Origin of the sequence: Variovorax sp. CF313, from assembly GCF_000282635.1 — a bacterium.
Taxonomy (GTDB): Bacteria; Pseudomonadota; Gammaproteobacteria; order Burkholderiales; family Burkholderiaceae_C; genus Variovorax.
Genome location: NZ_AKIW01000167.1, coordinates 1 through 56875, shown reverse-complemented (window position 1 = coordinate 56875; position 56875 = coordinate 1). Strand labels below are relative to the sequence as shown.

48 protein-coding genes (1 of these 48 cut by a window edge) are annotated in these 56875 nt (G+C 66.9%); 22 read left to right on the top strand and 26 right to left on the bottom strand.

What is annotated here, in order from left to right; translation table 11 throughout:
• The 4 genes from PMI12_RS26975 to PMI12_RS26960 all read right to left on the bottom strand — a co-directional run.
• Positions 1–929, bottom strand: the 5' portion of a protein-coding gene (locus tag PMI12_RS26975; RefSeq protein WP_007839098.1) for a serine hydrolase domain-containing protein. The gene continues 196 nt to the left of window position 1, outside the view; only the first 929 of its 1125 coding nucleotides appear in the window; the start codon lies at positions 927–929; the stop codon falls past the left edge of the window.
• Positions 930–1112: 183 nt separating this feature from the next.
• Complete coding sequence (locus PMI12_RS26970; protein WP_007839097.1) at positions 1113–1517, bottom strand: VOC family protein; 405 nt, start codon at positions 1515–1517, stop codon at positions 1113–1115.
• Positions 1518–1600: 83 nt separating this feature from the next.
• A complete protein-coding gene (locus PMI12_RS26965) occupies positions 1601–2047 on the bottom strand; it encodes a GNAT family N-acetyltransferase (protein ID WP_081502715.1) in 447 nt (148 codons plus the stop codon).
• 324 nt (positions 2048–2371) lie between these two features.
• On the bottom strand, positions 2372–10567 hold the full coding sequence (locus PMI12_RS26960) for a GH36-type glycosyl hydrolase domain-containing protein (RefSeq protein WP_007839092.1): 8196 nt from the start codon (positions 10565–10567) through the stop codon (positions 2372–2374).
• 630 nt (positions 10568–11197) lie between these two features.
• Here PMI12_RS26960 and PMI12_RS26950 point away from each other — a divergent pair.
• The 5 genes from PMI12_RS26950 (at position 11198) to PMI12_RS26935 (ending at position 15512) form a co-directional block, all read left to right on the top strand.
• Positions 11198–12322, top strand: a complete 1125-nt coding sequence (locus PMI12_RS26950) for a sensor histidine kinase (protein WP_007839088.1) — start codon at positions 11198–11200, stop codon at positions 12320–12322.
• Positions 12323–12358: 36 nt separating this feature from the next.
• Positions 12359–12592: a hypothetical protein gene (locus PMI12_RS28455; protein WP_081502714.1), complete on the top strand. Its 234-nt coding sequence runs from the start codon at positions 12359–12361 to the stop codon at positions 12590–12592.
• Positions 12593–12607: 15 nt separating this feature from the next.
• A complete protein-coding gene (locus PMI12_RS26945; RefSeq protein ID WP_042674532.1) occupies positions 12608–13705 on the top strand; it encodes an acetate/propionate family kinase in 1098 nt (365 codons plus the stop codon).
• 244 nt (positions 13706–13949) lie between these two features.
• Positions 13950–14690 carry a Crp/Fnr family transcriptional regulator gene (locus tag PMI12_RS26940; RefSeq protein ID WP_007839084.1) on the top strand — a complete coding sequence of 247 codons (741 nt, stop codon included), beginning with the start codon at positions 13950–13952 and terminating at the stop codon, positions 14688–14690.
• A gap of 114 nt (positions 14691–14804) precedes the next feature.
• Entirely contained in the window at positions 14805–15512 is a 708-nt protein-coding gene (locus tag PMI12_RS26935) for a Crp/Fnr family transcriptional regulator (protein ID WP_042674531.1), read from the top strand.
• Positions 15513–15531: 19 nt separating this feature from the next.
• On the opposite strand, the gene PMI12_RS26930 is transcribed toward PMI12_RS26935, so the two are convergent.
• The 3 genes from PMI12_RS26930 to PMI12_RS26920 form a co-directional block, all read right to left on the bottom strand.
• Positions 15532–15792 (bottom strand): DUF1488 family protein, encoded by a 261-nt coding sequence (locus PMI12_RS26930; protein WP_007839081.1) that lies wholly within the window; start codon positions 15790–15792, stop codon positions 15532–15534.
• A 517-nt stretch (positions 15793–16309) separates the two neighbouring features.
• The gene (locus PMI12_RS26925; protein WP_337459824.1) at positions 16310–16720 is read right to left on the bottom strand and encodes an NIPSNAP family protein; all 411 of its coding nucleotides are present in this window, start codon (positions 16718–16720) and stop codon (positions 16310–16312) included.
• 142 nt (positions 16721–16862) lie between these two features.
• The gene (locus PMI12_RS26920) at positions 16863–17750 is read right to left on the bottom strand and encodes a LysR family transcriptional regulator (RefSeq protein ID WP_007839079.1); all 888 of its coding nucleotides are present in this window, start codon (positions 17748–17750) and stop codon (positions 16863–16865) included.
• 116 nt (positions 17751–17866) lie between these two features.
• Between PMI12_RS26920 and PMI12_RS26915 the strand changes: the two genes are divergently transcribed.
• The 3 genes from PMI12_RS26915 to PMI12_RS26905 all read left to right on the top strand — a co-directional run bounded on the left by PMI12_RS26915 (position 17867) and on the right by PMI12_RS26905 (position 22148).
• A complete protein-coding gene (locus PMI12_RS26915; protein WP_007839078.1) occupies positions 17867–20047 on the top strand; it encodes a sensor histidine kinase in 2181 nt (726 codons plus the stop codon).
• Positions 20044–20658 carry a response regulator transcription factor gene (locus PMI12_RS26910; protein WP_007839077.1) on the top strand — a complete coding sequence of 205 codons (615 nt, stop codon included), beginning with the start codon at positions 20044–20046 and terminating at the stop codon, positions 20656–20658. The genes PMI12_RS26915 and PMI12_RS26910 overlap by 4 nt, the downstream gene beginning before the upstream one ends.
• 149 nt (positions 20659–20807) lie before the next feature.
• A complete protein-coding gene (locus tag PMI12_RS26905; RefSeq protein ID WP_007839076.1) occupies positions 20808–22148 on the top strand; it encodes an MFS family transporter in 1341 nt (446 codons plus the stop codon).
• Positions 22149–22156: 8 nt separating this feature from the next.
• Here PMI12_RS26905 and PMI12_RS26900 read toward each other — a convergent pair whose 3' ends face one another.
• From PMI12_RS26900 to PMI12_RS26855, 10 genes are read right to left on the bottom strand one after another with little or no spacing between them, the layout of a single operon-like run.
• Entirely contained in the window at positions 22157–23323 is a 1167-nt protein-coding gene (locus PMI12_RS26900) for an acyl-CoA dehydrogenase family protein (protein WP_007839074.1), read from the bottom strand.
• Positions 23320–23871, bottom strand: a complete 552-nt coding sequence (locus tag PMI12_RS26895) for a nuclear transport factor 2 family protein (protein ID WP_007839071.1) — start codon at positions 23869–23871, stop codon at positions 23320–23322. The genes PMI12_RS26900 and PMI12_RS26895 overlap by 4 nt, the downstream gene beginning before the upstream one ends.
• Complete coding sequence (locus PMI12_RS26890) at positions 23868–24257, bottom strand: VOC family protein (RefSeq protein WP_007839069.1); 390 nt, start codon at positions 24255–24257, stop codon at positions 23868–23870. The genes PMI12_RS26895 and PMI12_RS26890 overlap by 4 nt, the downstream gene beginning before the upstream one ends.
• Positions 24254–25018: an SDR family NAD(P)-dependent oxidoreductase gene (locus PMI12_RS26885; RefSeq protein ID WP_007839067.1), complete on the bottom strand. Its 765-nt coding sequence runs from the start codon at positions 25016–25018 to the stop codon at positions 24254–24256. Before PMI12_RS26885 ends, PMI12_RS26890 begins: the two co-directional genes overlap by 4 nt.
• Positions 25015–27147 (bottom strand): acetate--CoA ligase family protein, encoded by a 2133-nt coding sequence (locus tag PMI12_RS26880; protein WP_007839065.1) that lies wholly within the window; start codon positions 27145–27147, stop codon positions 25015–25017. The genes PMI12_RS26885 and PMI12_RS26880 overlap by 4 nt, the downstream gene beginning before the upstream one ends.
• A gap of 3 nt (positions 27148–27150) precedes the next feature.
• Positions 27151–27912, bottom strand: coding sequence for an enoyl-CoA hydratase/isomerase family protein (locus PMI12_RS26875; RefSeq protein WP_007839063.1), 762 nt, complete (start codon positions 27910–27912; stop codon positions 27151–27153).
• Positions 27909–29039, bottom strand: coding sequence for an acyl-CoA dehydrogenase family protein (locus PMI12_RS26870; RefSeq protein ID WP_007839051.1), 1131 nt, complete (start codon positions 29037–29039; stop codon positions 27909–27911). Before PMI12_RS26870 ends, PMI12_RS26875 begins: the two co-directional genes overlap by 4 nt.
• Before the next feature lie 9 nt (positions 29040–29048).
• Positions 29049–30251 (bottom strand): acyl-CoA dehydrogenase family protein, encoded by a 1203-nt coding sequence (locus PMI12_RS26865; RefSeq protein WP_007839049.1) that lies wholly within the window; start codon positions 30249–30251, stop codon positions 29049–29051.
• Between the two features lie 56 nt (positions 30252–30307).
• On the bottom strand, positions 30308–31282 hold the full coding sequence (locus tag PMI12_RS26860; RefSeq protein WP_007839048.1) for a flavin reductase: 975 nt from the start codon (positions 31280–31282) through the stop codon (positions 30308–30310).
• Positions 31283–31319: 37 nt separating this feature from the next.
• Positions 31320–32411, bottom strand: a complete 1092-nt coding sequence (locus PMI12_RS26855) for an LLM class flavin-dependent oxidoreductase (protein ID WP_007839045.1) — start codon at positions 32409–32411, stop codon at positions 31320–31322.
• A gap of 99 nt (positions 32412–32510) precedes the next feature.
• Here PMI12_RS26855 and PMI12_RS26850 point away from each other — a divergent pair, with 99 nt between their 5' ends.
• The gene (locus PMI12_RS26850) at positions 32511–33422 is read left to right on the top strand and encodes a LysR family transcriptional regulator (protein ID WP_007839043.1); all 912 of its coding nucleotides are present in this window, start codon (positions 32511–32513) and stop codon (positions 33420–33422) included.
• A gap of 8 nt (positions 33423–33430) precedes the next feature.
• On the opposite strand, the gene PMI12_RS26845 is transcribed toward PMI12_RS26850, so the two are convergent.
• Positions 33431–34312, bottom strand: a complete 882-nt coding sequence (locus PMI12_RS26845) for an SMP-30/gluconolactonase/LRE family protein (protein WP_007839041.1) — start codon at positions 34310–34312, stop codon at positions 33431–33433.
• Positions 34313–34420: 108 nt separating this feature from the next.
• Between PMI12_RS26845 and PMI12_RS26840 the strand changes: the two genes are divergently transcribed.
• Both PMI12_RS26840 and PMI12_RS26835 read left to right on the top strand, forming a co-directional pair.
• Positions 34421–35680, top strand: a complete 1260-nt coding sequence (locus PMI12_RS26840; protein WP_007839039.1) for a CaiB/BaiF CoA transferase family protein — start codon at positions 34421–34423, stop codon at positions 35678–35680.
• A 74-nt stretch (positions 35681–35754) separates the two neighbouring features.
• Positions 35755–36714, top strand: coding sequence for a Bug family tripartite tricarboxylate transporter substrate binding protein (locus PMI12_RS26835; RefSeq protein WP_007839037.1), 960 nt, complete (start codon positions 35755–35757; stop codon positions 36712–36714).
• Between the two features lie 27 nt (positions 36715–36741).
• On the opposite strand, the gene PMI12_RS26830 is transcribed toward PMI12_RS26835, so the two are convergent.
• The 3 genes from PMI12_RS26830 to PMI12_RS26820 all read right to left on the bottom strand — a co-directional run bounded on the left by PMI12_RS26830 (position 36742) and on the right by PMI12_RS26820 (position 39040).
• Positions 36742–37392, bottom strand: coding sequence for a hypothetical protein (locus PMI12_RS26830; RefSeq protein WP_007839036.1), 651 nt, complete (start codon positions 37390–37392; stop codon positions 36742–36744).
• 69 nt (positions 37393–37461) lie between these two features.
• Entirely contained in the window at positions 37462–37740 is a 279-nt protein-coding gene (locus PMI12_RS26825; RefSeq protein ID WP_007839035.1) for a phage integrase family protein, read from the bottom strand.
• 394 nt (positions 37741–38134) lie between these two features.
• The gene (locus tag PMI12_RS26820) at positions 38135–39040 is read right to left on the bottom strand and encodes a LysR family transcriptional regulator (protein ID WP_007839034.1); all 906 of its coding nucleotides are present in this window, start codon (positions 39038–39040) and stop codon (positions 38135–38137) included.
• 122 nt (positions 39041–39162) lie between these two features.
• Here PMI12_RS26820 and PMI12_RS26815 point away from each other — a divergent pair, with 122 nt between their 5' ends.
• From PMI12_RS26815 to PMI12_RS26805, 3 genes are read left to right on the top strand one after another with little or no spacing between them, the layout of a single operon-like run.
• The gene (locus PMI12_RS26815) at positions 39163–39753 is read left to right on the top strand and encodes an SDR family NAD(P)-dependent oxidoreductase (protein ID WP_272943567.1); all 591 of its coding nucleotides are present in this window, start codon (positions 39163–39165) and stop codon (positions 39751–39753) included.
• A 14-nt stretch (positions 39754–39767) separates the two neighbouring features.
• Positions 39768–40061, top strand: a complete 294-nt coding sequence (locus PMI12_RS26810; RefSeq protein ID WP_007839032.1) for a putative quinol monooxygenase — start codon at positions 39768–39770, stop codon at positions 40059–40061.
• Between the two features lie 42 nt (positions 40062–40103).
• Positions 40104–41318, top strand: coding sequence for an L-dopachrome tautomerase-related protein (locus tag PMI12_RS26805; protein WP_007839030.1), 1215 nt, complete (start codon positions 40104–40106; stop codon positions 41316–41318).
• Between the two features lie 261 nt (positions 41319–41579).
• On the opposite strand, the gene PMI12_RS26800 is transcribed toward PMI12_RS26805, so the two are convergent.
• Positions 41580–42623 carry a DMT family transporter gene (locus PMI12_RS26800; protein ID WP_007839029.1) on the bottom strand — a complete coding sequence of 348 codons (1044 nt, stop codon included), beginning with the start codon at positions 42621–42623 and terminating at the stop codon, positions 41580–41582.
• A gap of 249 nt (positions 42624–42872) precedes the next feature.
• Here PMI12_RS26800 and PMI12_RS26795 point away from each other — a divergent pair, with 249 nt between their 5' ends.
• Entirely contained in the window at positions 42873–44213 is a 1341-nt protein-coding gene (locus PMI12_RS26795) for a C4-dicarboxylate transporter DctA (protein ID WP_007839028.1), read from the top strand.
• Positions 44214–44236: 23 nt separating this feature from the next.
• Positions 44237–44944 (top strand): GntR family transcriptional regulator, encoded by a 708-nt coding sequence (locus PMI12_RS26790; protein ID WP_007839027.1) that lies wholly within the window; start codon positions 44237–44239, stop codon positions 44942–44944.
• Positions 44945–45306: 362 nt separating this feature from the next.
• Here PMI12_RS26790 and PMI12_RS26785 read toward each other — a convergent pair whose 3' ends face one another.
• From PMI12_RS26785 to PMI12_RS29530, 3 genes are read right to left on the bottom strand one after another with little or no spacing between them, the layout of a single operon-like run.
• Complete coding sequence (locus PMI12_RS26785) at positions 45307–45690, bottom strand: hypothetical protein (protein WP_007839025.1); 384 nt, start codon at positions 45688–45690, stop codon at positions 45307–45309.
• Between the two features lie 2 nt (positions 45691–45692).
• The gene (locus PMI12_RS26780; protein WP_237726183.1) at positions 45693–47960 is read right to left on the bottom strand and encodes an RHS repeat-associated core domain-containing protein; all 2268 of its coding nucleotides are present in this window, start codon (positions 47958–47960) and stop codon (positions 45693–45695) included.
• The gene (locus tag PMI12_RS29530) at positions 47896–48624 is read right to left on the bottom strand and encodes a hypothetical protein (RefSeq protein ID WP_007839022.1); all 729 of its coding nucleotides are present in this window, start codon (positions 48622–48624) and stop codon (positions 47896–47898) included. Before PMI12_RS29530 ends, PMI12_RS26780 begins: the two co-directional genes overlap by 65 nt.
• Before the next feature lie 444 nt (positions 48625–49068).
• Here PMI12_RS29530 and PMI12_RS26775 point away from each other — a divergent pair, with 444 nt between their 5' ends.
• From PMI12_RS26775 to PMI12_RS26765, 3 genes are all read left to right on the top strand, one after another.
• On the top strand, positions 49069–50172 hold the full coding sequence (locus PMI12_RS26775; RefSeq protein WP_007839020.1) for an AI-2E family transporter: 1104 nt from the start codon (positions 49069–49071) through the stop codon (positions 50170–50172).
• 166 nt (positions 50173–50338) lie between these two features.
• Positions 50339–50776, top strand: a complete 438-nt coding sequence (locus tag PMI12_RS26770; protein ID WP_007839018.1) for a DUF2141 domain-containing protein — start codon at positions 50339–50341, stop codon at positions 50774–50776.
• Between the two features lie 13 nt (positions 50777–50789).
• Positions 50790–52286 carry a carotenoid oxygenase family protein gene (locus PMI12_RS26765; RefSeq protein WP_007839017.1) on the top strand — a complete coding sequence of 499 codons (1497 nt, stop codon included), beginning with the start codon at positions 50790–50792 and terminating at the stop codon, positions 52284–52286.
• 22 nt (positions 52287–52308) lie between these two features.
• On the opposite strand, the gene PMI12_RS26760 is transcribed toward PMI12_RS26765, so the two are convergent.
• On the bottom strand, positions 52309–53214 hold the full coding sequence (locus PMI12_RS26760) for a LysR family transcriptional regulator (RefSeq protein ID WP_007839015.1): 906 nt from the start codon (positions 53212–53214) through the stop codon (positions 52309–52311).
• Positions 53215–53327: 113 nt separating this feature from the next.
• Between PMI12_RS26760 and gcl the strand changes: the two genes are divergently transcribed.
• Genes gcl through PMI12_RS26745 form a run of 3 tightly spaced genes read left to right on the top strand, consistent with a single transcriptional unit; the run spans position 53328 to position 56856 of the window.
• Positions 53328–55118, top strand: coding sequence for a glyoxylate carboligase (gcl, locus tag PMI12_RS26755; RefSeq protein WP_007839014.1), 1791 nt, complete (start codon positions 53328–53330; stop codon positions 55116–55118).
• A 20-nt stretch (positions 55119–55138) separates the two neighbouring features.
• Complete coding sequence (gene hyi, locus PMI12_RS26750) at positions 55139–55924, top strand: hydroxypyruvate isomerase (protein ID WP_007839013.1); 786 nt, start codon at positions 55139–55141, stop codon at positions 55922–55924.
• 23 nt (positions 55925–55947) lie between these two features.
• Complete coding sequence (locus tag PMI12_RS26745; RefSeq protein WP_007839011.1) at positions 55948–56856, top strand: 2-hydroxy-3-oxopropionate reductase; 909 nt, start codon at positions 55948–55950, stop codon at positions 56854–56856.
• Positions 56857–56875 lie beyond the last annotated feature (19 nt).

Below are 56875 nucleotides of genomic sequence, written 5' to 3'. Positions count from 1 at the left end.
GGCGAGTCCTGCGGTTCTTCGAGTAGCCACCACAGGTAGCCGTACCCGAAGCCACGCCGTGCTGTGTGCGGCGGATGCATCTGTGCAGCGGTCGTGGTCTGGCTCGTCATTTGTTTGGCCCAGTCAGCCGGCACGAGCTGTTGGCCGCGCCAATTTCCCTGGCGCAACATCAAATAGCCCAGACGTGCCATATCGCGCGTGGACAGGTAGAAGGGATAAGCCAAATGCTGCGAGCGCCGCGCATCGCCACTGTGTGCATGGCGGGCCAAGTCGAAATCCTCGAGCTGTAGAGGTGTTGCCAGATCGTCCGCGAAAGCCTGGTAGATGTCTCGACCGGTCAGAAGTTCGAAGGCAGTTCCCGCAGCGTTGAAATCCCAGTTGTTGTACAAAAAGTAGCTGCCAGGTAGATGCGATCCGCGTGGGGGCGCTGCCGCCGCATCGTCGCCGCCATTGGCTGCTGCGTGGTAGACCCCAGAACGCGCGGCGAGCAGGTCGCGCAGCCTCGCCTGCCGCTCGATGGGCAGCAAGCCACCCACGTCGTCAATGCCCAGGTTGGCCAGTGTGCGGTCGAGGTCGATGGTGCCGTTGGCCAAGTACTTGCCGTACATCATCGAGAGCACGCTCTTGCGCACCGAGAACACAATGCTCACGGCCTGGACCGGGCCCTCACTGAACAACACGCGGCCGTCCTGCACCGCGATGAGAGCCGTCGTGTCCAGCGTGCGCACGTAGTCGCGGGTGGCGTCCAGGTCGCGGCCACAGCCGCTGCCTGGTTCGGCCTCGGGCGCTACTGCCCAAGATGATCCCGGGAAGACAACCGGCGCAGCAAGCGCTGCGGTAGCGCATCCGACTGGGAGCAGCAGCGCGAAGACACGCGAGCGGCACAGCAGCCACTCCCACCTGGAGCGGGTTGGCTTTGCAAGCTTCATTTCGAGCAGTCGGCGTTAAATTTGAGAGAGTGTGTGTGAGGATTCGGTTGAGGCATGAAACCGCCATTCTCCCGAGACAGGCGGGTGCATTGCGTGGGCCGTCGGCCTGCTGAATGCAACCAGCAACGCCGGGACGAACTTCCGCTCTTGGCCGAACTCTGCCGCACATCATGGCGTAACGCTTCATGCGTCGTCGAGCGTGGGGGCATGACAGACAACGCAGAGCTTGTTTCCGTCCAAGTCCCGAAAGTAGGCGCCGTAGTAGTTCTCGTGGTACTGAGGCCGCAGTCCTGGCGGGCCCTCACAGTTGCCGCCGTTCGCCAACGCAACTCGGTGTGCCGCTCGGACGGCCGCCCTGGAGGCTGCCGCGAAAGCAATCATTTGCCCATTTCCGGGGTGATGCGTCTGTCCGTCATAGGGCTTGCAGATGACGAAGAAGGGGCGCGCCCCGCCTGCGCTGTGCCAGCCAGCCCACGGCCTCTCTCGCTCGCAGAAGCGAAGCTCAGCACCGAGACTGTCCATCACTGCGCCGTAGAAGTGCAGGGCGCGCTCGAAATCGCTGACGCTCACGAAGACATGGGAAAACACGTTGGCTCCTCAGGCAATTTGGAGAACAACTTCGACGGTCCGGTTCTGGCCGCATTCTGTCCTACGCGTCGCGGCCCCTACGTTCAGCTAGGACGCTCTAGAAAGTACCGCTCGGAAGTGGATTGAACAACTTCAAAACCCAGCCGCTCATACAACCGGCGAGCAGGGTTCGAGGTGAGCACACGAAGTCGGACCGGAACATTTTCCAGCATTGCCATCCCGATGATGTGCGTCACGACGAACGTTCCTATGCCCTGGCCTTGGCTTCCTGGCTCGACGTAAAGGTCTTCAATCTGATAGTGCGTATCAAAACGCTCGAACGCGACCGCCCCGACACGCTCGCCTCGAACGAGGAGCATGAAAAACGCGCCTTCCTGCGCTCTTTCGGTTAGATGCGCCCGAACGGCCGCTTCGTTCCAAGCGCCCCAAACTTGCTCGACATACCCGCGCATGGTCGCTTGGCAGAGGTCGAAAAGATAGCGAGCTTCCTCAGGCATCAGACGCCGAAGGGATGGAACGGTTGTGCTCATGTCATCGGAGTCTGGTCGTGCGATTTCTGTCGATGCTGCGAAGGTCAGCTGTTGGCCGATAGTACCTATTCGCGCGAGTCCGTCGAATGTCGGCAACCGCCGCGTAGCCGCCCTTCAGGTAGGCCCGCTCCAGACCGGATGCAGCCGGTCGGACCTGTTACCGCAGTGTCCGCTACTGCCGAGGCTAGCCATTCGCCGTTCCGTCAATACCTGCTCCTTGGGGTGCGCCTGTTGACATCGATGCCAAGCAGCTGCCTTCATCACGATTTCGCCTCCGACAGTTACCCTGCACATCCAGACTCCCTGGTGGCCAGCCAGGTTGCGCTATGCCAAAACCCGTACGGTCGAATTAGGCGGCAGTGTGTGCCAATCGATCCAGTCGCCCGCCGCCAGTTGGTGTGTGGGCGTCGAGGCGCCTTCCATGTCGCCCCACTGCAGCGTGAACTCGCGCGCCCCGAGCCTTAGCGCGATCTCGAAGCCTGGCCAGTGCGCGGGCACATGCGGCGTCATCGACAGCTGTTTGCCCTTCACGTTCAGACCCAGCAAGGTCTCGACGGCCGCGCGGTGCAGCCACGCGGCCGAGCCGGTGTACCAGCTCCAGCCGCCCCGGCCCACATAGGGCGCGGCACCGTAGACGTCGCCCGCCATCACGTAGGGCTCCAGCTCGTAGACCGGGCCGCGCTCGGGGTGCCGCGAACGGTGGGCCGGGCTCAGGCCCTCGAAGCTCTGCCAGGCCGCTTCATGGTCGCCCTGCAGCGCCTGCGCCATGAGCGCCCACACCGCGCCGTGCGAGTACTGGCCGCCGTTCTCGCGCACGCCGCGCGGGTAGGCCTGGATGTAGCCCGGGTTGTTGATCGACTGGGCAAACGGTGGCGCCAGCAGCTGCAGCAGGCCGGCTGGCTCGTCGTGCAACTGCGATTTGACGGCGGCCATGGCCGGGCCGGTGTAGGCCGCGTCCGAGGCGCCCGACAGCACCGACCAGGCCTGCGCGATCAGGTCGATGCGGCACTCGTCGTTGGTCGACGAGCCCAGCGGCACGCCGTTGTCGAAAAAGGCGCGGCGGAACCAGGCGCCATCCCAGCCGGCGTCGTGCAGCGCGGCGATCCAGCCGGTGCGTGCTTCGGTCCAGCGCGCGGCGCGTTCGTGTTCGCCGCGTGCTGCGGCAAGCGGCGCAAAGCGCTCGACCACGCTGCACAGGAACCATGCGAGCCACACCGATTCGCCGCGTCCTTCGTGGCCGACGCGATTCATGCCGTCGTTCCAGTCGCCGGTGCCCATCAGCGGCAGGCCGTGCACGCCGATCTTGAGGCTGCGGTCGATGGCGCGCGCGCCGTGATCGAACACGGTGGCCATGCAGCCGCTGTGCTGCGGCGCGTAGTAGGCGTCTTCCGCGCCCTCGGGAATGCCAGGGCCTTCGATGAAGCCGACCATCTCGTCGAGCAGCGAGGCGTCGCCCGTCACCTCGACGTAGTGCGCCGACGCGTACGGCAGCCACAGCAGGTCGTCGGAGAAATGCGTGCGCACACCGGCTCCACCGGGCATGTGCCACCAGTGCTGCACGTCGCCTTCGGGAAACTGGCGCGCCGCGTTCACGAGGATCTGCTCGCGCAGGCGCGGCGGGTCGGTGAGTGCAAAGGCCATTGCGTCCTGCAGCTGGTCGCGAAAGCCGAAGGCGCCGCCGGCCTGGTAAAAGCCGGCTTTCGACCAGAGCCGGCACGCCAGCGTCTGGTACACGAGCCAACGATTGACCAGCGCATCGAACAGCGGGTCGGGCGTGCGCACCTGCAGGCGGCCCAGCAGGTCATCCCAGAAGCCGCGCACCTGCGCCAATGCCTCGGGCACATCGCGCTGCCGCCAGCGGCGTGCAAGTTCGAGCGCGGCGTCTGCCGTGCCGGCGTGGCCGAGCACGAAAGTGAAGCTCGCGGTTTCGCCGGATGCAACGACGAATTCGCCGCCGGTGGCTGCGCAGGCATCGAGCCCGCTGCCGGCGCGGCGCGCCAGCGTGTCGGGCACTTCGACGATGCCGCGGCCGGCGAAGAATTCGCTGCGGTCGCAGGTCCATTGCGTGGCTCCGGTCGTCGTGCCTTGCAGGGCCGCGAACAGCAGGAAGGCCGTGCTGCCGCCGAAGCCCGTGCTCGATTCGCGCTGCTGGCCGAACACGGCCGGCTGGTCTTCGGGCTTCCAGCAGTGCACGGTGCGCCGTTCGCCGCGCGCGGCACCCAGCTGCCACTCGACCATTGCGAGCGCGCGCAGGCGGCGCTGGCCGGCGCCTTCGTTGCGCACGCGCACGTGCACCAGCTTGATGGCTTCGTCGCGGTCCGCGAAGAAAGTGGTTTCGAGCACGAGCTCGCCTTGGCGGTATTCGAAAACCGAGTAGCCCTGCCCGTGCCGTACGAGGTGGCGGTTGGCGCCGCCGCCGCCGGCGGGCGTGAGCGGCAGCATCTCTCGCGTCGCCACGTCCTGCAGCAGGTAATGCTCGAAAGCCGGGTCCTGCACCGGGTCGTTGGACCACGGCGTGACCTGGTGCATGCGGCTGTTGCCGGCCCAGGTGTAGCCAGTGCCCCATTCGGACACCTGGAAGCCGAAGGCGGCGTTGGCGATCACGTTGATCCATGGGCGCGGCGTGCGGCGATCGGGGCCGACCTCGAAGCGGAACTCACCGCTCTCGGCGTCGAAGTCGCCGGTGGGGGCTGTGTTGGTTGGCGAGGCGGCCTGTCGGTTGAACAGCGGCGTGCGGTGTTGCACCGGTGCGCTGCTGTCGTCCGCAATCGCCGGGCTGCGTGCCTCTTGCAGCGCCGCCACCTGCACTTCGAGCGCGCGGCCGTCGGCCGTGAACACCACGCGCGCCAGGCTGGAGAGCGCGGCCTTTTCCGACGGCACCACGTCCTGGTCGCGCAAGAGGTAGAAGCTGGCGGTGTCGTTGCGCGGAAAGCTGTGCTGCGTCTGCTGCGCGACGCGCGAGCGCAACGTCTCGATCTCGCGCTGCAGCGGCATCAGGTACGAATTCGGCTCGCTGTTGAGCACCACGAGGTCGCAGGCCACGCCACCGAAACCCCACCACGGCTGCGCGCGCAGCAGCGTGTTGATGAGCCCCATGCCGTTCATCGAGTGGATGTACACCAGCACGATGGGCTTGTCGCCCGAAATGCCGAAGCGCCAGATCTGGCGCAGGTCGATCAGCCCGCGGTCGCTCATCACGCGCGGCGTGGTGTAGGTGAGGACGGTTGTCAGGTCCTGCAGCGCCAGGTTCTGTGCGGGCGCGATGCTCAGGTCGCGCAGCCGCACCTGCGCCAGCGTGGCCGCCATGCGGGTGGCGCGCTCCACGTGCATCGGTTGCAGGTAGCGGTCGATGCGGGGCATCAGCGCCTCGATGCTCTCGTCGGCAGCGGTGGCGAAGCTCAGGCGTGCGGTGGTGCCCGGGGCAATCGACAGGCGCACGCGCAGGCAGGCGATGGGGTCCAGGCCGTTCACCTGCTTGCCCTGGGCCGTGAGCGGTTGCCTGTCGAGCGCAGGGTCGGCCAGCGTGCGGTTGCGGCCGATGAAGACGCGCCGATCGGTCATGCTGTCGATCGACAGCACGTTGGCATCGACCGAAGCCACGAAGTGCACCGCGGCGACCACCGCATCGCCGTGCAGGCGCGGCCTGCGCGACAGCAGCAGCGCGCGCCACGCGGGCTCCCAGCGCGATTCGACGAACAGGTTGGCAAAGGCCGGATGCGCCTCGTCGGCCTTCGGGTTCGACAGCACCGGCTCGAAGTACGAGACGAGTTCGAGCGTGCGCGTTTCGTCACCGCTGTTGTGCAGCGTGATGTTGCGCAGCTCGGTGTCGTCCTCGGGGCTGATGAGCACCGTGGTGCGCACCTGCAGGCCGGGGCCGGTCGCATCGAACTGCACCTGGTCGGCCAGGAAGCGGGTGCGATAGTGCCAGTCGGCGCCGGGCGCAGGCAGGGCGGTGAGCGAGGTGAGCTCGCTTTGCCCTCCGTCTTTTTCGATATCGCGCACATAGAAGAAGGTGCCGTAGCTGTCGCGCAGCGGATCGTCGCGCCAGCGCGTCACGTTGAACGCGCGCCAGCGGCTCACGCCGGCGCCGTTGGCCCGCAGCGCCACCGTATAGCGGCCGTTCGACAACAGGTGCGTGGGCTGGAAGCCCGGCCCCGTCGGATCGACCACGCGCGGCTGGAACAGCGGCGCCAGCTCGGCCCGGCTGGGCTCGGGCGGCGTGCGCGGGTCGGCGCTGCCGATGATCTGGCGCGGCGTGCGCTCATGCAGCAGCGACTCGTGCGCCTGCACCAGCGCGGCACTGCCGAACCAGCGGCGCGGCGCGTCGTCGCGCAGCACGTTGCACAGCGCCACCAGCGACATGCCCTGGTGGTGCGCCATGAAGTTGCGCACGACAGTGAACTCCTGCCCCTCGGTCTGGCGCGAGGTGGTGAAGTCGATCGCGTCATGAAAACCGAACTCGCCGCGCGCGCCGAGCGATTCGAGCAGCTCGAGATTGATGACGGCCGCTTCGGGCGCGAAGGGCGCAGCCATCAGGCTGGCGTAGGGCGCCACCACGCGGTCGGTGGGTGGCGTGCGCCGCAGCGCCAGGCGCGGCACGCCGAAGGGCGAGTACTGGTACGCCAGCGAATGGTCTTGCGCGAAGTAGGCCGACTCGGACACGCCCCACGGCATGCTCTGCGCACGGCCGAAGGCCTGCTGCTCGGCGATGGCCGCGGCATTGGCCACCTGCAGCAGGCCGTCGGTGGGCTCGGTCATCACGAGCGCGGGCATCAGGTACTCGAACATCGAGCCCGACCACGACTTCAGGCTGGGCTTGAAGCCCACCAGCAGGAACGGCCGGCCCAGCGCCATCCAGTGGCGGCGCGGCACGTCGCCCTTCGCAATCGCAAGGAAGCTCAACAGGCGCGACTCGGAGGCCAGCAGGTCGTAGTAGCTGGCGTCGAGCACGTTCTCTTCGACGCGCAGGCCGATGTGGAACAGGTGGCGCTTGGCGTCGTAGAGGCCGCTGAAATCCATGCCGTCGTGCAGCGCGTCGCAGCGTCGGGCCAGTGCTTCCAGCGTGGGGGCTTCGTGGAGTTGGCAGCTTGCTTTCGCCGCGAAGGCGCGGCAGGCCTGCGCCACGGCCACGAGGTGGCCCGCGAAGTTGCCGCTGTCGACGCTGGACACATAGTCGGGCGGCAGCGGCTTGAGCGTCTGCGTGTCGTACCAGTTGAACAGGTGGCCGTCGTGCTTCTGCATGCGGTCGACGGTGTCGAGCGTGGCGGTGATGCGCGCCAGCAAAGAGCCGGTGTCGATCCAGCCGAACTCGCGCGCGCAGCAGGTGGCCAGCAGGTACAAGCCGATGTTGGTCGGCGAGGTGCGGTGCGCAATCGTCGGCTGCGGTTCGAGCTGCAGGTTGTCGGGCGGCAGGTGGTTGTCGTCCGGGCCCACCACGTGCTCGAAGAAGCGCCAGGTGTCGTGCGCCAGCTTCTCGAGGTAGCTGCGATCTTCGGGCTCGAGCGGGTCTTCGGCGTGTGCATCGACGCGGCTGCCCCACCAGGCCGCGAGGGGCGCCAGGGACCAGAGCACGAAGAGCAGGGGCCCGAGCACCGGGTGGGCGCTCCGGTTCGCGAGGATGGCGAGCGCCAGGGACACCGCGCTGCTGAGGGCCGCGCTGCGCACGAAAGGCTTCAGGCGCTGGCTCGATTGCGCCTGCGCCTGGTCGGCTGTCGTCCATTGCAGCAGGTGCCTGCGGCTCACGACCAGCCGCCAGGTGGCGAGGAAGGCCGCGTCGAGCAGCAGGCGCGTCTGCGCCGCCAGCTGCACAAACTGCCAGGCTGCGCCGGCCATGGCGCGCAACAACTCGACCGTGCCCACATCGAAGAAGTGGCGCAGCTCGATGGCGCGCCGTGTCGGCACCAGGCCGGCCAGCGCGCCCAGCAGCGGGCCCAGCGTGAGCGCCGCGCCGACGGCAGCCAGCGCCCAGCCGAGCGGCATGGCCTGCGTGAAGATCACCAGCACCAGCAGCGCGAAAGATGCTGGTGCGACCAGCGAGCGGCGCAGGTTGTCGCACATTTTCCAGAGGCCCAGCGCGTCGATGCCGAAGCGGCGCGCACGCCACATCAGTGGCAGCAGCTGCCAGTCGCCGCGCACCCAGCGGTGCACGCGCGAGGCGGCCACGCCGGCATGGTGCGGATGGTCTTCGACCAGCACCACGTCGCTGACCATCGCGCAGCGCGCGACGCTGCCTTCGAGCAGGTCATGGCTCAGCACGGCGCTGTCGGGCAGGCGGTCGTTCAGCGTGGCGTGCACGGCGCGCACGTTGAGCAAGCCCTTGCCGGTGAAGGAGCCGCTGCCGAACACGTCCTGGTAGATGTCGGAGGCGCCGCTGCCGTAGGGGTCGAGCCCGCACTGCCCGGCGAACACCCAGTGGAAGAAGGAGCGCTCGCTGCGCATCGGGAACGGCGTGACGATGCGCGGCTGAAGAATGCCGAAGCCCGCGACCACGCGCCGGCTTGGCACGTCGATCTCGGGCGCGTTCAGCGGATGCGCGGCGATGGACACGAGGTCGCGCAGCGCGCCGGGCGGCAGGCCCGTGTCGCTGTCGAGCGTCAGCACATAGGGCGTGCGGCCGGGCGCGAGCTGCTGGCCCGGTGCGAGCGGGAGAAAGCCGCTGGCGTCGCCGCTGGCCAGCAGGCGCACGAGCATTTCGAGCTTGCCGCGCTTGCGCTCCCAGCCCATCCAGCGCTGTTCGGTCTCGCTCCAGTTTCGCGGACGGTGCAGCAGCAGGAAGCGTGGCGCGGCGCCTTCGGCCGGTGGGTACTTGGCGTTGAGCGCGGCGATGCGTTGCTGGGCATCATCGAGCAAGGGCACGTCGTCGGGCATCGAGGCTTGCGAAGCGTCGGCCCAGTCGGTCAACAGCGCGAACTGCGCGTGCGCCTCGCGGTTGGCGAGCCAGTGCAGTTCGAGCCGGTGCGCGAGCTTGGCGTTGTTCGCGGTCGACCCCAGCATCGTGGGCATGACGACGAGCGCGCGGTGCCGTTCGGGAATGCCGTTCGCGAAATCGAGGCGTGGCAGGGCCTGCACGCGCACCGACTCCGCCATGATGCGTTGCGCCAGCGCAATCAGCGCTTCGGACAGCGGCCATGCGAGCAGCAGCAACGCCGCGACGGTGGTCCAGTCGCCGCGATGCGGCAGGCCGTGCACCACGGCCGCCAGCAGCAGCGCGGTGCCGAGGGCAACCGACCCCACGTAGACGGGCAGGCGCCAGCCGCGATGGCTGCGCGCGGGGCTTCGTGTGCTCGCGGCGCGTGCGGCATGGCCCGCCGGTGCGTTCGCCTGCAGCGACGCGATCAGCGCAGGCCGGCCCTGGCCGAAGAGGTAATAGCCGGCGGTGCCGTCGGCGCGGTCGGTCTCGGCGCCGGCTTCCTCGGCCGGTGCACTGGACGCCAGCGTGACCACGGCCTGCGCCACTTCGCGCTCGGTCCGTTCGGCACTGCGCGCCACCTGTTCCATCGCATGCGTGATCTGCTGGCGCATGAGTTCGCTCTCGTTCGCAAAGCTGGGAAGTTCGCGCAGCACGCGCAGCGAGCGGCTCACCGGCTCGATCAGATCGCTCCACTCGACCTGGCCGATCATGCGCAAGGTCGTGATGATGTTGCCGACCGTGAGATTGGCCGCGGCCTGCGCGTTCTGCGCGTCGCCGATCAGCGCCGGGCCGTTGGGACAGTGCTGTTCGGTCCAGCGCACCAGCGTGGGCATGTCGTCGCCTCGCTCGACGGGCAGGCGCTGCCACAGCTGCGTGAGGTAGCTGTCCTGCAGGCCGTGGCTCTGCAGCGCGCGGTACAGCACGTCGAGGTCTTGCACCGAGAGGTGCGGCGCCGCGTCCCACGCGGCATGCGCGATCTCGCGCGCGACCTTGTTCTCGGCAATGCGCTCGGCCACGCGGCGCAGGTTTTCGAGCAGCACCACGCGCAGGGTGGTGGGCAGCGCCCACAGTTCGCCGAACATCAGCTCGTCGATGTCCTGGTAGGCGTTGAGGAAGGCAGTGAACAGCGTCTTGTTGAGCACGCTGTCGGTGTGCGCCACATAGGCCCACGCAATGCCGTACACGCGCGGCAGCCCCGCCAGCGGCGGCGTGACGAGCTTGGGCAGGCGCGCGTAGTAGCTGCGCGGCACGCCGTCATGGATCTGCTGGAGCTGCGCTTCGACGAGGTGGAAGTTGTCGAGCAGCCATTCGGCCGCCGGCGACACATAGCGTCCGCTCAGCGAGATCAGCGCGATGTAGTCGAAGGCGGCGCGCAGCGACTCGAGGTTCTCATCGACACGCGGGAAAAAAAGCGCGCCTTCGCGCGCGCGGTGGTGTTCGTCTTCCACCACCTGGGCACCGGCCAGGCTGTGGCCGTGCTGTTCGAAACGTTGGGCACCGAAGAGTTCGGCGCGAATCGGGAGCGCTACCGGGTCGTGCGGACCGAGCAGAAGAGTCCGGGCATAGTGACTGAGCCCTTGGAGGCGGTCGACGACGGCAGCGGCGCTCAAGTGACCGCGAACAGGCCGATGCCCAGGACCACGGCCACGCAGGCCATCGTGACAATGCGGCCCGCAGCGAGCGCGCGCACACGTTGCATGTGGCTTCGCAGCGAGAACCATCGCCCGTGGGCACGTGCGCAGTGATGCATGTGCGAAGCTAGGGCTTCGAAATCGCTGCCGACGAAATCGATGTGCGAATGGGAAAGGGACTGCGGGACGGACATTGCAACGGGCTCCTATGAAACGACTTCGAGCTGCCGCGCGATTGCGAGAACTGTGAACGTGTTCCGACCGTACGCTTTTAATTGACCTTACGGGTGCCTGTTTTCACGATGCCCGACATACGAGGGCCTACGCATTCGCGATTGAGGGCATGTCTGTCACAGCTGATTCTTTGGCGCAGCTACCCCATGCCGCCTCTGAAGTACAAGCGAACCAGCCGGCGCACTCGTGCCAATCGGTCGCCCCAGGAGCTCGTCACCCCGCTGCCCCGAACAACGATCTTGGCGATAGATCGGCACTATGTTCGCTACCGCACAGACAAGGCTTTTTGCATGAATAACGATTGAGCAATGCGCCTCGGAAACACAGTCGACAGCGTTCATTGATGAATCAGGCGAAAGCCATCGAGGTCTGAGCATGCGTAACTTCTTGACCAACAACCGCGATGAACTGATCTCCCGGTGCAAGTCAAAAGTTGCGCGAAGGCCCAGACGCGCAGCAACTGAACAGCAGTTGGCCAACGGCATTCCGCTGTTCCTTGATCAATTGATCCAAACGTTTGCCGCGGAAGAAGATGACAAACCGGCGGACAGCATCAGAATTTCGGGACCTTCAGGCGGAGATTCGCAGACCTTGTCGGAGATGGGGGTAGCCGCCACGGCCCACGGCAAGGAGCTGCTCGAACTGGGGTACACGGTAGATCAAGTCGTCCACGACTATGGCGACCTTTGCCAAGCGATCACGGACATGGCCTTCGAGCGCGATGCTCCCTTTGCCGTCGGGGAGTTCCGCACATTGAATCGATGCTTGGACAACGCCATTGCCGATGCCGTCACGGAGTTCAGCTCCCAGCGCGATACGCAGATCGCCCGCCAGCAGAGCCTTGACTCAACCGAGCGTGTCGGTTTCCTCGCTCACGAGTTGCGCAACTGTCTGGGCACGGCGACTCTTGCCATCCATGCCCTCGAACTCGGCAGCATGACATTGGGAGGTGCCACGGGGAGCGTATTGAAGCGCAGCCTTTCGTCGATGGTCACCCTGATCGATCGGACGCTCGCCGAGGTGCGCGTCAACATGCCGGAACAGCGCCAGACGTTTTCCGTCGCCACGTTCATCAAAGATGCCGAAACCGCCGCGCAGCTCGTCGCCGGAGCCGCACGCTGCCCCTTCGAGGTGAGCTCTGTCGATCCTCTGCTGGCCATCCGTGGCAATCGCGAGCTGCTGCTTGCCGCCCTGGCGAATCTCTTGCAAAACGCGTTCAAGTTCACGCACCCGCACACCATCATTGCCTTAAGAGCTCATGCACTCGACGAGCATGTATCGATTGACGTCGAAGACCACTGCGGAGGACTTCCGCCCGGAAGCGCTTCCAGGATGTTTGAGCCCTTCAATCAACACAGTCATGACAAATCCGGCCTTGGCTTGGGCCTGTCCATCGCACGCCGAAGCGTTGAGGCTGACCTCGGCACCTTGACAGCTCGAGATGTGCCGGGAACCGGTTGCGTTTTCACCATTCGCTTGCCCCTGCACGTCCTCGAATGACAAGCATCTAGTTTCTCCCAATCCCAAGGACTCATCATGGACATCCAATTGCTGATGCGGATCGGCCGCATGGCACCACCTCGGTGGCTCACTTTGTCGGCGGATGTTTCAGCAGCGAAGCGGCTGGCTGCCGACGGCCTGATTGAGATGACTCTGGAGTTGCAGGGCAAAGCAAAGACATCTATACGCGAATCAGTGCATGTTCGCACGATCACACGAAATGGTGCCTTGGCTATCGCTGATGAAAAATCTCGCTCGCAGCGGAAATGAACGCATGATGGTCGCATGACAGGCGATGTGATGCTCACCTTCAACCCCGGGTCTTCGTCGATCAAGCTCGGGCTGTTCGTGATCGATGCCGGCGCGACACGCGCCCTCGCCCGCCGCACGGTCGATGCAACACTCGATGCCTTGTCCAGCGTGATCGCGAATGCCCTGGATTGGGTGAACGATGCGGCGCCGGGCGCACGACTCGTCGCGGCGGGTCACCGCGTCGTGCACGGCGGGGACGAGTTCAGCGGCCCGGTGGCGATTGCGGAGGACACGCTCGTCGCTATCGAGGCACTGGCGCCGCTCGCGCCGCTGCACCAGCTGCAAAGCCTGCGACTGATCCATGCGGTGCGGCACGCCGCACCGGCGCTGCCGCAGTCGGCCTCGTTCGACACGGCCTTCCACCGCAGCCAGAGCGCTGCATCGCGCCGCTACGCGCTCCCGCGCGTGCTGTTCGACCAAGGCATCAAGCGCTACGGCTTTCATGGCCTGTCGTACAAATTCATCGCGTCGCAACTGCGCCAGCAGCACCCCGGGATTGCCGCGGGCCGCGTGGTGGTCGCGCACCTGGGCAGTGGCGCCAGCCTGTGCGGCTTGCTGCATGGCACCAGCCGCGAGACCAGCATGGGCTTCTCCACGCTCGACGGCATCCCGATGGCTACCCGCAGCGGCGCGCTCGACCCCGGCGCGCTGCTTTATCTGCTCAAGCAACCGGGTCAGTCGATCGACACGGTCGAAGACATGCTTTATCACCGCTCGGGCTTACTAGGTCTCTCCGGCGTTTCGGGCGACGTGCGCAAACTGCTCACGAGCGACGCGCCCGAAGCTCGCGAAGCGCTGGCGTTGTATGCACTGCGGATCGCGCGCGAAGTGGCCGCCATCGCCACCACGCTCGGCGGGCTCGATGCGCTCGTTTTCACCGCCGGCATCGGAGAGAACCAGCCGGCTGTGCGCAACGCCGTGTGTCACCACCTCGCCTGGCTCGGCGTGGCGCCCGATCCCGCAGCCAGTCAGGTCGCCGTGTTCGTCATGCACACCGACGAAGAGCAGGTGATCGCCGACGAGGCCTGCCAAGTTCTGTCCCTTTATCAAACCACCGGAGCCGCCCCGTGACCCGCCCACTTGAACGCGCCCCGTGCACGCCAAGTTCTCGGCATCGGTTTCCCGTGGGGTTCATGGTGCACTTTAGGTTGCTCTCCAAAGCGAAGTTATGGGACCCCGCCAGCCAGAAAGTGAGTCCCTGACTGTTCGCTGGCGCACGCAGCCTCACCAAAAAATGTCTCGGCAGTTGGTACGCCGGCGCACAGACGCCGGATTTCAGTCGCAGAATCATGAAGATTTGGAAGCAGACTTCCTCATGGCATTGCCTCCTCGTTCGTCTTCGTTGCACCGGGCCGCCGCACGCAACGAACTGCTGGATGCCATCCCTCTTGAAGTGATGGCCCGAATGGAGCCGTTCCTCGAGCCGGTGCCGCTGCGTCTTGGGGAGGTGCTCTACGAGTCGGGGGTAGTGCAGCGACACGTTTTCTTCCCCATCGATTGCATCGTCTCCCTGCTGTACGTGCTGGAGAACGGGCAGTCCGCTGAGATCGCGGTCGTCGGCTTCGAAGGCATGGTTGGCGTATCGCTCTTGATGGGCGGAGGTAGCACGCCCAATCGTGCCGTGGTGCAAAGTGCAGGCAACGCCTTCAGGCTAAGCGCCACCCACATTCAGGAGCTGACGGAAAAGGGGGGGCCGTTGCTTCACCTCTTGCTGCGCTACACCCAATCGCTCATCACCCAGATGTCGCAAACGGCGGTGTGCAATCGGCATCATTCGCTCGAGCAGCAGCTGTGCCGCTGGCTATTGTTGAGCCTGGACAGATTGCCGGGCAATGAACTGGTCATGACTCAGGAACTGATCGCCAACATGCTCGGCGTGAGACGCGAAGGCGTGACGGAGGCGGCGGGCAAATTGCAGCGTCTGAACCTGATCAAGTACGCGCGAGGTCACATTACGGTGCTCGACCGCCCGGGCCTGGAACAGCAGGTTTGTGAATGCTATGAGGTCGTGAAGCGCGAAACGGATCGGCTGCTTCCTCGCCAAGTGGCAAGCTGATTCGCCGCGGCGACGGTCAGGCTCGGTGCGCCGCCGCACAGACGTGAGCCATCGCATCGGCAACAATGCGGCAGGTCACGCATTTTCGCGCTGGCTCCTCTCAACAGGGGCTCTGTGACATCCCATCCGACCCGCCCCATTCACAACCGTCTGCTCGAAGTGCTTCCGCCGATGGTCAGGGCGTGTCTACTCGAAAAATGCGAGAACGTGGCATTGGCGGCGTCCCAGACGCTCTATGAGCCGGGCGATTCCATCCGCCACATCCACTTTCCCACGAGCGCCTTTGTTTCACTGGTTTCCACGGCAGACGGCCACGACGGCCTGCAAACAGGCTTGGTGGGCAACGAGGGCGCCTTGGGCTACGAACTGTCGTTGGGTGTTCAGAGCGCGCCGTTGCGGGCGTTCGTTCAGGGCGGCGGTCTGGCCTGGCGCCTGACAGCGCAGTCCTTTGCTCAGGAACTGGAGCACAACACGATGCTCAGGCGTGTTCTCAACCGCTACGTCTGTGTGCTGCTGATGGAACTGGGTCGCTCGGGCCTGTGCAACCGCTTCCATCTGATCGAGGAGCGCCTGGCGCGCTGGTTATTGACGACCCAGGATTGCGCGCACTCCACACACCTTGCACTGACTCATGAAGTGCTGGGCCGCATGCTGGGGGTGCGTCGGGTCGGCATCACCAATGCCGCGACCGCGCTGCACGAGCGTCGACTGATTGACTACCGACGTGGCGCCATCACGATCACGGATCGCCGGGGACTGGAAAGTGCGGCGTGCGATTGCTATCGGGCCAACCAGCGCAACTACGCGCGGTTGATCTCATGACAGGTCGCCTTCCTGCAATTCATAGGGCAGGAACATGAAGATCGTTCTCCCGCAGCATCACCGGCTCCATTGCCCCCTGTGAGAGACGACGCCGCACCGCAGCTTCGATCTCTTCGACATGGTGGCTGAACGTTTCAAGCGGGTCGGCGTTCTCGGTCGTGCGAAAGTGATAACGCAGTGCTTCCCTCCCGATGCTGGCACTCACGAACTGGGTGCCTTCCATGTCCACCCAGAAGCGGACGGAGCCTGAAGCATCATGAAAGTACGGAGCGTCAGACATTTCGAGATCTTTCTTTGAGGCGGCTGCGCACTATCGCAGGTCTGGCGTTTCGTGTCTGTGCGATATCGGGTGTTTGGTCGCCACACAGGTCTACGCGCTTGGCTCTTTGCCGCGAACTCCATCGAGGTGACGGCCCTCCTGCATCGAGGCTCCGCTCTTGATGGGCGGGTGCTTAAGCTTCCTCTACCAGCGCCGGATGGCCGTCAACCCGATCATGGTGTGGCCTTGGCCTTCGGTCTGTGCGCCAGCGCACGGTGCGAAAACATCCTGAGCAACCTCAGCAAACGAACCGCGCTCTACAGTTCGTTTGACGCGCTTCAAGAACCGCGCGAATACCGATGTCGGCGGTCTCGGTCGGCTCCATGCAGCCATTCCTGTCAGCCCAACCAACCCTGGCGACGGCAGCCAACGCGTTGGTGGTGCGCGGACCCGGTCGTTAGCACTCCAGGACAGACTGAAGAGGCATTGGGCGTTGATACCGCGTCCCAGCCAACTGTGTCGTCCGCCGCGGAAGAGACTATTTCGCAGGCGAGAAAGAGGTGGGCGCCAAGAACGAGTTGTCCATCTTCGCAACAATCGGTCCGGCTGCCTCGCTCGCCTTTCTGACCTCGACCCATTCGGGATCGACGACAAACTTTCCCCACTTGACTTCACGATCGGCCAGGCTCTCCCAGACAAGCATGTAGGTAAGCGCGTTGCTGTCAGGTCCGACTGCAGTCGTCCAATATCCGAGTTGACGAATTCCCAGCCGGTTCCAGATGCCCGCGGTGTGATCGCGAAATCTGGCAAGAACGTCGGGCAGCCGGCCAGGCATTGCGGTATAGACGCGTAGTTCGTAGATCATCGACATCAGTCCTGAAAAAATGTTGCAAGTTGACGAGGCGGCGGGCGTGACCGCCAAACTCACATTGTGCTGCCAGAGGTCCATCCGCCGTCAAAGGAGATGATCTGCCGGCGGTCTGCCCCAACCGCTAACCGCCAGCCTCAGGCATTCCGCGTCGCGCCTTCTCGCCAACAAATGCATTCGCGGAGCAAGGCACCCGCGCCCCGAACGAACCCGAGCACGAGCCCTACGGCATCCCGCGCGCCAGCAAGTGATCGACCAACCGGCGCTGCGGAAAGCTCAACGCCTCCTGCCGCGTGCACAGGTACATCCGTCGTGAAGCCCACGCATCGGTGAGATTGATGAAGCGCAGCTTCATCTCCTTGCGGTAGGTCACAGCGGCACCCTCTGGCAGGATGCCCACGCCCATGCCCGCTTCGATCATCCGGCACACGGCCTCGAAGCTCTTCACCCGCACGCGCAGGCGCAGCACCTTGCGCGCACTCATGGCGGCGTCTTCCATCGTGCGGGAGATGGCGGAATCGTCTTCGAGACCCACGAAATCGAAATCGAGCAGTTCCTCGAACGACACCTCGCGCCCGCGCCACGGATGCTTCTGCCGCACGATGGCAACCAGCCGATCGGTGCGGTAGGGAATGAAGTTGAGCGCCGGGTCGGCCGCCTCGCTGGTGATGACGCCCACGTCAGCCTGCCGGTCGCGAATGGCCTGCACGATGTACACGCTGCGGTGCTCCTCCACGCTCACACGGATCTCCGGGTAGCGCTGGCGGAAGCTCGCCACGTCGTCGGGCAGGAACTGGCCCATGGCGGACGCGTTGGCATGCAGCCGCACGCGGCCGGTGGCGCCTTGTGCGTAGTCGGACAGGTCGGCGCGCATGCGATCGACGTCGCGCAGGATCTGGCGCGCATGCATGGCGAGCGACTCGCCGGCGCCGGTGGGCGTCACGCCTTTCGAGGTGCGGTTGAGCAGCGCGACGCCCAGGTGGCCTTCGAGAATGGACAGGCGGCGGCTCGCGGCCGACAGCACCATGTGGCTCTCGGCGGCGGCCTTCGACAGGCTGCCGTGCTCAATGGCACGCAGGAAAAGCGCCAGCGAATCGAGGTCGGGTCTCATGGGTTCGGGTCGATCTGGGAGGCTGGCATTGTCGCGCCCGCGAGGGCGGGCACAGGCGCAAGGATGAGGGCAAAATCCCCCGGCCGCGCCGATCGGCCCCATCCCCCGTGCCGTCCATGCCGCCCCCGCTGCCAATCACGCCCGAAACACCTCCGCCCTCCCCTCCCCGCCCGCGCCACCGCGCGCTGGCCGGCTGGATCGCCGCGGGCGTACTGGCACTGCTGCTGATCGGCGTGGCGGGCCAGTGGGCCGCGAGGCGCGAGGCGAACTTCCAGGCCGACTCGATCCGCCGCGCCATGGAAGTCCATGTGCTGGGCCTGCGCGACGCCGCCGGCAAGTACAGCTACCTGCCATTCACCGCGAGCCTGCATCCGGACGTGCTGGCCGCGCTGGCCCATCCCCAGGACGCGGCCGTGAAGCAGCGCGCCAACCGCTATATCGAGGAGGTGAACCGGCAGGCGGGCTCCGACGCGCTCTACCTCATCGACCTGCAGGGCCTTACGCTGGCGGCCAGCAACTGGGCAACGCCGCAGAGCTTCGTCGGCGAGTCGTATGCCAACCGCCCCTACTTCCGCGACGCGCGCGCGGGGCGCAACGGCCTGTTCTACGGCGTGGGCCAGACCACCGGCGAGCCGGGGCTCTTCATCTCCGCGCCGGTGCGGCCCGACGGCGGCGCCGTGCTGGGCGTGGTGACGGTGAAGGTCAGCCTGCGCCAGCTGCAGGAAGCCTGGACCTTCTCGCGCGACCCGATCCTGCTGACCGACGCGCGCGGCATCGTGTTCCTGAGCTCGGTGCCGCCGTGGATGTACAAGGCCACGCGCGCGCTGGGCGCAGCGGAACTCGACGGCATGCAGCGCGACCAGCAGTACGGCGCGCGCACCAGCTTCGCGGCACTGCCGTGGAAGGTGGAGCGTGGCGAAGGCGAGCCCGGCTACCTCGTGCGCACCGACATCGGCGGCCAGCCGCGCCGCTTCCTCGCAGTGGACGAGCCGCTGCCCGACCTGGGCTGGACGCTGACGGTGATGGCCGACCACGCCGAAGTCACCCGCGCACGCGAGCGCACCTGGATGCTGGGCCTGCTGTGCGCCGGCGTGCTGCTGCTGGGCGGCCTGTACTGGCAGCTGCGCGAACGCCGCTTCGCCGAGCAGCGCGATGCACGGCGCGACCTGGAGCTGCGCGTGCGCGAGCGCACCCACGAGCTCGACGAGGCCCACGCGTTCCGCAAGGCGATGGAAGACTCGCTGCTGGTGGGCATGCGCGCACGCGACCTGGAGGGCCGCATCATCTACGTCAACCCGGCCTTCTGCGAGATGACCGGCTACGACGCCGACGAACTGCTCGGCAAGCTGCCGCCCTACCCCTACTGGCACCCCGACGACGTGGCGCAGCACTGGCGCCAGTACGACGCCATGATGAGCGGCCAGCCCGCGCGCTCGGGCTTCGAGTCGCGCCTGCGGCACCGCGACGGGCACGACGTGATCACCATGGTCTACACCGCCGCGCTGATCGACGCCGACGGCCAGCACAGCGGCTGGATGAGCTCGGTGGTGGACATCACCGAGCAGAAGCGCGCCGAGCTGCGCCAGCGCCAGAACGACGAGCAGCTGCAGCACGCCCAACGCCTGGCCAGCCTCGGCGAGATGGCCTCCACGCTGGCCCACGAGCTGAACCAGCCGCTGATGGCGCTGAGCAATTTTGCGAGCGCGGCCAAGGCCTTCGCGGAACAGGGCAACCAGCAGCTGCTGGTCAGCAGCCTCGACGAGACCATGGCGCAGGCCCAGCGCAGCGCCGAGATCGTGCGGCGCATCCGCGGCTTCGTGCGCCAGCGCACCGTGGGCACCGAGGACTGCGCGGTGGCGGCGCTGGTGGCGAACGCGCTGGCGCTGCTGCAGGGCGAGATGCGGATGCGGCAGGCGCGTGCCGAAGTCCGCATACCGGCGGGGCTGCCCGAGGTGCGCGGCGACCGCGTGCTGCTCGAGCAGGTGTTGCTGAACCTGCTGTCCAACAGCTTGCAGGCGATGCAGGCCACGCCGCCGGAACAGCGGCTCGTGGAGGTCGAGGCCGAGGTGCTGGCAGGACGCATGCACATCCGCGTGGCCGACCGCGGGCCGGGCATCGATGCAGCGCTGGCCGAGCAGGTGTTCGCGCCCTTCTTCACCACCAAGACCGGCGGACTGGGGCTGGGCCTGAACATCTGCCGCACCATTGTCGAGGCCCATCGCGGCCGGCTGTCCTTTGCCAACCGGGACGGCGGTGGCACGGTTTTCACCCTCGAGCTGGAGATCTCACCCCCATGAACGCTCTTGCCAACAACCTGTGCGTGGTGGACGACGACGAGGCCGTGCGCCGCTCGCTGGGCCTCCTGCTGCTGTCGCGCGGCTACGCGGTGCAGACCTTTGCCTCGGGCGAGGCCTTCCTGGCCGGCGCCGACCTGCAGCGCGCAGGCTGCGTGATCCTCGACCTGCGCATGGAGGGCGTGAGCGGGCTGCAGGTGTTCGATGCATTGCGCGCGCAGGACAGCCCGCTGGTCGTGATCTTCCTGTCCGGCCACGGCGACATTCCGATGGCCGTCGAGGCGGTGCAGAACGGCGCCTTCGGCTGGCTCGAGAAGCCCTGCAACGACGAGCGCCTGCTCGACAGCATCGCCCGGGCCCTGCAGCGCGCCGGCGAGATCGCCGTGCGCCGGCAGGCCCGCCAGGCCGCGCAGGCGCTGTGGGACAAGCTCACGCCGCGCGAGATGCAGGTCGCCCGGCTGGTGGCCGAGGGCAAGCCCAACAAGCAGATCGCCCTGGAACTCGCGCCGCTGGAGCAGCGCACGGTGGAAACGCACCGCGCCCACGTGTTCGCCAAGCTGGGGCTCGCGAACAGCCACCAGCTCGACCGGTTCCTGCGGGAACACGGGCTGTAGTCCTTTCTAGGTATTTACCCTTGCGTACCGATACGTAGCCGCACGGCGGGCGGCTACGGACGACAGCGCGCCGGCGGCCGGACAGACTTGCCGGTACGGTCTCGCGCGGCTTTGCGGCGGGCCGCAGCCAGAGACAAGGACACCTTTCCATGACCAACATCGCCAGTGCGAGCGTCGGCGCCTCCGGCCCGGACGCGACCGCCAACAACACGCCGTATACCTTCGAAGAAAAGCGCAAGCGCATCTTCGCCATCTTCGCCGCCTCGTCCGGCAACCTGGTGGAATGGTTCGACTTCTACGTCTACGCCTTCTGCGCCATCTACTTCGCGCCGGCCTTCTTCCCCAAGTCGGACCCGACCGTGCAGCTGCTGAACACCGCCGGCGTGTTCGCCGCCGGCTTCCTGATGCGCCCTATCGGCGGCTGGCTGTTCGGCCGCCTGGCCGACCGCAAGGGCCGCAAGACATCGATGGTCACTTCGGTCGTCATGATGTGCGTGGGCTCTCTGGTCATCGCCTGCCTGCCCACCTACGCGCAGATCGGCGCCGCCGCGCCCGCGTTGCTGCTGGCCGCGCGGCTGCTGCAGGGCCTGTCGGTCGGCGGCGAATACGGCACCACCGCCACCTACATGAGCGAAGTGGCCATGCGCGGCCAGCGCGGCTTCTTCTCGTCGTTCCAGTACGTCACGCTGATCGGCGGCCAGCTGCTGGCCGTGGTGGTGGTCGTGGTGCTGCAGCAGGTGCTCGACGAGGCCGAGCTCAAGAGCTGGGGCTGGCGCATTCCGTTCGTGCTCGGCGCCGTGGCTGCCGTGGTGGCCCTCATGCTGCGCCGCACGCTGACAGAGACCGCCAGCACCAAGACCCGCGCCGCCAAGGGCGCCGGCACCATGCGCGAGCTGTTCACGAACCACAAGCGCGCCTTCTTCGTGGTGCTGGGCTACACGGCCGGCGGCTCGCTGATCTTCTACACCTTCACCACCTACATGCAGAAGTACCTGGTGAATTCGGCGGGCATGTCGATCAAGACCGCCAGCAACGTGATGACGGCCTGCCTGTTCATCTACATGTGCATGCAGCCGGTGTTCGGCGCGCTGTCCGACCGCATCGGCCGGCGCAACAACATGCTGCTGTTCGGGGCACTGGGTGCGCTGATGACGGTGCCGGTGCTGAGCAACCTGCAGAGCGTCGGCAGTCCGCTGGCGGCGGGCGTGCTCATCACGCTCGCGCTGGCGGTGGTGAGCTTCTACACCTCGATCAGCGGCATCGTAAAGGCCGAGATGTTCCCGCCCGAGATCCGCGCGCTGGGCGTGGGGCTGTCCTACGCGGTCGGCAACGCGATCTTCGGAGGCAGCGCGGAGTACGTGGCGCTGGGGCTGAAGTCGATCGGGCACGAGTCGTACTTCTACTGGTACGTGACGGCGATGATGGGCGTGGTGTTCCTGGTGAGCCTGCTGCTGCCGAAGCAGGCGACGTACCTGCACCACGACAAGTAAACAGTGCTTCAGCGGGCGGCGCCCTGCGCGGCCAGCGCCAGGGTCCGCTTCGCGATGTTGACGAGGTGGATCTGGCTTGTTCCCTCGTAGAGGCGGAACAGCCGAACATCGCGGTAGAAGCGCTCGGCCACGTTGCCGGCGATGAAGCCGCTGCCGCCGAAGACCTGCACGGCCCGGTCGGCGACGCGGCCGCACATCTCGGAGGCGAACAGCTTGCACATCGACGCTTCCATCGTCACGTCGATGCCCTCGTCCCTCTTGCGCGCCGCCTCCAGCACCAGCGCGCGTGCCGCATGCACCTCGGTGTTGCTCTCGGCAATCATCTGCTGCACCAGCTGGAAGTCGCCGATGGGCTGCCCGAACTGCCGGCGCGACTGCGCCTGCCGCGCCATTTCCTCCACCAGCCGGATCGCAGGGCCGATGCACAGCGCGGCGAGATTGATGCGCTGCTTGTTCAGCGTTTTCATCGCCGTGCGAAAGCCCTGCCCTTCGACGCCGCCGACGATGGCCGAGGCCGGCACGCGCACACCTTCCAGCCTGATCTCGCCCACCGGCGAGCCGTGCTGGCCCATCTTGCGGTAGGGCTGCGAGGTCGACAGGCCGGGCGCGCCGCGCTCGACCAGGAAGGCGCTGATGCCGGCCGCGCCCTTCGCGTTCGGGTCGGTCCGGGCGAACACGGTGAACAGGTTCGCAATCGGCGCGTTGGTGATGAAGCATTTCTGCCCGGTGATGACGAAGCTGTCGCCGTCGCGCACCGCCACCGTCTTCTGCGCCGTGGCGTCCGATCCGGCCTCGGGCTCGGTGAGCGCGAAGCAGCCGGTCAGCTCGCCGCTGGCCAGCCGCGGCAGGTAACGGCGCTGCTGCTCGGGCGTGCCGTCGACCACGAGCGACTCCGATGCGATGCCGGTGTTGCCTCCGAAGCGCGCACGGAATGCAGTCGCGACCTGCGACACCTCGAGGTTCACCAGCGTCAGTTCCTCGGTGGTCAGGCCGGCGCCGCCGAAAGCCTCGGGGATGCTGTGGCCGAACAGTCCGATCTCGCGCATGCGCTGGACGACCGGTTCGGGAATCAGGTCGTCACGGTCGACCTGCTCCTCCAGCGGCAGGCATTCGCCATGGATGAACCGGCGCACCTCGGCGAGCATGGCCTGGAATTTCTCGCGGTCCCTGATCATGGTTTCGCCTCGTTGTCCGCCGCGCGCACATCCCGCAACAGCGCATAAAGCATGTCGTTGGGCGCCGCGCAGCCGGCCGGCTGGCGCGCGCCGAACAGGACGGCGTCGCTGCGTGTGAGCTCGGGCCGTTCGCGCTCCTCGATCCAGTCGTACACCACCGTGCGCGCGGCGATGCGCCATTCGCCGTGGCGGCGCTCGAAGCGGTCGAGGTAGCGTCCGCACAGCAGGGTGCGCTTCGCGGGCGCATCGGCAGGGGCCTGCAGTGCGAAGAAGCCGCTCTCCACCGCAGCCACGTCGCCATGCAGCTCGATCGCGATGTTGTTCACCTGGTGCACGCGCCGCCCGCCCTGGCGCAACCGCTGCAGCGCCTGCGCGATGAAGCCGTCGGCGCTGCCGTTCCAGGCGCCATGGCAGTCGGTGGCGTCTTCCCAGTAGGCCGAGCGCAGGGCCTCTTCGTCGACGCGGTCGATGCCGCGGCAGTAGCGGTAGAGGCACTCGCGGATCGCCTCGCGATCGAGCAGCGCCTGCAGCGGTGCGCGCGGGTTCATGCCGCCGGGGCCGCTGGCGCCGCGGCGCGTTTGAACAACTGCACCACGTTGCCTTCCGGGTCGCGCAGCGACATCACCGCGCCGTGCGCGCCCATGTCGCGCGTGCCGATCACCTCGCCGCCTGCGCCGGTGATGCGCTCCTGCGCACCGGCGAAGTCGCTCACCTCGAACACCATCACCACGCCGGAGGTCGCCGGCGCGGCCTCTTCGGCACAGGCCAGCGCCACGCTGGTGTTGCCCACGCCGTACTGGAACCAGCGGTCCTTGTCGCGGAACTTGAGCTTCAGCCCCAGTGCCGATTCGTAGAAGGCATGCAGCTCGGCCGGGCGTTGCGCCACCACGTACACGTTCTGCAGGCGCTGGGGAGAAATGTCCTCGGCGCTCACAGCGAGGTCTCCGATGCGCCGCCGTCCAGTCGGATCACCTCCGCGTTGACGAAGCGCGAGCCGTCGCCGGCCAGGAAGCAGATGGCGTCCGCAATGTCTTCCACGGTGCCGAGCCGGCCCAGCGGCGTGCGCGCGATGCGCCTGGCGTCGAGCTCGGCGTTGCGGTGCTTGGCCGTGCCTTCGGTGGGCACCGCGCCGGGCGCCACGGCGTTCACGCGGATGCGGCGCGCGCCCAGGTCGGCCGCCGCGGCGCGGGTGATGCCGAGCACGCCGGCCTTCAGGCCGCTGTAGACCACCGATCGCGCGGGCGACTTGAAGCCGGCGATGGAGGCCACGTTGATGATGGCGCCGCCGCGTTCCGGGTCCATCGCCTCGGCCGCGGCCTGGATGCCCCAGATCACCGACTTGAAGCCGATGTCGACCATGCGGTCCATCACCTCGGGCGTGATTTCCATCAGCGCCTGGTAGCGCACCCAGGCCGCGTTGTTGACCATCACGTCGAGCCGGCCCGCCTCGCCGGCCAGGCGCTGCACCGCCAGGCGCATGCCTTCGCGGCTCGAGACGTCCTGCGGCACCGCCACGGCCTTGCCGCCGAGGCGGCGGATCTCCGCGACGGTGTCTTCCACGAACTCGGCCTTGAGGTCGTTCACGCCGACCGTCGCGCCCAGCCGGGCGAAGGCCAGCGCGGTGGCTCGGCCGATGCCGTGGCCCGCGCCGCTGATGAAGGCCACGCGGCCTTCGAGGGACTGTGATGCATTCATGGCTTGTCTTTCGTTTCCGGCACCAGCAGCGCATCGAGCGCGAAGGCACCGTGCCCGTGATCGAGGACCACCAGCGGGTTGATGTCGATCTCGGCGACGCTGCGCGCATGCCGTACGGCGAACCGCGACAGCGCCGCCACGGCGCGCGCCGCGGCCGCTACGTCGGCCTTCGGCCGGCCGCGTGCGCCATCGAACAGCGCAAAGGCCTTGAGGGAGCGAAGCATCTGCATGGCCTGTGCCTCGGTCACCGGCGCCACCTGCAGCGCCACGTCGCGCAGCACCTCGGCATAGATGCCGCCCAGGCCCACAATCACGACCGGGCCGAAGACCGGGTCCTTCATGGTGCCGAGGATCAGCTCGGTGCCGCCCTGTGCCATCTGTGCCACCAGCACGCCGGCGATGCGCGCCTGCGGCGCCTTCTGCGCGACGCGCGCCAGCAGGCTGTCGTATTCGTCGCGCAGCTGCGCCTCGGAGCGCACGTTGGTCACCACGCCGCCAACCTCGGTCTTGTGCGGGATGTCGGGCGAGACGATCTTCAGCACCACCGGAAAACCGATGTCGCGCGCCGCGGCCAGTGCCTCGTCCCGGCCGCCGGCCGTGACTTCCTTCAGCACCGGGATGCCGGCCTGCGCGAGCACGGCCTTGGCACTGGCCTCGTTGGCGAAGGCTTCGGCCGGAAGCGCTTCGGCCGACCGCGACGCGACCGCCACCTCGGCCTGTTCGCCACGTGTGCCGAGGCGCACCAGTGCCGCCAGCGTGGCACACGCCGCATCGATGGTCTCCACTGTCGGAAAGCCCATCTCGTTCAGCTGCGCCATGGTGTCGGGCGGCGCCTTGCAGCACAGCAGGACGAGCCGCGACGGATGCGCACGGCGCACCTGCTCCAGCGCCGCGAGGTAGACGTCGCGCAGCCGCGGCATCTGGAAGGCGTACGCCGACTGCAGGATCACCGCGTCGCAGCTCGCATCTTCCGCCACCGCCGACAGCACCTGCACCAGCAGCTCGGGCCGGCTCGACACCTGCGCCGTCATGTCGACGGGATTGCCCGGCGATGCGTAGGGCAGCGCGGCCACGATGCGTTCCTGCGTGGCCGCGGAGAGCTTCGGCAGTTCCAGCCCCTGTGCGCTGGCGGCGTCGGCCATCAGCACGCCGAAGCCGCCCGATGCCGTGACCAGCGCCACGCGCGGCCCCTTCGGCGCACGCGCCGTGCCGACCACCGACACAGCATGGCCCACTTCGAGCAGCTGCTCGATGCTGGGCACGCGAATGGCGCCGGCATTGCGCAGCACCACGTCGAACACCGCGTCCGAACCGGCGAGCGCACCGGTGTGCGAGGCCGCCGCTTCGCTGCCGGCCGACGACACGCCCACCTTCAGCACCACGACCGGCTTGCCTGCCTCGCGCGCCATGGCCAGTGCGCGCACCAGCTTGGCCGCATTGCGGCAGGTTTCCATGCAGCACAGGATGACCGAGGTGGCCGGGTCGGTCGCCAGCGAGGCGATGCCGTCGGCAATATCGACGTCGCATTCGTTGCCCGTGGTCAGCAGGCGGCTGATGCCGATGCCGCGCTCGACGGCCAGGCGCATCGTGTAGCTGCCGAGGTTGCCGCTCTGCGACACGATGCCCACCGGGCCCGCCGTCGGGAACGACGACTCCAGCGCCACCGAAAAGGTGGCGATGCTCCTGTCCGCCACGCCGATGGAGCCCAGGCAGTTCGGCCCCACCACGCGCATGCCCGATGCCCTGGCGACTTCGCCGATGGCCGCCTGCAGGCGGCTGCCCTCTTCGCCCATCTCCGAGAAGCCCGAAGACAGGATGACGGCCGCGCGCACGCCGCGCGCGGCGCAGTCTTTCACCGCTTCGAGCACCGCATCGGGCGGCACCGCCATCACGGCCAGGTCGGGCACCGACGGCAGCTCGGCAACGTTCGCATAGGCGGGCAGCGACTGCACCGTGCCGCCTTTGCGGTTGACCGGATAGATCGCACCGCGGTAGCCGTACTTCTGCAGGAACTGCAGCGGCCGCCCGCCGATCTTGGTCACGTCGTCCGACGCTCCGAAGATCGCGATCGAGCGCGGCTTGAAGAGTGCCTCCAGCCCCTTGCCCACTTCGACTTCGACTGTCGCCATCGCTCAGCGCCCCTTGAACACGGGCGGGCGCTTTTCCAGGAAGGCCTGGCGCGCTTCCTTGGCATCCTCGGTGCGCGACAGCGCCATGGTGATGTTCTGCTCGAAGCGGTAGCCGTCGCGCTGCGGCATCACGTCCATCATGTTGGCGGCCTGCTTGGCATAGGCCAGTGCGATCGGGCTCTTGGAGGCCATCTCCTGCGCGAGGCGCATGGCGGCGGGCATGAGCTCTTCCGCCGGAACCACCTCGTCGAGCACGCCGCGGCGGTACAGCTCGGCGGCCGGCACGCGCATGCCGGTGAAGAACATGTGGCGCGTGAACGAGCGCCCGAACATGGTCCGCAGCATCGAGACTCCGCCGGCGAGGCCCACGTTGATCTCGGGCATCGCGAAGCTCGCATCGTCGGAGGCCAGGAAGATGTCGCACGCGGCCATCAGGCCGAAGCCCGCGCCCAGTGCCGGGCCGTTGACGGCCGCGATGACGGGCTTGGCGCATTCGCGAATGGCGTTGCCGGTCTCACGGGTCCAGCGGTTGTGGTCGAGGAAGTCGCCGGGCTTGTCGGCCGAGGGGCGGTCCTTCAGGTCGGCACCGGAGCAGAAGAACTTGCCGGTGCCGGTGAGGATGGCCACGCGGATGTCGTCGCGCTCGGAGATCTCGTCGAACACCTGGATCAGGCGGTGGCGAGTGTCGCGGCTCAGCGCATTGACGGGCGGCTTGTCCAGCCGCACGACGGCGACGAACTCGGAAACTTCAAGACTGACGCTCATGACGAACTCCTGGCAACGTGGGACATGCCGCAGGCCGCCGCATCGGCAGCGGCGGCTTCGGTCGGGGAATACAGCAACCGCGACGCATGCGCCATGCGGTCGCCGTAGCGGAACTCGGAGGCGAGCAGGCGCTGCGCCATGCGGGTGGCCAGCACCTCTTCGCTGACGCCCATGCCGCCATGCATCTGGATCGCGCCTTCGGCGCACAGCCGTGCCGTCTCGGCCAGCGCGACTTTCATCAGGCGCAGCGTGCGGCGCAGGTCGGCGGCGCCGCGTTCGTGTTCCTGGAAGGCGTGCATCAGCAGGCCCTTGGCGCAGAGATAGCGCACATACATGTCCGCCGTGCGGTGCCGCAGCACCTGGAACGACGCCAGCGCCACGCCGAACTGGCGGCGCTCCTGCAGATGCTTCACGGTCTGCTCGATCAGCGTGGCGAGCGCGGCGACGGTATCCGCCGCGGTGAGCAGCAGCGCTGCGTTGTCGGCTTGCTCGATGGCCGAGTCCACCGCGGCACCGCGTGCGATGCACGCCACCGCCGGCACCGTCAGGCCGTCGAGCCTGAAGTCGGCGCTGCGCCGGCCTTCCATGGTGCGGTAGGTGGCGCTGGGCGCGGGCATGTGTTCGTGGTCGACCAGGAAGAGCGCCGTTTCGCCGCTGCCCTGCAGCAGCGCGGGCACCAGGTGGTGCGTGGCCGCCAGCGACACGTCCACGCCCTTCACCTCGTCGGTCAACGCGTAGCCGATGTCCAGCTGCTTCGCCGTCAGGGCGACCTCGTCGAGCGAGGCCGAAAGCGAGGTCAGCGGCGCGATCTTCGCGCTGCCTTCGCACACCGCTTCGAGCCAGCGCGCGGAGGTGTCTGCGTTGGCCGCTTGCAGCAGCAGCGGCGCGACCGCGCAGGTTTCGATCACGGGCAGGTGCACGCCGTGCGTGGCGAGCCCGACGACGATGGAGGCCAGGTCGGACAGCGTGCCGCCGACGCCGCCGGCTTCCTCCGGCACCAGCGTGCAGGTCCAGCCCATCTCGCGCACGGGGTCGGTGCCGGCGAAGTCCCTGGTGGTCTCGTTGTCCTGCGCGAAGCGCGCCGCGGCGTCCAGCAGCATGCCGGGGAACAAAGGGGTGAATGACATCGACACTTTTCAGGCTCCCAGCAATTCATTGGCAACGACGTTGCGCTGCACTTCCGAGGTACCGCCGGCAATCGTGCGGGCGCGGGTGAACAGGTAGTTCTGCACCCAGGCGGCACCGGGCTCGCCCTCGCCCTGCGCCACCAGGAAGCGGTGCGCGGCGTCGGGGCCGACCGCGTCGAGCGCGATCGTGGTCAGGCGCTGGGCCACGTCAGCGCAGGTCATCTTGATGGCCGAGGGCTGCACGCCCAGCGGGCGCTGGTGGATCAGGTCGTCGGTGGCCTGGGCCATCATCACGCGCGCGCCCTTCACGTCGGCCTCGGCCAGCAGCAGGCGGTAGCGCAGGCTGCCGAAATCGCGGCGTCCCGCTGCAGCCTTGGCGGCCTGTTCGACCAGCTGCGTGACCTGCCGGCGCACCAGCTCCAGCCGCGCCACGTTGGCCGGGGGCAGGCGCTCGCGCTCGAGCAGGAACTTGGCGCAGGTCCAACCCTTGCCGGGTTCGCCGATCAGGTTGTCGGCGCGCACGCGCACGTCGTCGAAGAACACTTCGTTCAGGTGGTGCCAGCCGTCGATGGTGTGGATCGGCCGCACGGTGATACCGGGCGTGTCCATGGGCACCAGGACCAGCGAGATGCCGTCCTGCTTCTTCGCCTCCTTCGAGGTGCGCACGAGCATGTAGATCATGCTGGCTTCGTGGGCGTGCGAGGTCCAGATCTTCTGGCCGTTGATGACGTACTCGTCGCCGTCCAGCCGCGCGCTGGTGCTGAGCGAGGCCAGGTCGGAGCCCGAGCCCGGCTCGGAGTAGCCCTGGCACCACCAGTCGCTGCCGTCGAGGATGCGCGGCAGGAAGCGCGCCTTCTGCTCGGGCGTGCCGAAGCGGATGATGACGGGGCCGATGTGGCCCAGGCCATGGTGGTACAGCGGCGGGCAGTCGGCCTCGGCCATCACCTCCTCGAAGATCAGCCGCTGCATGATGTCCCAGCCGGTGCCGCCGTGCTCGCGCGGCCAGCTGGGCGCGCCCCAGCCCCTGGCGGTGAGGATCTTCTGCCAGCCGAGGTATTCGCGCTTGGTGATCTTCTGGCCCGCGGCCACGACGGCGCGGATCTCCGGGGGGCACGCACTGCGCGCGAAGTCTTCGAGCTCGCGGCGGAAGTCCGCGTAGGCGTGCGCCTCGCCGCTGGCAGCGGTGGCGGCGGGGGTGTCGGTGTTCGACATGTTCGTTGTCTCCTGTCCTGTGGTCCATGCGCGGCGCTTTGCCGCGCCAATCGGTGCTAGGCGGCCGCGGGGGCGCCCTTGCGCAGCCTGGTGATCAGTTCGTCGAGCGCGGCCACGGCGCCGCCGGCATCGCGCCGGCGCAAGCATCGCGCCACTTCGCGCCGCAGCGGGAACAGGTCGGGCCGCGGCAGCACGGGAACGACATGCGTCATGCGTTCGCGCAGGATGGCGGTCATGGTCTGCGCCATCAGCATGAGCGCCTCGTTGTGCCCCGCGTCCGCGATGGCGCAGAAGAAGCGGCTGGCCGATTCGATGCGCTGCGCGAGCGTGTCGCAGGGCTGGTGGCGCTCGATGGCGTCGACGGCCTTCTCGACCGCGTCGAGTTCGGCTTCGCTGGCGCGTTCGCAGGCCAGGCGCAGCAGCGTGCCGTACAGCGTGCGGTAGGCCTCGTCGAGATCGGCCGAGCCCAGCCGCCCCTGGATCACCAGCGTGCGCAGCGACTCCGCCAGCATCATGTAGGCGCCCTTGTAGAACACCAGCGCGTGGTCGGCGCCGCCGCCGCCCATGTGCTTCACCTCGCCGATGAAGATGTGGTGATCGCCCGCCTCGTGGCAGGCGTGCACGCTGCACTCGAAGCTGGCCAGGCAGTCGTCGATCACCGGCATGCCCAGCGGGCCGGCGCGCCAGGCGACGCCTTCGAACTTGTCGGCGATCTTGCTGGAGGCGAAGCGGCCCGACAGCGCGTCCTGGCTCTGCGAGAGGATGTTGATGGCAAAGCCCTCGGCCTCGCTGAACGCGCCCACCAGGCTGCTGGCCTTGCGCAGGCTGAACAGCACCAGCGGCGGCTCCAGCGACACCGAACTGAACGAGTTGCAGGTCAGGCCGACCGGCCGCCCGTTCGCGTCGCGCGTCGTGATGACGGCCACGCCGGTCGGGAAGCAGCCGAGCAGCTGGCGGAACAGCATCGGCTCGATCGGCGCGACGGGTGCCACCGGATCGGCATGGATCGCATCGGACACGGCATGGGTCATGGCTTTCCCCTCGGGTGAGTCACCAGGCGGCGCCGTTTCAGGCGGCAGCGAGTTCGGGCACGACCTGCGCGACGTGCGGCGGGTCGTTGGCAATCTCGCGCTGCACCGCGGGCATGATCACCTTGGCCCACAGCTCCAGCTGGCGCAGCATGGTCGGGTGGTCGAAGTCGCCCATCTGCGTCTGGAACGCGTAGTGGCAGGGCTTGAGCGTGCGGATCTCCTTCACCACGCGCTCGATCACCTGGTCCACCGAGCCCACCGGCAGGTTGGCGCGCATTTCCTCGAGCGTGGCCTCGCCTTCGACGATGCCCTCCTCGACCTGGTAGTCGTCGGCCACCTGGGCGGTGCGGCGCTTCAGGCTCACGGCAATGCGGCGCTGGAAACGTGCGCAGTCGAGGTAGCGCTCGACCTCCGCCTTGTTGTCGCTGGCATAGGCCGCGCGCAGCACGCCGACCTGCACCTGGGCCGGGTCCTTGCCTTCGGCGAGCGCGACCTTGTCGATCAGGTTGCGGGTCTGGCGCAGCTTCTCCACGCCGCCGTCGCCACCGGAAACGAACACATGGTGGCTGCCGCGCACCGCGCGGGTCACGAAGGTCGGGTCGACGCTGGTGATCCACATCGGCGGCATCGGCTGCTGCACCGCGCGCTGGCTGATGGCGCTCATGGGCTGCCGGTAGAACTCGCCTTCGTAGCTGAACTTGGGCTGCTTCAGGCCCAGCTCGAGCATGTCGAGCATCTCCAGCGTGCGCGCCTTGGCGGTCTCCAGCGAAACGCCGAAGCGCTCGAATTCGAAATGCTGGTAGCCCGAACCGATGCCCAGGTTGAGCCGGCCGTTGGACAGCTGGTCGACCATGGCCACGTCGGCGATCAGGCGCGCGGGCTGGTACAGCGGTGCGACGACAATGCCGGTTCCCAGCCGGATGTTGCGGGTGACCGCGGCGCAGTGCGCGATCATGGTCAGCGGCGACGAGCACAGGCCGTAGTTGCTGAAGTGGTGCTCGGCATACCACGCGGCACCGAAGCCCAACTCGTCGGCCAGGCGCGTCTGTTCCACCGCGTCGCGCAGGATCTGGTGCGACGTCTTGTGCTTGTTTCGCTGCTGCATCAATATGAAGATTCCGAAATCCATTGCTGGTCTCCTTGTGGGCTTGGTTACGTGCCTTGATCGTAGGAGTGGGGTCCCCGCCCGGCTCGCCATGCTTCGCACAGCTTCTTTGCGCTTATTGAAATGAAGGCCCTCGATTCGCTGCGGATCTTCGTCATCGTCCAGAGGAAGGGCAGCCTCTCGGCGGCCGGCCGCAGCCTGAGCCTGTCGCCCGCCACCATCTCTCGGCGCATCAGCGCGCTGGAGGAAGAGCTGGGCGTGCAGCTGGTGGACCGCACCAGCCGCAACCTCAAGGTGACCGAGGCGGGCCAGGCTTTCCTGGAACATGCGGAGGTGGTACTGGAGGCCATGGCGCGGGCCGAGGAAGCAGCGCGCAATTCGAAGCTGCTGCCCGAGGGGCGCCTGCGCATCCACTCGCGCACGCAGATCGGCCTGCGCGTCATCGGGCCGCTGCTGCCGGGCTTCGCGCAGCGCCACCCCGACATCCGGCTCGAACTGGAGCTGTCGGAGCACCCGGTGAACCTGGTGGAGCAGGACTTCGACATCGACATCCGCACCGGCGAGTCGAACGACTCCAACTTCGTCATCAAGCGGCTGCTCAGCAGCGACGAGGTGCTGGTGGCAAGCCCCGCCTTCATGAAGGTGCACAAGCGCATCCGCCACCCGAATGACCTGCTGCAGGTGCGCTGCCTCACCTACAAGCGCGAGCACGAGGCGGTCACCTGGAAGTACATCGACGAACAGGGCGTGCAGCAGGAGCTGGCGATCCAGGGCGTGCTGAACTCGAACAACGGCGAGCTGCTGCGGCTGGCCGCCATGGGCGGCATGGGCATCGCGCTGCTGTCGGAGCCCACGGTGCGCGGCTGCATCCAGGACGGCACACTGGTGCGCCTGCTGCCCGAGTACCGCTTCGCGGTGCGCGCGTTCTCGAACGGCGTCTACGCGGTGTTTCGCCAGAGCCGCACGCTGCCGCTGAAGGTGCGCGCCTTCGTCGACTTCATGGCCGAGGCGCTGCGCGAGAACGACGGCGCCTGAAGGAGGTTTCAGCCGCTGAAGCGGTGCGGCGGCAGGCCGGGGGCGGGCAATCCGCTCACTTCAAACAACGCCCCGTCCTGCGGGCGGTCGCCCGAGAGGTTGGTGCTCTTCGAGATCGAGGTGATGAAGGCCCTTTCGAGCCCGGCCCCTCCGAAGCACAGGCTGGTCGGGTGCGTCGCAGGCAGTTCGACGACGCGGTCCACGCGGCCATCGGGCGCAAAGCGCGCCATCCTGCCGGCGCGTGGCAGCACGCTCCACACGAAGCCTTCCGCGTCCACGGTCGCGCCGTCGGGTCCGGAGCCGAAGCTGTCGGTCTGCGCGAAGGTGCGCTTGTTGGCGAGCGGCCCGTGCGGTGAATAGTCGTAGGCCCAGATCGTGCGCAGCGGGCTGTCGGCCACGTAGAAGGTTCGGCCGTCCGGGCTGAAGCAGGGGCCATTGGTCAGCGCGAAGCCGTCCGCGAGCAACTCGACGTCGCCACCGGGCCGCAGCCGGTACAGCCCGCCGCCGATGGGCTCGCCGGGCTGGCGATGCACGTGCAGCGTGCCCGCCACGAAGTTGCCCCACGGGTCGCACTTGCCGTCGTTGAGGCGCACGTCCGGGTGGTCGGTGCCGATCTGCGCGATGGCCTCGAGCGTGCGCGTGCTCAGGTCGTAGTGCGCAAAGCCGTGCTTCAGCGCCACGAGCACCGCGCCGCTTTCGCACAACGCAATCGAGCCGACGGGCGCGGGGAGGCTGTGCCGCTCCGATTCCCCGCCGCCGGGCCAGTGGCGGTGCAGCGTGCCCGCGAGCGAATCGATCCAGCAGACGGCGCCCGAGCGCGCATCCCAGCAGGGGCTTTCGCCCAGCAGGTCCCGGGTCGTGCCGAGTTCCCGAACAGTGCATGCATCCATGGGACCGCAGTGTGGCAATGCAGCGCGCAGGGCCGGCGGCGCATCGTGCAAAGCTGCTTTGCGCGCCGTGCTCTCCCATGGCGCCCGCACGCTCCTAGAGTGCGGCCGATGAACGAACCCACCGCTCCACCGCCCCTGCAGGGCATTCGCGTCGTCGAGCTCGGCAACTACATCGCGGGCCCCGGCACGGCGATGTCGCTGGGCGACCTCGGCGCCGAGATGCTGAAGATCGAATCGATGGAAGGCGACATGGCGCGCCACACCGGGCACTTCGGCCACGCGATGCTGCGCGCCTACAACCGCAGCAAGAAGTCGATTGCGCTCGACCTGCGCCAGCCCCGCGGGCTGGAGGTGGCGCGCCGCCTGATCGCCGGTGCCGACGTGGTGGTGCAGAACCTGCGCCCGGGCGCCGCCGACGCGCTGGGCCTGGGCGCCGAGGCACTGCGCGCGGCGCACCCGGGCCTTGTGCACGTCTCGATCAGCGGCTTCCCGGCCGATGCGCCTTCGCGCGACCGGCCGGGCTACGACATCGCGGCGCAGGCCGAGAGCGGCCTCATGTCCGTGACCGGCGAGCCGCAAGGCCTGCCGCAGAAGGTGGGCGCCACCATCATCGACACGGCCAGCGTGCAGGTGGCGACGCAGGCCATCCTGGCCGCGCTGTTCCGCCGCGAGCGCACCGGCCGCGGCGAGACCATCCGCGTGTCGCTGCTGGAGGTGGCGCTGAACCTGCAGCTGGCCAACTGGAGCGACTACATGGTGCGCGGCGTGGAGCCCATGCGCAGCGGCGACGGCCAGCCGCTGAGTGCGCCGGCGGCCGACATCTTCCGCACGCGCGACGGCATGGTGGTGATCTCGGCCTACGTGCAGGCGCACTGGGTGCGGCTGTGCGAGACCATCGGCTGCCCCGAGCTGGCGACGGAGGCGCGCTTTCTCACCAACGAGTTGCGCGTGGCCAACCGGCCAGCCATGAAGGCGGCCGTGAGCGAGCGGCTCGCGCACTACGGTACCGGCGAGTGCGTCGAACTGCTCACGCGCAACAACATCGTGGTGGGCGTGGTGCGCAGCTATGCCGATGCGCTCGCGGGAGCGGACTTCCGCGCCAGCCGCATGGTCATCGAGGCCGCACCCAACGGCGGCGAGCCGGGCTACGCCAGCTTCGGCCTGCCCTACGAGCTGTGCGACACGCCGCGCCGCCGGACCCAGGCAGCGCCGGCACACGGCGCGCACACCGAGGAACTGCTGCGCGAGGCGGGCTATGGCGCCGCCGAGATCGAGGCACTGCGCGAAGCCGGCGTCGTCAAGGGGGCGAACCCGCCCGTGCCGGTGCGCAACCTACAAACCAGCTTTTCACACCCTGCAGCACCTTGACCCGACCCCGTCGATAGACTGCCTCGACGGGACTGGCAGCAGCCACTTACCCCTTAAAAGAGATCGGAGACAAAGTGATTCATCGAAAACTCATCGCCCCGCTGTTGCTCGGGCTGGCCGTGGTTTCAGGCGCGGCGCAGGCGCAGCAACCCATCCGCTTGGTCGTGCCCTTCGCGGCCGGCGGCGGCACCGACCAGTACGTGCGCCTGCTGGCTTCCGAGCTCACGAAGAAGGGCACGCAGGTCATCGTGGAGAACAAGCCCGGCGCCAGCGGCATCATCGCCGCCGACTACGTGGCCCGCTCGCGCCCCGACGGGCTCACGGTGCTGGTCTCGTCGCTCGGCACGCTGGCCAACAACACCGTGCTGTACGACAAGATGCCCTACGACCCGAAGAAAGACTTCGCACCCGTTTCGCAGATCGGCTACCAGCCCGCGATCATCGTCGGCCGCATCGACCTGCCCTACAAGAACATCAAGGAGATGGTCGCCTACGCCAAGGCCCACCCCGGCAAGATCAACCGCGGCTCGCCGGGCGAGGCCATCCTGACCAACCTTGCGCCGCTGAGCTTCGAGCGCAACAACGGCTTCAGCACGACGCACGTGCCCTTCAACGGCGACGCACCGGCCGTGCAGGCGCTGCTGAGCAACACCATAGACATCCACGGCACCTCGCTCACCGGTTCGCTGTCGCTGATCCAGGCCGGCAAGCTGCGTGTGCTGGGCGTGATGGACAGCCAGCGCCTGCCGCAGGTGCCCGACGCCCAGACCTTCAAGGAGCAGGGCTACGACTTCGAGGCCGTGCTGTGGTATTCGCTCTCGGTGCCGTCCGGCACGCCGGGTGACTCGATCCGCCGCCTGAACAAGGCCGTGAACGAGGTGATCGCACAGCCCGACTTCGTCACCCGCGCGCGCGCCATGGGCATGGAGCCGCGCGGCGGCACGCCTGAAGAGCTGGCGAAGTTCGTGCAGACCGAGTTCGAGCGCTGGGTGCCGATGCTCAAGAGCCTGAACCTGCCGAAGCAGTCGCACTGAGCGGAGCGCGACGCGCGCCGTGGGTCGTCAGGCAGACGGCCTGGCCAGCGTCGCCAACTTCTTCCTGGCCGCCTGCAAGAGGCCGCCTCGTTCGACGGGCAGCGCTGCCTTGGTGTCCCCCAGCGCGACGATCTCATGCACGGTGGCTGCCGAGATCCTGGAAGACAACGGATCGCGCGGTGACATGTCGTTGAACCTCCCGAGCGGGATGACGTGCACCTTGAGGTGCCGGCCCATTGTTTTCGACAGCTTCTGGCAAGCCGCTGCCATCGCGGCTTCGTCCGGGACCAGCTGGCCGTGCACGACGAGCAGTTCCACGGTGCCCTGTGCGTCCTCTCCCAGCACGAACGCACGCACGACCGAGTCCTTGAACCTGGACCGCAGCATGGAGCGGATCGGCTCTGCCGCGGCGAACGATCTCAGCGCGATGCTCCGGAGTTCGTCGTGGAAGACGAAGGAGCGATCGACCTGGACCGTCTCGGCCTGGTCTGCCTTCGCCGCCTGCCGCTTCGCGATGCCGCTGCGAACGAGATGGTCCACGGTGAGGGCCGTTTCGGCCTCGGCCAGTTTCGAGCGACGTGCAAGCTCGCTCGTCGGGAACTGTTGATCGGGGGCCGCGTACAGCACCGTGAGGAGTTTCTGCACTTCGGGGGAGAAAAGGAAATCCGCGGCGCTCATCCTTGCCTTGCTGCTGATACGAAGGGCGCCATTATCCGGATGGGTCGGGGGCGCCGAGCGAGCCGTCAGTCAAGGCGCATGGCGGCGCCCGTGCGCCGGCAGGCTCACTTCCATGCCTGTGCTTTCCTGCTGTTCATGCAGCCACTGCACGACGCGTTCGGCGCGCCTGACGCCGATGCCTCGCACCGGATACCACCAGGTCATGCCCGCGTCGTTGATGCGCCGCACCAGCTGCCTCAGCGTGCCGAAGCCCGCCTGTGAAAGTCTTTCGGACAGCAGCGGTTCGAACCAGGCTGCAACGCTGTCGTGGGCTTGCGGCGCATTTCGGCGCGCTTGCGGTGTGTCCATGGGGTCTTCTTCCTGCGCAACGTGTACCGCCCCCTGCGCGCTTGCGAGCCCGCGCATCGCGGCGAGCGCACTGGCCGGGGTGGATTGGAATGGGCTGTACTTTGCACGGGGCGTGCCAGCTGCCCAGGCCTTGATCCGCAAGGGAATTCTGAATGGCCGGCTGGCTGATGCAAGTCATTCAGACAAATTGCGTGTCCGATCCTTGGACATGTGTCTGGCAGCCGATCAGGGTTTACCGCAGAAGAGCCTGTTGCTCCTCCTTTATTGCCCACGGAGAGCAAACCGGTCGACCCAAAGACATGCAAACCGTTGATCAGCCAAGCCTGCGGAAGCTGGCGTTGCGAGAGCCTCGGCGTCGAGACGAGTCGGACTCGCGGACTTCCAGGCACCGTGACTATTCGCATGTGGTCGCGACAAGCGAATCGATCAGCGCCCTCGATGCGGACGACAGCCGCCGATGCGGTGCATAGATTACCGAAAACGGCCGCGAGCGACCACGCGCCGGTGCCAGGACCTCGACGGCTCGCCCCTGCGCAATGAGATCCTGCGCGATGAAGTCATAGGTCTGGCATATGCCAAGGCCGCTTTGGGCGAGCGTGACCACGCCCAGCACATCGTCTGATACCTGCAAGCCGCCTTGCGGCACCCAATCGACGTCGCGTCCATCCGCCCGCAGGATCCACGGCGACACCCGCCCGGTGCTGGGCATCACGAAAGCCAGGCAGCTATGCCGCGCCAAGTCGCCGATGCCTGCCGGCGCCCCGGCGCGGGCGATATAGCTCGGTGCGGCGATCAGGCACATGGCTGCGTCCTCGAGCTTGCGCGCGACCAGTCCGCTGTCCGGCAGGCTGCCCATCCGGATGGCCAGGTCGTAGCCCTCTGCCACGAGGTCTACGTTGCGGTTGGTGATGTTCAACTCGATACGCACCTGCGGATGCTGTGCCGAGAAGTGCTGCAGCAACGCAGGCAATCGATGATGGGCATAGGTGGTGGGGGCGCTCAACCGTACGCTGCCCTTCAACTCATCGCCCTGTCCCTGCACCGTGCGCTCGGCCTCGTCGATCAGCGCGAAGGCCGCGCGCGAGTGCTCCAGGTACAGCCGCCCCTGCTCGGTCAGGCTCAGGCGCCGGGTGGTTCGCCGCAGCAATTGCACGCCCAAGCGCGCCTCGAGGCGCGTGATCGCCCGGCTGAGCACTGATGGCGTCGTGGCCAGCGCAACCGCGGCCGTCGTCATCGATCCCTTCTCGACCACCGTGACGAAGGCCTCCACATCACCGAGGTGATCGAATCTGCGACTCATTTGGTCCTTTCGAGAATAAATATTTTCCTCGAAGGCCAGTTTATCCCCGCGAATGCAATCAATACATTCAAGTCATCGCTGCGACCGCGAGCTCGCCACGGGCCAGAACCCTGCCTCGGCGGTTGGCGTGGCCAACGAAATGCCCAAGCGCCTCAAGTAATAGCCAACAGGAACCCCACCATGGACATGCAACTCAAGGGCAAGACCGCCATCCCGAGATCACCGACGAAGACTGGCTTCGGATGCTCGACGTCAACGTGATGTCGGGCGTGCGCCTGTCGCGCCACTATTTCCCGCGCATGCTCCGGAAGAACTGGGGCCGGGTGATCTTCATGTCGAGCGAGGTCGGCGCTTTCACGCCGCCGGACATGGTGCACTACGGCGTCAGCAAGTCGGCACAGCTCGCGGTGTCGCGCGGCATGGCCGAACTGACAAAGGGCACCGGCGTCACCGTCAACAGCGTGCTGCCTTCCGCCACCCGCTCGGAAGGCATCGTGGATTACCTGCGGCAGACGGCGCCGCGGGCCGGCATGACCGACGCCGAGATCGAGGCCCACTTCTTCCAGACCTACCGGCCCAGTTCCCTGATCGCACGAATGATCGAAGCCGACGAGATCGCGGCCATGGTGACACTGCTTGCGAGCCCCTTGGGCGCGGCGTCGAACGGCGCCGCCGTGCGCGTCGAAGGCGGAACCTTCCGCTCGATCCTTTGAACAGGAAATCCAGCATGCCCAACGATCTCGTCATCATCGCACTCGTTCAAGCCAAGCCAGGTCACGAAAGAGCGCTCGTCCAGGCCCAGGCGAAGTTGGTTCAGGTCGTACGCGAGCAGCCGGGCTGCATCAGCTACGAACTCCATGAGGCCATCGATCAACCTGGAAGGGTCGTGTTCTTCGAACGGTGGCTCGACCGGACATCCTGGGAGCGCCACATGCGCGGGGGCCACATGGACGCGTTCCGCGCCAATGCGGGTCCTTTGATCGGGGCCTTTGAACTTCTGCAGCTGCGCCAGGTGGCTTGACAGCGGCTTGCCCAGCCATTTCTTTTCACATCAGGTTTCATCATGCGCCATCATTCATTTCGATTCGCGGCCCTCGCGCTGGCCGCCCTCCTCCATCACCAGCAAGCCGCCCACGCGGCGGACGGCCTTCCGCTCGAGCGCTGGCGCAGCTACGCCGGCGTGAGCTGGGAGCCCTCGAAGGATGGCAAGGACCCGGCCCCGTTCGCCACCTCGGTCAGCGCGCCCATCGCCGGCCTGCACTTCGATGCAAGAGGCACCGCCTACGTGAGCACGCCACGCCTCGTGTCGGCGTCTGCGCCTGCAACACTCAGCAGGCTCGACACCCGGGCGGAGACCGGTCCCGCACGGCTGACCGCATTTCCTTCGATTTCGGGCAATGCCGTGGCTACTGCGCCGCAGGACAGCCTGCGCAACGTGCTCGGTTTCCATGTCGACCGCAGGAACGGCTGGCTGTGGGCGCTCGACATGGGTTTCGTTGCCGGTGAGGCCGAGGCTCCCGCAGGTGCCCAGAAAGTGCTGGTGCTTGACCTGAAGTCGGGGCGCACCGTGAAGCGCATCGCGCTGGACGGCGTGGCCGACCGCAAGGGCAGCTTCCTCAACGACATCGCCGTGGACGAGCGCCGCCGCATCGCCTACATCTCCGACAGCGGCATGCGCAGCGCACCCGCCAATATGGTGGGCCTGATCGTCGTGGACTTCGCCTCAGGCGAGGCCCGACGCGTGCTCGACAGGCACCCGAGCCTGCAGATCGAACCCGGCGTCAAGGTCGTCTCCCACGGCGCGGAAGTCTGGCCGGGCAACCCGCTGCTGCTCGGCATCAATGGCATCACGCTGTCGCCCGATGCGCGCACGCTGTACTGGACAGTGACGACGGGAACGCGCGCGCGCTCGGTCCCGACATCGGTCTTGCGCGATGCGGCGTCGAGCGATGAACAGATCGCCTCAGCCATCCGCGATCTCGGCGCAGTAGGCGGCAACACCGACGGGATCGTGACCGACACCAAGGGCAGGCTCTACATCACGGACGTCACCCGCAACGGCATCGTGAAGTACGACCCACGCAGCCGCACGATGTCGCTGATCGCATCCGACGACGGCGTTCAGTGGCCGGATACGCCCGCGATCCTTCCGGATGGAGACCTGGTCTTCACTTCGAGCGCACTGAACAATCACTTCGCCGGTTCGGTCAAGAGCGGCGAGGAGCGCTATGAGTTGTGGCGTCTACCGCTCAACGGCCGGAAGACCAAGGCCAACTGAAAGTACGGCGGCTTGGAGGTGCCGGATGCGAGGCGCCTGCGTGAAGGCTGCCCATGAGGAACGAACTACTGGACCAGAAGACGCGTAAGTCGTTGATCACACAGTGCGGCAAAGAGCAGGCAAAAAAACAAAGTCGTGGACTTGCCCCCTCCAGGTGTGGAGCGTCAAGTCCGTCGGCAGGCGCTTCACGGTGATGCCCAAGCGCGCGCAATAAGCCAGCGCATTGCGCAGGAACAGGACCGCCTGCGCCTGTTTCTCGTCTCAGTGCGTGTGTCGATGATGAACATCGGGATAGTGCGTATGAGCGTGCACCACCGGCTCATGCCGGTGCCAGTGCGCGTGCTTCGCCGCAACCGGTGTGCCGTCGGCATGGGCGTGCTGGTGGTGCTCATCGTGCTCGTGCTCGTGAGAGTGCTCCAGTGGCTCATGCATGTGGAGGTGGCCATGGCTTTCGGTCAGATGCAGCCAGACACCGATTGCCATCAGTACGCCGGCCAGCGCGAGCTGAAGGGTGAACGGTTCGCCCAGCAGCCCGATCGCCACAACGGCGCCGAAGAAAGGTGCCACCGAGAAGTACGCGCCGGTCCGCGCGGTTCCAAGGTGTCGCAGTGCGATCACGAACAGGACCAGACTCGTGCCGTAGCTCAGCAGGCCCAGGACGCCGGCGCTTGCGAGAACAACTGCAGAGGGCCAACTGGCCCCGGTGGCCACTGCGAGCGCGAGGTTCGTAGCCCCCGCCACCAGTCCTTTGGTCATGGCGATGAACGAGGCGTCGGTCACCGACACCTTGCGCGTCAGGTTGTTGTCCAAGGCCCAGGCAAGGCAGGCGCCGAGCACCGCCAGCGATGGCCAGAGGGCGCCCGCACGGGCTTCGCTCGGCCAACTGAGGACCACGGCCCCAGCGACGATGGCGACCATGCCCCAGGCAATGCGGCGATCGAAGTTCTCCTTGAAAGCAAACCAGGCGATCAGCGCGGTCAGCACCCCTTCGGCGTTGAGCAGCAGGGATGCATCGGCGGCCGCCATGCCTGCCAGGCCCGTCATGAGCAGCAGCGGCCCCAGCATGCCGCCTGCAATCATGGCGCCGGCAAGCCAGCCCGCTTCGGCACGCTGGAGCCGCACGGCCGGGGCACGCGACGCAAGCCGCCAGATCAACAGACCGATACCCGAGCCCAAATAGAGCACCCCGGCGAGCAGCCAAGGGCTGGCATGCGCTAGCAACAGCTTCGCGAAGGGTGTACCGGCGCCAAAGAGCGCTGCCGCGCCAAGGGCGGCACTGACGCCGCGGTGAAACAGGATGCTCATGCTGCGTTTGTAGCGGATTGAGGGGCCTCGTGACCATTCAGTCCAGAGATTGCTGTAGCCCAGCACGGTGCCAGACGGTGGCGCCCAAGGCGCAGATGCATCCCGGTCCACGACTTAATTCCCCGTGGGCAGAAGGCTTGTGCCCGGGAATACCCTCTGTCCCCCCGAAGTCTTCTTGCCTACATTTCTTGTATGCAAGAAAAGGCATTGCTTGCATGCAAAACTTGACAAGACAGACAGGAGACTTCCATGCCCCGCTTCGCCAAATCGCTTTTCGGTCAGGTGGTCATCGCGCTGGTGCTCGGCGTGCTCGCGGGGCTCCTGGCGCCCGAGTACGCCGTCAAGCTCAAGCCGCTCGGTGACGGTTTCATCAAGCTGATCAAGATGATCATCCCGGTGCTGGTGTTCTGCGTGGTGGTGCATGGCATCGCCGGCGCGGGAGACCTCAAGCGCGTGGGCCGGGTGGGCGTGAAGTCGCTCATCTACTTCGAGGTGCTGACCACCATCGCGCTGGCGATGGGCCTGGTGCTGGCCTTCGTGTTCCAGCCCGGCGCGGGCATGAACGTCGATCCCTCCAAGCTCGATGCGACCGCGATGAGCGCCTATGCGTCGAACGCCGACAAGCTCACGAGCGGCGGCACGGTCGACTTCCTGATGAAGCTCATTCCGACCACGGTGGTCAATGCCTTCGCCACCGGCGACGTGCTGCAAGTGCTGCTGTTCGCGGTGCTGTTCGGCTGCGCGCTCACGCTGCTGGGCGATCGCGGCAAGCCGGTGGCGGTGGTGGTCGATGCGCTTTCACTGGTGCTGTTCAAGATCATGGGGATCATCATCAAGCTGGCGCCGCTGGGCGTGCTGGGCGCCATCGCGTTCACCGTGGGGCAGTACGGCATCGGCTCGCTCAAGCAACTGGGCATGCTGGTCGCGCTCTTCTACGGCGCGGTGCTGATCTTCGTGTTCGTGGTGCTCGGGCTCGTGATGCGCATGTCGGGCTTCAGCCTGATCAAGCTGCTGCGCTACCTGCGCGAGGAGCTCACCATCGTCTTCGCCACCACCTCGTCGGACAGCGTGCTGCCGCAGATCATGGCCAAGCTGCGCCGCATGGGTATTCGCGATTCGACCGTCGGCCTCGTGATCCCGACCGGCTACTCGTTCAACCTCGACGCTTTCTCGATCTACATCACGCTGGCGGCCGTGTTCATCGCACAGGCCACCAACACGCCGATCTCGATGGCCGACCTGCTGACCATTTTGGCGATCGCGCTGGTCACCTCCAAGGGCGCGCACGGCGTGCCGGGTTCGGCCATCGTGGTGCTGGCGGCCACGCTGCACGCGATTCCTGCCATTCCCGCCATCGGTCTGGTGCTGGTGCTGTCGGTCGACTGGTTCATGGGCATCGCCCGCGCGCTGGGCAACCTGATCGGCAACTGCGTTGCGACCGTGGCCATCGCCGCCTGGGAAGGCGACATCGACCGCGAACGCGCCCATGCGGTGCTCAACGGCAGCTATTCGCCCGATGACGAGCCGCTGGCTGAAGCCGATGCCGCGCCCGTGGTAAACCCCAGCACCGCCTCTTCCGGCGCCCGCTGAAAAAAGAAAGAACCCCGACAGACATGCCCGCCCCGGACGTCAGCCCCACCGTCATCGCCGAACGCGTCGTCGAGGCCATCCTCGCGCAGAAGCTCGCGCCGGGCGAACGGCTGGGCGAGCAGGCGCTGGCCGAGAACTTCTCGGTGAGCCGCACCATGGTGCGCGAGGCGCTCATGCAGCTGCAGGCTCGCGGTTTTGTCGAAGTGCAGTCGCGCCGCGGCTGGTACGTGGTGGAGCCTTCGGCCGAAGAGGCACGCGACGCCTTCTCGGCGCGGCGCATCGTCGAAGCCGGCATCCTGGAGGCCAGCGAAGGCCGGCCGCTCGCGAAGGTGATCCGCAAGCTGCGCGACCACATCGCCGACGAGCAGCGCGCCATCGAAGGCGCCGACGCCGCAACACGCGCCTTCCTGCTGGCCGATTTCCACGTCTGCCTCGCCGAGCAGATGGGGCACCAGCTGCTGGTCGACGTGCTGCGCGACCTTACGGCGCGCACCACCCTGGCGGCCACGCTCTATCAGTCGAAGCACGAGGCCGGGCAGTCCTGTGCGGAGCATGGGGCGATCGTCGCGGCGCTCGAGGCCGGGGATACGGCCGGGGCGCGGCGGCTGATGCTGGAGCACATCGGCAATGTCGAGCGGGCGCTGGAGGTGGATGCTGCGGCGGAGCCGGATGCGACGAGCAGGCTGAGGGTTACGCTGGCGCCGGTGGCGTTGCCGCGGGCGCGGCGGTGAGTCGCGGGGGTTTGCGCCCCGCAACGCTGGTACGGCCGTAAGCAACGCCAGTTAAATGGCTTTGCCTATTTCAGGCTATCGATCCATTCGCTCAAAGCGCCAGCCAACATCCTAGTGAAAACCGCCTTATCACCATCGACTGCACTCGATCAGGTTGCCGTTCATTCCACTTGTTGCGGCGGCTCGCCTAGTCTTCCAACCTCTCCAGGGTGCGGCGTTGCGGCCGGCAAGTCGTGCGGCCGGAAACTCGCCAAGACAAGAGAGGGGAAACGCTCAGCGTCGCTTTAGCAGTTCCGTGGGCTTCACGATACAAGTGGTTGGAGCCCTCTCAGACACACAAGAACCGCTGGCATATGTCGCGATCAAAGGCGGACGTCAATGCTGTGACGTCCATAAACTAGTTCCACGTCAGACCCAAATCCTCTTGACGACGGTGCATGCCCCGTCAGCTTTTCATAAAGCGAGTGCAAGTAGCCCGGCTTGTCTTCCACTTCGTCTAGCGGCACCTCATGAGGCACCACCGAGCGCCAGTACTTTTCGATATTGCCCGATGACAGGATGAACTCGATCGCATCCAGCACTCGTTGTTGGCTCTCCGGTCCGAAACGGTCGAAGTCAGCCTTCATCGCATCAAACAGCTTGGCGCGGCAGCCTCCATCGTTGATATAGAAATCATCCAGCTCGTCATCGCTCATGATGTGCAAGAAGTAATTCAACTTGGAAATGTAGTCAGGGAAAATTTGCATGTTTAAGGTGTTGGAAGTTGCGGAAATGCCGTTCGAATTTCTCCGTTCCTACCTCGATAGACGGTCGCTTGCGTAGTGGTCTCGGGACAACCGCCTCCTGCCCTGTATCCCTCACCTATCACACGTCCCATATCGACCGTCGCCTCGTTTTCTCCAGTTTGGTTCATTTTCTGAATCGCACGCTGAATGGCGTCGAGCTGATCAACGTGACTTAAAAAGCGAGTCGAGTCAACTGGGCGAGGTCGCCTCGGGCACGGGTTATCCGGGGGGATACCAGTCCTCGCCCGATGCTCCTGTTGCTGCATCGTGGTTTGGGCCCCATGCCGAGAGTTCGCATGCCCCCCTCCTCTAGCATCTATGCCCTGTAGGATTTTCTCTGCGCGCCGGTTAGCCCGGTTGCCGGCCAAGCCTAGTGGATCAATCCACTCAAGGGGATTCGATGCGTACTGATGGACGTTGATGCCACCTTCTAAGCCAATCGGATCCGTAGAGATGAATCGCCCGCTCGCCGGGTCGTAATACCGATACCGGTTGTAGTGCAACCCAGTCTCTTCATCCCAATACTGCCCCTGAAACCGAATCGGATTCCGAAACCCCGCTTTCCTCCCCGCCTCACTGATCGCCTGCCTAGCCTCTCCCCAAGCCCTGTAGCCCGCCGACCACGCCACACGCCCCTCATGATCCGTCAGCTCTTGCGGCGTGCCCAGATGGTCGCACTGGTAGAAGGCGATTTCTTCCTTGCCGAATGGCGCAGGCGTTCGACTTTTTTCGCCATTCCATAGCGGGTCCAGTTCGATGTCGTAGCGCCCGCCGTTGTCGGCCATCAGCGCCTTCACATCCGTCGTCTGGCTCAACACGACTGCCTGCGCCTGCCTGATCTGCAGCAGCGGCACGAACGAGCCGGGTTCATGGATGTAGTGAACGCTGTCACCACGCCACGCGTGCTCCCGCCAACCCTCTGTGCTTTGCGTGCTCTCGAACGCCAGCGTGTCCCCGTCCCAGCCGAACAAGGTGCAGGCATGCCGCGTGCGCTTGGCGATGCGCCTGCCCAGCGGGTCGTAGCTGAAGCTCGTGGTTTCGCCGAAGGTCTCGGCGCTGCGCATGCGGTTGTAGCCGTCCCAGGTGAACACCGTCTTTTCGCCGTTGCGGCTGCGCTCGATCAGGTTGCCGCGCTCATCCCACTTGTAGCGGGTGCCGGCGTAGTCCTTCAGCAGGTTGTCCATCAGCTTGCCTGCCATGCTGCGGCCGTCACTGCCCGGGCGAACGGCAACACGATTGGTGATGCGGCCCGCCGGTTGAGCGGCGCCTTCCGCGTCTGGAGAGGGGTTGCCGATGTTCCCCGCTGGATCGAACGCGAACGTCTCCCGTCCCAAGCGGCTGTTGGCTTCGAGCAGTCGCCCTACCGGGTCATAGCGGTAGCTGAGGTTGCCACGCCGGCTGTCGCCGATGGCGATCAACTGGCCAGCCTTGTCGTATTGGTAGCTGCGGCGAATGCCGGTGGCTCCGAGGGCGCCGCGCCCGGTCTGGGATATCTGCTGCTCCAGCAATCGGCCGGCCGGATCGTAGTGCTGCTCCTGTGTGAGTCCGTTGCCCTGCTCGCGCGCAATCTCGCGGTGCAGGTCGTCGCGCTTGAAGCCCAGGGTGTCTTGCCCGTCGACGAGCAATCCGTGCACGTGGCCAGAGCCATAGGTGAGCCATCGAGTGACGTGACCGTCTGGGCGGATGGTCGCGATGCGCTGATTGAGTTCGTCGTAGCCGTGCTGCCAGACCGCGGTGCGAGCGCCCTCCAGGTAGTGCTGATGCTCGCGCGTCAGGTTGCCCGCGGGGTCGTAGAACCATTGCAGCTTGGCGTCGCTGTTGCCGGCCTCGACCAATCGGCCGTTTCGATCGTAGGCAAAGCTCTCGGCAACGCCGCCGGCGCTGCGCTCGGTCAGGCGGCCGACAGGGTCGAATTGCAGCAGCGTGGTGTGTTCGCCCTCGACCACTTCCGACAGCACGCCCGTGGATTCGTCATAGCGGTACCGTGTGGTCTTGCGGTCGAAGCCGGTTTCTTCCAGCAACCGGCCCACGGGGTCGTAGCGGAAGTCGTAACTGCTGCCGTTCTCGTTATGCAGTTCGCTCAAGCATCCCAGCAGGTCCCAGCGGTATTTGAGCGTGTGCCCGGCCGCATCGGTGCGCCTGGACACGAGACCGGAGCGCGTGTAGTCATAGCTCGTCCTGCGCCCCAGCGCATCGGTGTGCGCAAGCAGGCGTCCCTCGGCGTCGTGCACGAAATGCTCGCTGCTGTTGTCTGGCAGGGTGATTTCCTCGAGTCGGCCCGGACGGTTGGCGTTCGCTGCGGCGGTGGCCTTCCCCGGTTCGTCCGCCGTCGTGTAGCGATACCGCGTGCGAGAGCCTGGCGATGGCCCCGTCGATGAAGGTCTCCAGCTCCCCGACGATGGACGCATTCAGGTGTCCCACGAGCGTGGTGACGATGGTCTCGCCAAGATTCCTGGCCCCATGCATGAGTTCCTGCTTCACCAGGTGCAGCGTGGGCCGCAGGCTCATGCGCGCTGCGGCCATGGTGGGCGGTGCAGGAATCAGGCCGATGAGATTGATGCCCAGGCTGGCCCAGTTCAGGAACCTGGTGACGGCATCGGTCGACTTCTTCTCGAGGATGGTGACGATGTCGAGAAACACATCCACCAGCGCCATGATGTTGCCCACGATGGGGATGCTGCCCAGCACCGTGGTCAGCCGATCGAGCGTGACGTAGCCGCCGGTGAAGGACCGCAGCCATTCGTCCACCACCTTGCTCGCGGCGGCGATATCTTCCTTGGCGATGGTGTTCAGCGGGGCGACGGCCGTCTGAGGCTCGCGCTCGGCAATCGATGTCGGTGCGGGCTGGCCTTGATGTGTGCCCGATGGTGGCCGCTGCGGCGTGCCTGGTCCCATTGTCCAGTCTCCCTGACTGCGTCTGTTTATGTCGTGAAAATCAATTGGGAAAGGAAAGAGGCTCGGCCGCGCCTGCGCGCGGAACCGGCTGTGCAATCGGGCTGCCGGCTTGCGGAGTTACGGCGCCTCTGCCGACGGGATCGGAATCCGGACGTGCAGGACCATTGCCGAATCAATGCATGCAGATACGACAAGAATCCGGGGGCAATTCGTTCTGCACGAATAGCAAATTGAGCTCACGCTCACCTCCCTCTTTTATTTTTTGCAGGCAATCCTAGAACGCAAGCTGACGCGAATGCGGCCATCTGAAATAAACGAGCGAGCTTTGGTGCGATTTATCTCGATATTCCCAACGCAGGAAAGCAGATCCTCGATGGATCGAGCGAGCCGCAGCTGGCGGACGGCTTCTGCCGCCGCTACGCTCGGCTACAGTCCGAGACACTTATGAACTCACCCCAACTCCAGCGCGGCGTGTTCCTCGCCCTGCTCGCCGCCGTGACCGTCGCCTTCCTCTGGGTGCTGATGCCGTTCTTCGGCGCGGTGCTGTGGGGCGTGGCGCTGGCGATCCTGTTCACGCCGCTCTACAAATGGCTGCTGAAGAAGATGCGCGGCAAACCCAATTTCGCGGCGCTGTCGACGCTGGCCATCTGCCTGTTCATCGTGATCCTGCCGCTGGCCATGGTGGGCGTTTCGCTGGTGCAGGAGATCGCGCTGGTCACGCAGAGCATCCGTTCCGGGCAGCTCAACTTCGCGGCCTACTTCCAGCAGATCCTGGACGCCTCACCGCAGTGGCTGCTGAACCTGGTCGAACGCTTCGACCTCGGCGACATGGCAGCCTGGCAGGCGCGCATCTCGGCCGCCGCCGGGCAGGCCAGCCAGATCATCGCGAGCCAGGCGCTCGCCATCGGCCAGAACACCTTCGACTTCATCGTCAGCTTCTTCGTGATGCTGTACCTGCTGTACTTCCTGGTGCGCGACGGCGCAACGCTGTCGAAGACGATGCGCGACGCGGTGCCGCTGGCCAAGCCGCACACGCACTACCTGCTCAACAAGTTCACCACCGTGATCCGCGCCACCGTGAAGGGCAACGTGGCGGTGGCCGTCGCGCAGGGCGCGCTCGGCGGGCTGGCGTTCTGGTTCCTCGGCGTGCAGGGTGCACTGCTGTGGGCGGTGCTGATGGCCTTCCTGTCGCTGCTGCCCGCCGTGGGCGCGGCGCTGATCTGGGGGCCGGTGGCCATCTACTTCCTGGCCACGGGCCATTTCTGGCAGGGCGGTGTGCTGATCTTCGTGGGCGTGTTCGTAATCGGCCTGGTCGACAACATCCTGCGCCCCGTGCTGGTTGGCAAGGACACGCAGATGCCCGACTACATCGTGCTGATGTCGACCATCGGCGGCATGGCGATCTTCGGTATCAACGGCTTCGTGATCGGGCCGGTGATCGCGGCGCTGTTCATGGCGGCGTGGAGCCTGTTCGCCGATTCGGGGCACGTGGGCAACGGCCACGAGGCGGCCGAAGGCGCCGAGAACAGCGGCAAGAAGAAGGGCTGAGGCAGGCACGGGCACCCGCCCGCTCCTCCGTTCGGCCCCGTTCCGCTCCCGTTTCATCCCCACCGCGCGCATTTCGCGCGCGCAATCCTGCGTTTCGTCACATGGCGCTGGGCACCGTGCCCGGCCTGCGAGATCGTCGGACCTCCAACTTCCAACGAGGCCCGCCATGCAACTTCCCGCATTCATGTCCCGCCCGGCCGTGCACGCCCTGTGCGCCGCCGCGATCCTCCTGCCCGCCGGCGCCTTCGCCGCCGACCTGGGCCTGAGCGTCGCCGACGGCCCCACCGCCAATGCCACGCTCTACGTCGCGCTGTACAGCGACGCCGCCAGCTACGCCGACAGCAAGGCCGTGGCTTCGCAGACCGCGCCGATGCAGGACGGCAAGGCCCGCCTCGTGTTCGCGGGGCTGGCGCCCGGACGCTACGCGCTGCGCGCATTCGCCGACGAGAACGGCAACGGCAAGCTCGACACCAACCTCATGGGCATGCCGATCGAGCGCTACGGCTTCTCGAACGACGCCAAGGGCAACCGCGCCGCGCCCGACTTCGAGGCCGCCGCGATCGCCGTCGACGCCGACCTGCAGGCCGTCATCCACCTGCGCTGAGGAGCAGGACGCCATGGAACGACGCGAACTCCTGCGCCTGCTGGTTTCGGCCGGCGCCCTGCCCCTGCTGGCACCGCTGGCGCGCGCAGCCGGCACGGACGATTGGCAGACTCAGTTCGAAGCTGCCGGCGCCCCTTGGAAGACCAGCTTCGCCACGCCTGCCGACGACTTCCCGCTCACCCGCGCCACGGTGCGCGGACGCTTCCCCGATGCCGTGGCGGGCACACTGTTCCGCATCGGCCCGGCCGGCCACGATCTGGGCGGCGAGCGCTACCACCACTGGTTCGACGGCGACGGCATGGTGCACCGCTTCGTGATCGAGGGTGCCGACGTGCGGCACCAGGGCCGCTATGTCGCCACGCCCAAGCGCGTGGCCGAAGTGAAGGCCGGCCGCCGCCTGTTCGAGGCCTTCGGCACCATGCCGCCGGGCGTGGAGCCGCCGACCTCTGCCGACAGCATCAACGTCGCCAACACCAGCGTGCTGCCGATGCGCGGCGAGGTGCTGGCGCTATGGGAAGGCGGTTCGGCCACGCGCATCGACGCGCTCACGCTCGACACGCTGGGCGTGAAGACCTGGCGCGCCGACCTCGCGGGCATGCCGTTCTCGGCCCACCCCAAGGTCGATCCGGACGGCACGGTGTGGAATTTCGGCGTGAGTTCGGGCCAGGGCCTGCTGGCGCTGTACGAGATCGCACCCGAAGGCGCGCTGCGGCGCGCGGCCGTGGTGCCGGTGGCCGACATGCCGATGGTCCACGACTTCGCCGTCACCGAACGGCACCTGGTGTTCCTGCTGCCGCCGCTGGTCTACGACAGCAAGCGCAAGGCCGCCGGCGCGAGCTTTCTCGACGCCCACGTCTGGCGGCCGGAGCTCGGCATGCGCGCGCTGGTCATCGACAAGCGGAACTGGGAGCGCCGCCAGGTGCTCGCGCTGCCGGCCGGCTTCCTGTTCCACGTCGGCAACGCCTGGGAGGAAGACACGCCGCGCGGCACGCAGATCCACATCGACTACGTGCGCTCGGACAATGCCGGCTCGGTGTTCGTCACCAGCCGCGAACTGATGCGCGCTCGCCGCGTGAAGACCACCGAGCCGCACCTGACCGTGGCCACGCTGAACCTGTCCACGGAGCGCGCCACGCAGGAGACGCTGGCGCAGGAAGCCGAGTTCCCACGCATCGACCCGCGCCGCGTCGGCCTGCGCCATCGCCAGGTGGTGCACGCCACGCAGATCCGGCGCGACCTGCCCGGCTTCGGCTCGATCGCGCGCACCGACGTCGAGACCGGCCGCAGCCAGCGCTACAGCTACGGCGCGCAGGCCATGGTGGAAGAACACGTCTTCGTACCCGACGGCTCGAAGCCGGGTTGGGTGCTGGGCACAGTGCTCGACTTCGGCAGGCAGAAGACGGTGCTGTCGTGCTTCGCGGCCGACAACCTCGCGGCGGGACCGGTGGCGCAGGCCACGCTGCCCTACGCCCTGCCGCTGGGCCTGCACGGTGCCTTCGTGGCGACGTGAAGCGTGCCGGTGGGCCTGGTGCTCAGGCCGCCGCCCACCAGCCTTCGTCGAAGCGCCCCTGCAGGAAGGCCACGAAGCCCGACACCTTGCCCGGCACCAGCTTGGGCGACGGGAAGACGGCGTGTATCTCCTGCTCGGGCAGCGCATGGTCGCCGAGCACCTCGCGCACCTTGCCGGCGGCCAGCGAGTCGCTGGCCACGTAGCGCGGCATCAGCGCGATGCCCAGGCCGTCGCGCGCCGCCGCCAGCACGGCCGAGAGGTTGTTCGAGCGGAAGCGGCCCGATACCGGCACCGTGACCGGCTCGCCCCTGGGCGTGTGCATGCGCCAGAACTCGTCGCCCACCACGCTGCTGTAGATGAGAGCCACGTGCGCGCTGAGGTCCTGCGCGCGCTTCGGCGTGCCGTGCTTCTTCAGGTAGGCGGGCGAGGCGACCATCACCCACGGATTGGCGCCCAGGTAGCGCGCGCCCAATGACGAGTCGGCCAGCTTGCCCATGCGGATGGCCACGTCGATGCCCTGCGCGATGAGGTCGACGTAGCGGTCCTCGAAGCTCAGGTCGAGCTGCACCTGCGGATGCCGGCGCATGTACTCGAGCGCCAGCGGCACCACCACGCGCCGCCCGAACGCCACCGAGGTGCCCACGCGCAGCAGCCCCTGCGCCTGGTTCTGCCGCAGCTGCACGATGCTGTCGGCCTCCTCGGCCTCGCGCACGATGGTCTTGCACTTCTCGTAGTAGAGCGCGCCCGGCTCGGTGAGGCTCACGCCGCGCGTGTTGCGGTTGAGCAGGCGCACCTTCAGCCGCTCCTCGGTGGCCGCGATCTGCTTGGTCACCGTGGGCTGCGTGGTGTTGAACTCGCGCGCGGCCTGCGAGAAGCTGCCCATCTCGACAACGCGCACGAACATTTCCATTGCAAGCAATCTGTCCATGGGCCGGATGGTAGTCACTTATTCCAGCCTGGAATAGGTTTTATGGTCCGCAGCCGTCTTCTTGGAATCCGCCCGGATTCCTACAGTGAGCCCATCCCAAAGGAGACTTCACAATGGCAAAGATGACAGCGGTCCAGGCCGCGGTTCTGGTGATGGAGAAGGAAGGCGTGACGCAGGCCTTCGGCGTGCCGGGTGCGGCGATCAACCCGATGTATTCGGCGCTGCGCCAGCGCGGCAGCATCGCGCACATCCTGGCGCGCCACGTCGAAGGCGCCTCGCACATGGCCGAGGGCTACACCCGCGCGGTGGCCGGCAACATCGGCGTGTGCATCGGCACCTCGGGCCCGGCGGGCACGGACATGATCACGGGCCTGTACTCGGCCTGGGCCGATTCGATTCCCATCCTCTGCATCACCGGCCAGGCGCCGCGCGCACGGCTCTACAAGGAAGACTTCCAGGCGGTCGACATCGAGTCGATCTCCAAGCCCGTCACCAAGTGGTCGGTCACGGTGCGCGAGCCCGGCCAGGTGCCGCAGGTGTTCCAGCAGGCCTTCCACCTGATGCGCTCGGGCCGCCCGGGCCCGGTGCTGATCGACCTGCCCTTCGACGTGCAGATGGCGCAGATCGAGTTCGACATCGACAGCTACGAGCCGCTCAAGCCCTACAAGCCGGCCGCCACGCGCGCCCAGATCGAGAAGGCCATCGGCATGCTCAACGCGGCCGAGCGCCCGCTGATCGTGGCCGGCGGCGGCGTCATCAACGCCGATGCGGCCGACCTGCTGGTGCGCTTTGCCGAAGCCACCGGCGTGCCGGTGATTCCCACGCTGATGGCCTGGGGGGCAATTCCCGACGACCATCCACTGATGGCCGGCATGTGCGGCCTGCAGACCAGCCACCGCTACGGCAACGCGACGATGCTCGCGAGCGACTTCGTGCTCGGCATCGGCAACCGCTGGGCCAACCGCCACACCGGGTCGGTCGATGTCTACACCAAGGGGCGCAAGTTCGTGCACGTGGACATCGAGCCCACGCAGATCGGCCGCGTGTTCACGCCCGACTTCGGCATCGTCTCCGACGCCAAGGCCGCGCTGCAGCTCTTTGTCGAAGTGGCCGAGGAAATGAAGGCCGCCGGCCGCCTGCCCGACCGCCGCGACTGGGCCAGGCAATGCATCGAGCGCAAGAAGACCATGCTGCGCAAGACCAACTTCGACGAAGTGCCGATGAAGCCGCAGCGCGTGTACCAGTGCATGAACAACAACTTCAGCAACGACACCTGCTACGTGAGCACCATCGGGCTCTCGCAGATCGCCGCCGCGCAGTTCCTGCACGTGTACAACCCGCGCCACTGGATCAACTGCGGCCAGGCCGGCCCGCTGGGCTGGACCATTCCGGCCGCGCTGGGCGTGCGCGCCGCCGACCCCGCGCGCAAGATCGTCGCGCTGTCGGGCGACTACGACTTCCAGTTCATGATCGAGGAGCTGGCCGTGGGCGCGCAGTTCAAGCTGCCATACATCCACATCGTGGTCAACAACTCCTACCTCGGCCTGATCCGCCAGGCGCAGCGCGGCTTCGAGATGGACTACTGCGTGCAGCTCGCGTTCGACAACATCAACGCCGGCCCTGACGCCGGCATCGAGAGCAGCTACGGCGTGGACCACCTCAAAGTGGTCGAAGGCCTGGGCTGCAAGGCGATCCGCGTGAACCGGCAGGAAGAGATCGCACCGGCCATCCGCCGCGCCGAAGCGCTGATGGCGGAGTTCAGCGTGCCGGTGGTGATCGAGGTGATGCTGGAGCGCGTGACCAACATCGCGATGGGCACCGAGATCGACAACATCACCGAGTTCGAGCCGCTGGCCGAGACGCTGGCCGATGCGCCGACCGCCGTCGCGGCCCTGCTCGACTGAAAAGAAGGAAGAGAAAAGACATGCCCAAGTTCGCAGCCAACCTCACGATGCTCTTCACCGAGCTGCCTTTCATGCAACGCTTCGAGGCCGCCGCCAAGGCGGGTTTCGAAGGCGTGGAGTACCTCTTCCCCTACCCCTTCGAGAAGAAGGAACTCGCTGCCGCCCTGCGCGACAACGGCCTGCAGCAGGTGCTGCACAACCTGCCGGCCGGCGACTGGGACAAGGGCGAGCGCGGCATCGCCTGCCACCCCGACCGCACCGGCGAGTTCGCCGAGGGCATCGCCATGGCGATCGACTACGCGACCGCGCTCGGCTGCCCGCAGGTCAACTGCCTCGTCGGCAAGGTGCCCGCGGGCGTGACCACCGAGGCCGCGCACAAGACGGTGGTCGCGAACCTGCGCCTCGCCGCACGCGAACTCGAAGCGGCCGGCCTGCGCCTGCTGATCGAGCCCATCAACACCTTCGACATACCGGGCTTCTTCCTCACGCGCACCGACCAGGCGCTGGCGCTGATCGACGAAGTCGGTTCGCCCAACCTGCGCGTGCAGTACGACATCTACCACGCGCAGCGCATGGAAGGCGAACTGGGCAACACGCTCACGAAGAATTTGCCGCGCATCGGCCATATCCAGCTGGCCGACAACCCGGGCCGCGGCGAGCCGGGCACGGGCGAGATCAACTACCCGTGGCTCTTCCGGCACATCGATTCGCTCGGCTACGACGGCTGGATCGGGTGCGAATACAAGCCCCGCGCCACTACCGTCGAAGGCCTCGGATGGCGCCAGGCACTCACCCAACAGCAATAAGCATCGGACAAGGAAACAGAGACATGACAACCCAGCAAAAAATCGGATTCATCGGCCTCGGCATCATGGGCGCGCCCATGGCGGGGCACCTGCTCGACGCGGGCCACCAGCTCTTCGTGAACACGCATGGCAACACGCCCGAGCCCTTCATCTCGAAGGCCACCATCTGCGCCTCGGCCGCCGAGGTGACGCGCCAGGCCGACGTGGTCTTCATCATGGTGCCGGACACGCCCGACGTGGAGAAGGTGCTGTTCGGCGCGCCCGGTACCGAAGGCGTGGCCGACGGCCTGAAGGGCTCCAGCGGCAAGATCGTGGTGGACTGCAGCTCCATCGACCCGATCGCCACCAAGGACTTCGCCAGGCGCATCGTCGCGCTCGGCGCCGGCTACATCGACGCGCCGGTCTCCGGCGGCGAGGTGGGCGCCAAAGCCGCCAGCCTCACGATCATGTGCGGCGGCGACGAAGGCACCTTCGGCCGCGTGAAGCCGCTGCTCGACAAGATGGGCAAGAACGTCACGCTCGTGGGCGGCGCCGGCGACGGCCAGGTCTGCAAGGTGGCCAACCAGATCATCGTGGCGCTGAACATCGCTGCCGTGGGCGAGGCGCTGGTGTTCGCCTCGAAGGCGGGCGCCGACCCGGCCAAGGTGCGCCAGGCGCTGATGGGCGGCTTCGCGAGCTCGCGCATCCTCGAAGTGCACGGCGAGCGGATGATCAAGCGCACCTTCGCGCCGGGCTTTCGCATCGCGCTGCACCAGAAGGACCTGAACCTCGCGATGCAGAGCGCGCGCTCGCTGGGCGTGGCGCTGCCGCAGACGGCCGGCGCGGCGCAGCTCATGAACGCCTGCGCTGCACTGGGCTACGGCCAGCTCGACCACTCGGCGCTGGTGCGCGCGCTGGAGGCGCTGGCGCAGCACACGGTGACCCCGGACTGACCAGGCTCTCCCCCAGGCT

What these genes read in the sequence shown, in the direction of transcription:
- PMI12_RS26900 (WP_007839074.1), bottom strand. Translation starts at nt 23,323, where the DNA reads ATGATCAGGGACCGCGAGAAATTCCAGGCCATGCTCGCCGAGGTGCGC.
- PMI12_RS26905 (WP_007839076.1), top strand. Translation starts at nt 20,808, where the DNA reads ATGACCAACATCGCCAGTGCGAGCGTCGGCGCCTCCGGCCCGGACGCG.
- PMI12_RS26915 (WP_007839078.1), top strand. Translation starts at nt 17,867, where the DNA reads ATGCCGCCCCCGCTGCCAATCACGCCCGAAACACCTCCGCCCTCCCCT.
- gcl (WP_007839014.1), top strand. Translation starts at nt 53,328, where the DNA reads ATGGCAAAGATGACAGCGGTCCAGGCCGCGGTTCTGGTGATGGAGAAG.
- PMI12_RS26925 (WP_337459824.1), bottom strand. Translation starts at nt 16,720, where the DNA reads ATGGACCTCTGGCAGCACAATGTGAGTTTGGCGGTCACGCCCGCCGCC.
- PMI12_RS26795 (WP_007839028.1), top strand. Translation starts at nt 42,873, where the DNA reads ATGCCCCGCTTCGCCAAATCGCTTTTCGGTCAGGTGGTCATCGCGCTG.
- PMI12_RS29530 (WP_007839022.1), bottom strand. Translation starts at nt 48,624, where the DNA reads ATGGGACCAGGCACGCCGCAGCGGCCACCATCGGGCACACATCAAGGC.
- PMI12_RS28455 (WP_081502714.1), top strand. Translation starts at nt 12,359, where the DNA reads ATGGACATCCAATTGCTGATGCGGATCGGCCGCATGGCACCACCTCGG.
- PMI12_RS26770 (WP_007839018.1), top strand. Translation starts at nt 50,339, where the DNA reads ATGCAACTTCCCGCATTCATGTCCCGCCCGGCCGTGCACGCCCTGTGC.
- PMI12_RS26920 (WP_007839079.1), bottom strand. Translation starts at nt 17,750, where the DNA reads ATGAGACCCGACCTCGATTCGCTGGCGCTTTTCCTGCGTGCCATTGAG.
- PMI12_RS26765 (WP_007839017.1), top strand. Translation starts at nt 50,790, where the DNA reads ATGGAACGACGCGAACTCCTGCGCCTGCTGGTTTCGGCCGGCGCCCTG.
- PMI12_RS26830 (WP_007839036.1), bottom strand. Translation starts at nt 37,392, where the DNA reads ATGAGCGCCGCGGATTTCCTTTTCTCCCCCGAAGTGCAGAAACTCCTC.
- PMI12_RS26810 (WP_007839032.1), top strand. Translation starts at nt 39,768, where the DNA reads ATGCCCAACGATCTCGTCATCATCGCACTCGTTCAAGCCAAGCCAGGT.
- PMI12_RS26800 (WP_007839029.1), bottom strand. Translation starts at nt 42,623, where the DNA reads ATGAGCATCCTGTTTCACCGCGGCGTCAGTGCCGCCCTTGGCGCGGCA.
- PMI12_RS26760 (WP_007839015.1), bottom strand. Translation starts at nt 53,214, where the DNA reads ATGGACAGATTGCTTGCAATGGAAATGTTCGTGCGCGTTGTCGAGATG.
- PMI12_RS26820 (WP_007839034.1), bottom strand. Translation starts at nt 39,040, where the DNA reads ATGAGTCGCAGATTCGATCACCTCGGTGATGTGGAGGCCTTCGTCACG.
- PMI12_RS26840 (WP_007839039.1), top strand. Translation starts at nt 34,421, where the DNA reads ATGAACGAACCCACCGCTCCACCGCCCCTGCAGGGCATTCGCGTCGTC.
- PMI12_RS26860 (WP_007839048.1), bottom strand. Translation starts at nt 31,282, where the DNA reads ATGACCCATGCCGTGTCCGATGCGATCCATGCCGATCCGGTGGCACCC.
- PMI12_RS26825 (WP_007839035.1), bottom strand. Translation starts at nt 37,740, where the DNA reads ATGGACACACCGCAAGCGCGCCGAAATGCGCCGCAAGCCCACGACAGC.
- PMI12_RS26790 (WP_007839027.1), top strand. Translation starts at nt 44,237, where the DNA reads ATGCCCGCCCCGGACGTCAGCCCCACCGTCATCGCCGAACGCGTCGTC.
- PMI12_RS26855 (WP_007839045.1), bottom strand. Translation starts at nt 32,411, where the DNA reads ATGGATTTCGGAATCTTCATATTGATGCAGCAGCGAAACAAGCACAAG.
- PMI12_RS26870 (WP_007839051.1), bottom strand. Translation starts at nt 29,039, where the DNA reads ATGTCATTCACCCCTTTGTTCCCCGGCATGCTGCTGGACGCCGCGGCG.
- PMI12_RS26850 (WP_007839043.1), top strand. Translation starts at nt 32,511, where the DNA reads ATGAAGGCCCTCGATTCGCTGCGGATCTTCGTCATCGTCCAGAGGAAG.
- PMI12_RS26775 (WP_007839020.1), top strand. Translation starts at nt 49,069, where the DNA reads ATGAACTCACCCCAACTCCAGCGCGGCGTGTTCCTCGCCCTGCTCGCC.
- PMI12_RS26950 (WP_007839088.1), top strand. Translation starts at nt 11,198, where the DNA reads ATGCGTAACTTCTTGACCAACAACCGCGATGAACTGATCTCCCGGTGC.
- PMI12_RS26940 (WP_007839084.1), top strand. Translation starts at nt 13,950, where the DNA reads ATGGCATTGCCTCCTCGTTCGTCTTCGTTGCACCGGGCCGCCGCACGC.
- PMI12_RS26785 (WP_007839025.1), bottom strand. Translation starts at nt 45,690, where the DNA reads ATGCAAATTTTCCCTGACTACATTTCCAAGTTGAATTACTTCTTGCAC.
- PMI12_RS26895 (WP_007839071.1), bottom strand. Translation starts at nt 23,871, where the DNA reads ATGAACCCGCGCGCACCGCTGCAGGCGCTGCTCGATCGCGAGGCGATC.
- PMI12_RS26965 (WP_081502715.1), bottom strand. Translation starts at nt 2,047, where the DNA reads ATGAGCACAACCGTTCCATCCCTTCGGCGTCTGATGCCTGAGGAAGCT.
- PMI12_RS26945 (WP_042674532.1), top strand. Translation starts at nt 12,608, where the DNA reads ATGACAGGCGATGTGATGCTCACCTTCAACCCCGGGTCTTCGTCGATC.
- PMI12_RS26910 (WP_007839077.1), top strand. Translation starts at nt 20,044, where the DNA reads ATGAACGCTCTTGCCAACAACCTGTGCGTGGTGGACGACGACGAGGCC.
- PMI12_RS26885 (WP_007839067.1), bottom strand. Translation starts at nt 25,018, where the DNA reads ATGAATGCATCACAGTCCCTCGAAGGCCGCGTGGCCTTCATCAGCGGC.
- PMI12_RS26930 (WP_007839081.1), bottom strand. Translation starts at nt 15,792, where the DNA reads ATGTCTGACGCTCCGTACTTTCATGATGCTTCAGGCTCCGTCCGCTTC.
- PMI12_RS26845 (WP_007839041.1), bottom strand. Translation starts at nt 34,312, where the DNA reads ATGGATGCATGCACTGTTCGGGAACTCGGCACGACCCGGGACCTGCTG.
- PMI12_RS26865 (WP_007839049.1), bottom strand. Translation starts at nt 30,251, where the DNA reads ATGTCGAACACCGACACCCCCGCCGCCACCGCTGCCAGCGGCGAGGCG.
- PMI12_RS26745 (WP_007839011.1), top strand. Translation starts at nt 55,948, where the DNA reads ATGACAACCCAGCAAAAAATCGGATTCATCGGCCTCGGCATCATGGGC.
- PMI12_RS26875 (WP_007839063.1), bottom strand. Translation starts at nt 27,912, where the DNA reads ATGAGCGTCAGTCTTGAAGTTTCCGAGTTCGTCGCCGTCGTGCGGCTG.
- hyi (WP_007839013.1), top strand. Translation starts at nt 55,139, where the DNA reads ATGCCCAAGTTCGCAGCCAACCTCACGATGCTCTTCACCGAGCTGCCT.
- PMI12_RS26805 (WP_007839030.1), top strand. Translation starts at nt 40,104, where the DNA reads ATGCGCCATCATTCATTTCGATTCGCGGCCCTCGCGCTGGCCGCCCTC.
- PMI12_RS26880 (WP_007839065.1), bottom strand. Translation starts at nt 27,147, where the DNA reads ATGGCGACAGTCGAAGTCGAAGTGGGCAAGGGGCTGGAGGCACTCTTC.